This is a genomic window from Erwinia piriflorinigrans CFBP 5888 (genome assembly GCF_001050515.1).
In the GTDB taxonomy this organism is placed as follows: domain Bacteria; phylum Pseudomonadota; class Gammaproteobacteria; order Enterobacterales; family Enterobacteriaceae; genus Erwinia; species Erwinia piriflorinigrans.
Genome location: NZ_CAHS01000017.1, coordinates 115,344 through 173,014 on the forward strand (window position 1 = coordinate 115,344; position 57,671 = coordinate 173,014).

54 protein-coding genes (1 of these 54 only partly in view) are annotated in these 57,671 nt (G+C 52.9%); 27 read left to right on the plus strand and 27 right to left on the minus strand.

Going from position 1 to position 57,671, the window contains the following annotated elements:
- The 3 genes from aroP to EPIR_RS13600 all read left to right on the plus strand — a co-directional run.
- Positions 1 to 832, plus strand: partial view of an aromatic amino acid transporter AroP gene (gene aroP, locus EPIR_RS13585; protein ID WP_023656016.1) — the 3' portion only. 524 nt of this gene lie to the left of the window's left edge; only the last 832 of its 1,356 coding nucleotides appear in the window; its start codon lies off the left edge, out of view; its stop codon occupies positions 830 to 832.
- Positions 833 to 1,608: 776 nt separating this feature from the next.
- Positions 1,609 to 2,550: an omptin family outer membrane protease gene (locus tag EPIR_RS13595; protein ID WP_048697642.1), complete on the plus strand. Its 942-nt coding sequence runs from the start codon at positions 1,609 to 1,611 to the stop codon at positions 2,548 to 2,550.
- Positions 2,551 to 3,135: 585 nt separating this feature from the next.
- Positions 3,136 to 6,180 carry a dermonecrotic toxin domain-containing protein gene (locus tag EPIR_RS13600; protein WP_023656020.1) on the plus strand — a complete coding sequence of 1,015 codons (3,045 nt, stop codon included), beginning with the start codon at positions 3,136 to 3,138 and terminating at the stop codon, positions 6,178 to 6,180.
- A 77-nt stretch (positions 6,181 to 6,257) separates the two neighbouring features.
- On the opposite strand, the gene ampE is transcribed toward EPIR_RS13600, so the two are convergent.
- The 3 genes from ampE to EPIR_RS13615 all read right to left on the minus strand — a co-directional run bounded on the left by ampE (position 6,258) and on the right by EPIR_RS13615 (position 8,678).
- On the minus strand, positions 6,258 to 7,112 hold the full coding sequence (gene ampE, locus EPIR_RS13605; protein WP_023656021.1) for a beta-lactamase regulator AmpE: 855 nt from the start codon (positions 7,110 to 7,112) through the stop codon (positions 6,258 to 6,260).
- Positions 7,109 to 7,684 (minus strand): 1,6-anhydro-N-acetylmuramyl-L-alanine amidase AmpD, encoded by a 576-nt coding sequence (gene ampD / locus EPIR_RS13610; RefSeq protein ID WP_023656022.1) that lies wholly within the window; start codon positions 7,682 to 7,684, stop codon positions 7,109 to 7,111. The genes ampE and ampD overlap by 4 nt, the downstream gene beginning before the upstream one ends.
- 91 nt (positions 7,685 to 7,775) lie before the next feature.
- Positions 7,776 to 8,678, minus strand: a complete 903-nt coding sequence (locus EPIR_RS13615) for a LysR substrate-binding domain-containing protein (protein ID WP_023656023.1) — start codon at positions 8,676 to 8,678, stop codon at positions 7,776 to 7,778.
- A 240-nt stretch (positions 8,679 to 8,918) separates the two neighbouring features.
- Between EPIR_RS13615 and EPIR_RS13620 the strand changes: the two genes are divergently transcribed.
- The 5 genes from EPIR_RS13620 to hofC all read left to right on the plus strand — a co-directional run bounded on the left by EPIR_RS13620 (position 8,919) and on the right by hofC (position 13,684).
- Positions 8,919 to 9,467, plus strand: a complete 549-nt coding sequence (locus EPIR_RS13620) for a DUF4865 family protein (RefSeq protein WP_023656025.1) — start codon at positions 8,919 to 8,921, stop codon at positions 9,465 to 9,467.
- 79 nt (positions 9,468 to 9,546) lie between these two features.
- On the plus strand, positions 9,547 to 10,437 hold the full coding sequence (nadC, locus tag EPIR_RS13625; protein WP_023656026.1) for a carboxylating nicotinate-nucleotide diphosphorylase: 891 nt from the start codon (positions 9,547 to 9,549) through the stop codon (positions 10,435 to 10,437).
- 214 nt (positions 10,438 to 10,651) lie between these two features.
- Positions 10,652 to 11,095 carry a prepilin peptidase-dependent pilin gene (gene ppdD, locus EPIR_RS13630; RefSeq protein WP_023656027.1) on the plus strand — a complete coding sequence of 148 codons (444 nt, stop codon included), beginning with the start codon at positions 10,652 to 10,654 and terminating at the stop codon, positions 11,093 to 11,095.
- Complete coding sequence (gspE, locus tag EPIR_RS13635; protein WP_023656028.1) at positions 11,092 to 12,492, plus strand: type II secretion system protein GspE; 1,401 nt, start codon at positions 11,092 to 11,094, stop codon at positions 12,490 to 12,492. Before ppdD ends, gspE (EPIR_RS13635) begins: the two co-directional genes overlap by 4 nt.
- Positions 12,485 to 13,684, plus strand: a complete 1,200-nt coding sequence (gene hofC, locus EPIR_RS13640; RefSeq protein WP_023656029.1) for a protein transport protein HofC — start codon at positions 12,485 to 12,487, stop codon at positions 13,682 to 13,684. Before gspE (EPIR_RS13635) ends, hofC begins: the two co-directional genes overlap by 8 nt.
- Positions 13,685 to 13,726: 42 nt before the next feature.
- Here the strand turns inward: hofC and EPIR_RS13645 are convergent, their stop codons facing one another.
- Positions 13,727 to 14,767 carry a GMP reductase gene (locus EPIR_RS13645; protein WP_023656030.1) on the minus strand — a complete coding sequence of 347 codons (1,041 nt, stop codon included), beginning with the start codon at positions 14,765 to 14,767 and terminating at the stop codon, positions 13,727 to 13,729.
- Between the two features lie 253 nt (positions 14,768 to 15,020).
- Here EPIR_RS13645 and coaE point away from each other — a divergent pair, with 253 nt between their 5' ends.
- Genes coaE through yacG form a run of 3 tightly spaced genes read left to right on the plus strand, consistent with a single transcriptional unit; the run spans position 15,021 to position 16,594 of the window.
- Positions 15,021 to 15,632: a dephospho-CoA kinase gene (gene coaE, locus EPIR_RS13650; RefSeq protein ID WP_023656031.1), complete on the plus strand. Its 612-nt coding sequence runs from the start codon at positions 15,021 to 15,023 to the stop codon at positions 15,630 to 15,632.
- A gap of 4 nt (positions 15,633 to 15,636) precedes the next feature.
- Complete coding sequence (gene zapD / locus EPIR_RS13655; protein ID WP_023656032.1) at positions 15,637 to 16,380, plus strand: cell division protein ZapD; 744 nt, start codon at positions 15,637 to 15,639, stop codon at positions 16,378 to 16,380.
- Positions 16,381 to 16,390: 10 nt separating this feature from the next.
- The gene (gene yacG / locus EPIR_RS13660; RefSeq protein ID WP_023656033.1) at positions 16,391 to 16,594 is read left to right on the plus strand and encodes a DNA gyrase inhibitor YacG; all 204 of its coding nucleotides are present in this window, start codon (positions 16,391 to 16,393) and stop codon (positions 16,592 to 16,594) included.
- Between the two features lie 23 nt (positions 16,595 to 16,617).
- Here the strand turns inward: yacG and mutT are convergent, their stop codons facing one another.
- Positions 16,618 to 17,010 carry an 8-oxo-dGTP diphosphatase MutT gene (gene mutT, locus EPIR_RS13665; RefSeq protein WP_023656034.1) on the minus strand — a complete coding sequence of 131 codons (393 nt, stop codon included), beginning with the start codon at positions 17,008 to 17,010 and terminating at the stop codon, positions 16,618 to 16,620.
- An 810-nt stretch (positions 17,011 to 17,820) separates the two neighbouring features.
- Here mutT and EPIR_RS13670 point away from each other — a divergent pair.
- Genes EPIR_RS13670 through EPIR_RS13730 form a run of 13 tightly spaced genes read left to right on the plus strand, consistent with a single transcriptional unit; the run spans position 17,821 to position 28,523 of the window.
- Complete coding sequence (locus EPIR_RS13670) at positions 17,821 to 18,288, plus strand: winged helix-turn-helix domain-containing protein (protein ID WP_023656037.1); 468 nt, start codon at positions 17,821 to 17,823, stop codon at positions 18,286 to 18,288.
- A 34-nt stretch (positions 18,289 to 18,322) separates the two neighbouring features.
- The gene (locus EPIR_RS13675) at positions 18,323 to 18,826 is read left to right on the plus strand and encodes a type II secretion system protein N (RefSeq protein WP_023656038.1); all 504 of its coding nucleotides are present in this window, start codon (positions 18,323 to 18,325) and stop codon (positions 18,824 to 18,826) included.
- 27 nt (positions 18,827 to 18,853) lie between these two features.
- On the plus strand, positions 18,854 to 20,791 hold the full coding sequence (gene gspD, locus EPIR_RS13680; protein ID WP_023656039.1) for a type II secretion system secretin GspD: 1,938 nt from the start codon (positions 18,854 to 18,856) through the stop codon (positions 20,789 to 20,791).
- On the plus strand, positions 20,791 to 22,257 hold the full coding sequence (gspE, locus tag EPIR_RS13685) for a type II secretion system ATPase GspE (RefSeq protein ID WP_023656040.1): 1,467 nt from the start codon (positions 20,791 to 20,793) through the stop codon (positions 22,255 to 22,257). The genes gspD and gspE (EPIR_RS13685) overlap by 1 nt, the downstream gene beginning before the upstream one ends.
- Before the next feature lies 1 nt (position 22,258).
- The gene (gspF, locus tag EPIR_RS13690) at positions 22,259 to 23,464 is read left to right on the plus strand and encodes a type II secretion system inner membrane protein GspF (protein ID WP_023656041.1); all 1,206 of its coding nucleotides are present in this window, start codon (positions 22,259 to 22,261) and stop codon (positions 23,462 to 23,464) included.
- A gap of 6 nt (positions 23,465 to 23,470) precedes the next feature.
- On the plus strand, positions 23,471 to 23,920 hold the full coding sequence (gene gspG, locus EPIR_RS13695) for a type II secretion system major pseudopilin GspG (RefSeq protein WP_023656042.1): 450 nt from the start codon (positions 23,471 to 23,473) through the stop codon (positions 23,918 to 23,920).
- Positions 23,920 to 24,405 carry a prepilin-type N-terminal cleavage/methylation domain-containing protein gene (locus EPIR_RS13700; RefSeq protein WP_023656043.1) on the plus strand — a complete coding sequence of 162 codons (486 nt, stop codon included), beginning with the start codon at positions 23,920 to 23,922 and terminating at the stop codon, positions 24,403 to 24,405. The genes gspG and EPIR_RS13700 overlap by 1 nt, the downstream gene beginning before the upstream one ends.
- Positions 24,402 to 24,764: a type II secretion system minor pseudopilin GspI gene (gene gspI / locus EPIR_RS13705; RefSeq protein WP_023656044.1), complete on the plus strand. Its 363-nt coding sequence runs from the start codon at positions 24,402 to 24,404 to the stop codon at positions 24,762 to 24,764. Before EPIR_RS13700 ends, gspI begins: the two co-directional genes overlap by 4 nt.
- On the plus strand, positions 24,764 to 25,324 hold the full coding sequence (gene gspJ / locus EPIR_RS13710; RefSeq protein ID WP_023656045.1) for a type II secretion system minor pseudopilin GspJ: 561 nt from the start codon (positions 24,764 to 24,766) through the stop codon (positions 25,322 to 25,324). The genes gspI and gspJ overlap by 1 nt, the downstream gene beginning before the upstream one ends.
- Positions 25,324 to 26,217: a type II secretion system minor pseudopilin GspK gene (gene gspK, locus EPIR_RS13715; protein ID WP_023656046.1), complete on the plus strand. Its 894-nt coding sequence runs from the start codon at positions 25,324 to 25,326 to the stop codon at positions 26,215 to 26,217. Before gspJ ends, gspK begins: the two co-directional genes overlap by 1 nt.
- A 5-nt stretch (positions 26,218 to 26,222) precedes the next feature.
- Complete coding sequence (gene gspL / locus EPIR_RS13720) at positions 26,223 to 27,290, plus strand: type II secretion system protein GspL (RefSeq protein WP_023656047.1); 1,068 nt, start codon at positions 26,223 to 26,225, stop codon at positions 27,288 to 27,290.
- Complete coding sequence (locus EPIR_RS13725; RefSeq protein WP_023656048.1) at positions 27,287 to 27,745, plus strand: type II secretion system protein outM; 459 nt, start codon at positions 27,287 to 27,289, stop codon at positions 27,743 to 27,745. Before gspL ends, EPIR_RS13725 begins: the two co-directional genes overlap by 4 nt.
- Positions 27,735 to 28,523, plus strand: coding sequence for a prepilin peptidase (locus tag EPIR_RS13730; RefSeq protein ID WP_023656049.1), 789 nt, complete (start codon positions 27,735 to 27,737; stop codon positions 28,521 to 28,523). Before EPIR_RS13725 ends, EPIR_RS13730 begins: the two co-directional genes overlap by 11 nt.
- Before the next feature lie 126 nt (positions 28,524 to 28,649).
- Here EPIR_RS13730 and gspS read toward each other — a convergent pair whose 3' ends face one another.
- Positions 28,650 to 29,030: a type II secretion system pilot lipoprotein GspS gene (gene gspS / locus EPIR_RS13735; RefSeq protein WP_023656050.1), complete on the minus strand. Its 381-nt coding sequence runs from the start codon at positions 29,028 to 29,030 to the stop codon at positions 28,650 to 28,652.
- Positions 29,031 to 29,337: 307 nt separating this feature from the next.
- Between gspS and gbpA the strand changes: the two genes are divergently transcribed.
- Positions 29,338 to 30,789 (plus strand): N-acetylglucosamine-binding protein GbpA, encoded by a 1,452-nt coding sequence (gbpA, locus tag EPIR_RS13740; RefSeq protein ID WP_023656051.1) that lies wholly within the window; start codon positions 29,338 to 29,340, stop codon positions 30,787 to 30,789.
- Positions 30,790 to 31,322: 533 nt separating this feature from the next.
- Here the strand turns inward: gbpA and secA are convergent.
- Entirely contained in the window at positions 31,323 to 34,028 is a 2,706-nt protein-coding gene (gene secA / locus EPIR_RS13745; RefSeq protein WP_023656053.1) for a preprotein translocase subunit SecA, read from the minus strand.
- Positions 34,029 to 34,100: 72 nt separating this feature from the next.
- A complete protein-coding gene (gene secM, locus EPIR_RS13750; protein WP_023656054.1) occupies positions 34,101 to 34,604 on the minus strand; it encodes a secA translation cis-regulator SecM in 504 nt (167 codons plus the stop codon).
- A gap of 22 nt (positions 34,605 to 34,626) precedes the next feature.
- Between secM and EPIR_RS13755 the strand changes: the two genes are divergently transcribed.
- Positions 34,627 to 35,142, plus strand: coding sequence for a DUF721 domain-containing protein (locus tag EPIR_RS13755; RefSeq protein WP_023656055.1), 516 nt, complete (start codon positions 34,627 to 34,629; stop codon positions 35,140 to 35,142).
- A 7-nt stretch (positions 35,143 to 35,149) separates the two neighbouring features.
- Here EPIR_RS13755 and lpxC read toward each other — a convergent pair whose 3' ends face one another.
- The 19 genes from lpxC to ilvI form a co-directional block, all read right to left on the minus strand.
- Positions 35,150 to 36,067, minus strand: coding sequence for a UDP-3-O-acyl-N-acetylglucosamine deacetylase (gene lpxC, locus EPIR_RS13760; protein ID WP_023656056.1), 918 nt, complete (start codon positions 36,065 to 36,067; stop codon positions 35,150 to 35,152).
- 100 nt (positions 36,068 to 36,167) lie between these two features.
- A complete protein-coding gene (gene ftsZ / locus EPIR_RS13765; RefSeq protein WP_012440508.1) occupies positions 36,168 to 37,322 on the minus strand; it encodes a cell division protein FtsZ in 1,155 nt (384 codons plus the stop codon).
- A 72-nt stretch (positions 37,323 to 37,394) separates the two neighbouring features.
- Positions 37,395 to 38,651, minus strand: coding sequence for a cell division protein FtsA (gene ftsA, locus EPIR_RS13770; RefSeq protein WP_023656057.1), 1,257 nt, complete (start codon positions 38,649 to 38,651; stop codon positions 37,395 to 37,397).
- Positions 38,651 to 39,487 carry a cell division protein FtsQ gene (ftsQ, locus tag EPIR_RS13775; protein WP_023656058.1) on the minus strand — a complete coding sequence of 279 codons (837 nt, stop codon included), beginning with the start codon at positions 39,485 to 39,487 and terminating at the stop codon, positions 38,651 to 38,653. The genes ftsA and ftsQ overlap by 1 nt, the downstream gene beginning before the upstream one ends.
- 1 nt (position 39,488) lies before the next feature.
- Positions 39,489 to 40,409: a D-alanine--D-alanine ligase gene (locus tag EPIR_RS13780; RefSeq protein WP_023656059.1), complete on the minus strand. Its 921-nt coding sequence runs from the start codon at positions 40,407 to 40,409 to the stop codon at positions 39,489 to 39,491.
- Positions 40,402 to 41,877 carry a UDP-N-acetylmuramate--L-alanine ligase gene (gene murC / locus EPIR_RS13785; RefSeq protein WP_023656060.1) on the minus strand — a complete coding sequence of 492 codons (1,476 nt, stop codon included), beginning with the start codon at positions 41,875 to 41,877 and terminating at the stop codon, positions 40,402 to 40,404. The genes EPIR_RS13780 and murC overlap by 8 nt, the downstream gene beginning before the upstream one ends.
- A gap of 73 nt (positions 41,878 to 41,950) precedes the next feature.
- The gene (gene murG / locus EPIR_RS13790; protein WP_023656061.1) at positions 41,951 to 43,009 is read right to left on the minus strand and encodes an undecaprenyldiphospho-muramoylpentapeptide beta-N-acetylglucosaminyltransferase; all 1,059 of its coding nucleotides are present in this window, start codon (positions 43,007 to 43,009) and stop codon (positions 41,951 to 41,953) included.
- 3 nt (positions 43,010 to 43,012) lie between these two features.
- Positions 43,013 to 44,221: a cell division protein FtsW gene (gene ftsW / locus EPIR_RS13795; RefSeq protein ID WP_023656062.1), complete on the minus strand. Its 1,209-nt coding sequence runs from the start codon at positions 44,219 to 44,221 to the stop codon at positions 43,013 to 43,015.
- Entirely contained in the window at positions 44,221 to 45,537 is a 1,317-nt protein-coding gene (gene murD / locus EPIR_RS13800) for a UDP-N-acetylmuramoyl-L-alanine--D-glutamate ligase (RefSeq protein ID WP_023656063.1), read from the minus strand. The genes ftsW and murD overlap by 1 nt, the downstream gene beginning before the upstream one ends.
- Positions 45,538 to 45,539: 2 nt before the next feature.
- Positions 45,540 to 46,622, minus strand: coding sequence for a phospho-N-acetylmuramoyl-pentapeptide-transferase (gene mraY / locus EPIR_RS13805; RefSeq protein WP_023656064.1), 1,083 nt, complete (start codon positions 46,620 to 46,622; stop codon positions 45,540 to 45,542).
- Positions 46,616 to 47,974 (minus strand): UDP-N-acetylmuramoyl-tripeptide--D-alanyl-D-alanine ligase, encoded by a 1,359-nt coding sequence (murF, locus tag EPIR_RS13810; protein WP_023656065.1) that lies wholly within the window; start codon positions 47,972 to 47,974, stop codon positions 46,616 to 46,618. The genes mraY and murF overlap by 7 nt, the downstream gene beginning before the upstream one ends.
- Complete coding sequence (gene murE, locus EPIR_RS13815) at positions 47,971 to 49,458, minus strand: UDP-N-acetylmuramoyl-L-alanyl-D-glutamate--2,6-diaminopimelate ligase (RefSeq protein ID WP_023656066.1); 1,488 nt, start codon at positions 49,456 to 49,458, stop codon at positions 47,971 to 47,973. The genes murF and murE overlap by 4 nt, the downstream gene beginning before the upstream one ends.
- Positions 49,445 to 51,217, minus strand: a complete 1,773-nt coding sequence (locus EPIR_RS13820; RefSeq protein WP_023656067.1) for a peptidoglycan glycosyltransferase FtsI — start codon at positions 51,215 to 51,217, stop codon at positions 49,445 to 49,447. The genes murE and EPIR_RS13820 overlap by 14 nt, the downstream gene beginning before the upstream one ends.
- 15 nt (positions 51,218 to 51,232) lie before the next feature.
- Positions 51,233 to 51,553, minus strand: coding sequence for a cell division protein FtsL (gene ftsL, locus EPIR_RS13825; protein ID WP_023656068.1), 321 nt, complete (start codon positions 51,551 to 51,553; stop codon positions 51,233 to 51,235).
- A complete protein-coding gene (gene rsmH / locus EPIR_RS13830; protein ID WP_023656069.1) occupies positions 51,550 to 52,491 on the minus strand; it encodes a 16S rRNA (cytosine(1402)-N(4))-methyltransferase RsmH in 942 nt (313 codons plus the stop codon). The genes ftsL and rsmH overlap by 4 nt, the downstream gene beginning before the upstream one ends.
- 2 nt (positions 52,492 to 52,493) lie before the next feature.
- Positions 52,494 to 52,952, minus strand: coding sequence for a division/cell wall cluster transcriptional repressor MraZ (gene mraZ, locus EPIR_RS13835; protein WP_023656070.1), 459 nt, complete (start codon positions 52,950 to 52,952; stop codon positions 52,494 to 52,496).
- Positions 52,953 to 53,480: 528 nt separating this feature from the next.
- Positions 53,481 to 54,491: a catabolite repressor/activator gene (gene cra / locus EPIR_RS13840; protein WP_023656071.1), complete on the minus strand. Its 1,011-nt coding sequence runs from the start codon at positions 54,489 to 54,491 to the stop codon at positions 53,481 to 53,483.
- A gap of 162 nt (positions 54,492 to 54,653) precedes the next feature.
- Positions 54,654 to 55,145, minus strand: a complete 492-nt coding sequence (gene ilvN / locus EPIR_RS13845; RefSeq protein ID WP_023656072.1) for an acetolactate synthase small subunit — start codon at positions 55,143 to 55,145, stop codon at positions 54,654 to 54,656.
- A gap of 2 nt (positions 55,146 to 55,147) precedes the next feature.
- The gene (gene ilvI / locus EPIR_RS13850) at positions 55,148 to 56,872 is read right to left on the minus strand and encodes an acetolactate synthase 3 large subunit (RefSeq protein ID WP_048697651.1); all 1,725 of its coding nucleotides are present in this window, start codon (positions 56,870 to 56,872) and stop codon (positions 55,148 to 55,150) included.
- A gap of 714 nt (positions 56,873 to 57,586) precedes the next feature.
- Between ilvI and leuL the strand changes: the two genes are divergently transcribed.
- Entirely contained in the window at positions 57,587 to 57,670 is an 84-nt protein-coding gene (leuL, locus tag EPIR_RS19300) for a leu operon leader peptide (RefSeq protein ID WP_104945125.1), read from the plus strand.
- Position 57,671 lies beyond the last annotated feature (1 nt).

Here is a 57,671-nt window from a genome sequence, read left to right on the forward strand (position 1 = left end):
CGGTCACGGTGGGCCACAGGCTACCGTGCGTAACCTGTGGCAACACGGCGGCTTCCTGCCTCATGGATTTACCGGGTTGGTGATGATGATGGCGATCATTATGTTCTCATTCGGCGGCCTGGAGCTGGTCGGAATTACCGCAGCCGAAGCGGATAACCCGGAAACCAGCATCCCCAAAGCCACTAATCAAGTGATTTACCGCATCCTGATTTTCTATGTTGGCTCGCTGACCGTGCTGCTTTCACTGATGCCGTGGACGCGGGTCACCGCCGATACCAGCCCGTTCGTGCTGATCTTCCACGAACTGGGTGATGCGCTGGTAGCTAACGCCCTGAACGTGGTGATCCTCACCGCCGCGCTGTCGGTGTATAACAGCTGCGTTTACTGTAACAGCCGCATGCTGTTTGGCCTCGCGCAGCAGGGCAACGCCCCCAAAGCCCTGCTGAAAGTCGACCGTCGCGGCGTCCCGGTGGTATCCATTTTCTTCTCTGCCGTTGCTACCGCCTTCTGCGTGCTGCTCAACTACCTGATGCCGGGCGAGGCCTTTGGTCTACTGATGGCGCTGGTGGTATCAGCTCTGGTCATCAACTGGGCCATGATCAGCCTGGCACATATGAAATTTCGCCGTAAGAAAGACCACCAGGGGATAAATACCCGCTTCCCGGCGCTGTTCTATCCGTTAGGTAACTGGCTCTGCCTGCTGTTTATGGCGGCGATTCTGGTGCTGATGGCCATCACGCCGGGTATGGCTATCTCCGTCTGGCTGATCCCAGTATGGGTGCTGATCCTTGCGGTAGGTTACTGGGTTAAAACCCGCACCCAGCGCGCTTAATCATCACGCCCGCTTCTGATCCGGCCAGCCCCGCTGGCCGGATTCCTAATCGATGCCAGATTGAAGGCTTTAAATGCATTAAATTAAGAATCTCTGAAGCGGATTGTGGTGGTCGCGTAAGCCTTTAATTTTTTTATTCTTCGCTTTAACGGTGATATTTTCCATATTCATCTTACAGAGACAAATAAGAAAAAACCGCATAAAATAACAATATAACTTACGGAAAATAACGGTACTCACTTAACAGATTTATTTCTATAAACATGCGGCCATCTATTGATAGATTGTTGTTAATCACTTACCTCTTGTCTGCATAATCGTCTGCATAATCACACGTCATGCCATATCCCAAAACTTACCTTATAAATACTCATTGCTGAATATTTTTTGTGATGCATATCTATATTTATAAAAAAAAACCGCTAAAGAATGAACTAATCCGCTATTCTCTGCTTATTAAAACATCAATAAATTATCACTCCTCCTTTAAACTTAAAGGACCATCATGGCTGGCTCTGTTGTCTTGCCTGCAAGTATTGCTGTATATCGGTTTGATGTCCGATGCAGCAGAATGCGGCGTTAAGTAACCTGTTTAAATTGAAATTCAGGTTCTGTCGCTCGCGTGTTATATCCCGATACGTCGGTATATCAGTGACGAAAGGATAATTCCTACTGTTCTTTATCTTTTCATTCCTGGCCACGACGGTTCAGATATCAACGCAGCTCAGATCCCGATTGATAAGTAAGTAATTGCTACTGGGTGATGAGGATAAATGATGATGCGATTAAAAATAAGGGCGATAGTGCTTTTCGCACCGATGGCTTTCACCGCAGTGGCAAATGCGGAAAACGCCTTTTTTACCCCTGAGAAAGTCAGTGTGGATATGGGATTAGGGAGCCTGAGCGGCGAGAGCAAAATGCACGTTTACGATCCACAAATTGGTGGACAAAAGATCTATCAGGCCAACTGGAAATACAACAATGCGGCCATTCTAAAAGGTTCACTTGACTGGGATCTTATGCCGTGGGTATCCGTTGGCGCTGCGGGCTGGACGACTATCGCCAGCCGTGGTGGTAATAGGCATAGTAGCCTTCAGGAAGATGCCAGAGTGGGGCAGTTGGCCACTGAATATGATAATCCGACCCCCTTAAACTACGCCAACCAGTTCGATCTTAATATTAAAGGATGGCTGCTAAACGAACCTGATTACCGCCTGGGCGTTATGGCTGGTTATCAGGAGAGCCGCTACAGCTTTACATCGTTTGGTAACTTTACTGGCTATATTGATCAAGATACAGGCCTCCCGGTTTACAACCCCGTGCACGACGTCGCTTTAAATGGCTATAAGCAGCGGTCTAAAATACCTTACGTTGGCCTGACAGGGAGCTATCGCTACCAACGTTTCGAGTTCGGCGCCACCTTCAAGTATAGTGGCTGGGTACAATCTAATGACCGCGAAGAAAGTTACTTTCAGGAACATACAAGCACAGGTAAGGTTAATAGTCAGAAATACTACTCTCTGGCGGCAAACGCCGGTTACTACGTAACCCCCAACGCGATGCTTTACCTGGAAGGAATCTGGAACCGCACAACCAACAAAATTGGAAACAGAATCACCGATAATCGTCCCGAAGGCACTACAGTTGTAGATGATTTCAGCAGAGGCATTGAGAACTCTAGTTTTATGACCTCGATCGGCCTGAAATACACTTTCTGATACTATTCAGCCGGACTGCCGGTCCGGCTTCTCTGATGTCATTGCACAGTTCGCTACCTACCACCAGCCGGTTTCTGTTTAATAATGAGTCATGCCAGCTTAAAATCCCGCACCCGATATTTCGCAATAATATAGGCAAGCGCTGGAATGTAATTATTTACGCCCACTCAACCAAGCCCGCATAATATTCAATTTATAGTTATTTTATGGCCCGGCATCACTTAAGAAACGTCGTTATTAGAAATCTACCATCAAGGGATTTAAAATTTAAATAAACCCACAAGAAATGATGAAAATAAGATTGTTTTTTATAAAAAATATCGCTAGCCATTCCTTTTCAGTTATGTATTAACCCCTAATCTAAAACACTGGCATCACGTTATTCACCGCCAAGCCATCGAATCTTAAAATCCATTTCAATCACTCTTGCGAATGAAAATAAAATTAGGTCAACCATTATGTAAAAAGACTTAAAACAAATAACGGCATCCACTAACCACCCACAGAGCGGGCATATTTTCAAACTATTTTTAGTAAAAAAGATAACATATCAAATACATCCCCCCACTAATTAATGGAAAAAATATGAAAACCCCAGCAAATCAGCAGCACGGGTACGAATATAGCAGCCAGAAAACACAGGATGAATTCGTTAAACAGCTGGCGAACCAGCCCGGGCTGCACAGCGGCAATACCACCCGCCAGAATTTATGTCGGTTAGGGCTGCATTACCTCTCTTCAACCCCCCTGTCGTTCCAGAGTCAGGGTAACCGCGTCATCTCTGGCAACAAAACCAACCTGACTTCAGCGGTTTATCCTCACCCGCATCACGACCACTGCCCGCACTGGCAGGCTCCCCCCCGGTGCAGGATACGCACAGAGGGTGCACGAAGCGCCCAGCGGGAAAAATCCACCCCGTCGTTGCAGGATCCACATGATAAAATCATATCAATCTCGCCGCTGTCAGCCACTACAGCAAAAAGGGTTAATAACGGTATAACCGGGCTACTCAACCTGATAACCGGCTGCTTGTATCAGACAGACGGATTTATCAATTATTATGACCCGTTAAAAATCCCGATGGCAGAGGCTGCTGTTTTGCGAGTCCCTGTTCAGCACAAGCAAAAGCAGAGAATTATTGCGACGACCAACGAAAAATTCCCGGAGCCTGAACCCCAGTCAAACCCAAAACAGCATATCGATTTTATGGAATCAGCACGGGAAGCACTGGCTCAGAATTATGAAAATTATTATAAAAAATTCCCGTCACTGAAAAATATCGCCGCCACTCTTCTGCAAGAGAAAATAAAGCAGCGCTTTCATTTAAATATTAACCCTGACGAGACTTACTTTGTACACTTCAAGGAACAGGGTAATAACGCTGGTAAAATTACTTTTTTTGAGCCGTTATCAAAGAAAACGCTTACGCAATGTCTTTTTACCAATTTCGACAGTGACTTCTGGGATAACTATGTATGGGTAGATGCGATCAGTGCCATCTATGATGCCTCATATTTACAGAACCATAGCGATAAGTTTGATTTTGCCGACAGAATAAATATCGACGCCACCAAATTTGCCGATCTGGTATGGAGTATTGATTTTTATGGTTATGCTAAAGAAAAACTGGTAGAGCGCTACAGCCACAAAGATGAACAGATCAAACATCTTTTTATCAAATTTATCCATCACCTGGATAGCAGCCAGCTGGATAATGAATCAGCCGGGGATATTCTCAGCGCAGTGGGTTTGACAGAAGATAATAACGTCACCGCCAGACTTTTTGCTATCAACGGATATACCGCCGCGAACGCTTTTGTCTTTAAAAACCGTCACACTTGCCGGGTCACTCTCTACTTCCCCAAAAGTAAGACTAAACTTATCTCCTTCAGAGATGATTTTGAGCTGCGCAGGTGGGTAGTCAATGCCTGTGGAACGCAAGCGGGTCGGGCGGAGATAGCCTCTCACTTTAGCTTTGCTAACAGACAGGATGGCCTTATTTACAAGGGCATTGATACCTGGCTGAACACCCTTAATAACGACAGCAGTTACCTTGACAGAATTATGACAATATCAGCCCCGGTTTCATCCACACTTTTCTTTGCTGAACACCTCAAAGGCATAACGGATAAAGCACTGTCTGATCTCAAGTTACAGGTAAAATCAGATGCCAGAGTCTCTCTTCAGATGTGGGAAGAGGCGATAGACGCATCAAATATTATCCCCAACCCGATATCACCTTTTTTATCCCTCGCCGTGCATATTGGGCATATGATTAGCGCCGTCACCTATAAAGAGAAAATGCAGGAATGGAGCAATATAAAAAACGATGCCGTCAATATTCTCATGATGATATTTTTGGATAAGGTCATATCCTTTCCTGATATGGAAGGATATGAGTTTATAGGATCGATAAAAAAAGTGGATGAGAAAACGGCATTCGAAACACTCCATAAAAGAACGAGTAGAAATGGACTGTCGGTATTCGAGGATGTCAGATATATTTATCATGAACCCACAACTGCTCGTGGTTTGTCAGCTGAAGAAATCGAGCGTATCAGAGCGATTGACGCGTTCTTACCGATAAGAAAAACGGCATTTACTGAAGATATATTGACTCTGAACAGGGACTTGAATAACTATATAAGCCATGATTTACAGGGTTATCCATATGATTTTTTTTGCGGTTTAGGTGACGATACAACCCTGCCTTCTTACATAAAACTTGCCCGCAAAAAATACAGAGTGGCTTTTGCATCCGCAAAGGAGAATCTGGCTATCGCCATAAGCAGGGTTCATGATATTTCTTATGAAAAAGAGATAAAGGAGTACCTTGCCATGTCTCTTAACTCTCACAATGACAAAACACTCAGCGAAGCTATATTCAGACTTAAAGAACAGCTACGGCTTGCCCGTGATTTTCTTAGTGAATCTGAAATAAAAGAGTACGATAATATAGTTATTGTCTCTACAAGGCGTATTACGGACGAGTTCGCCCCGGTTCATTCCCGTAGCAGGATTGAAGACCAAAACCATCTTAAACGTATACCACTGGCTTTCACATTTGTGGAAGACCCGTTACGCAGGATATTTATTATGCTTGACTCCACCGTAGAGAATAACACAGCGGGTAGTTCTATTATGGCGATGAACGTTAACTACCTGGACTCCACTATTCTTCATGAAGCATCCCACCTGGCATCTGACACTTTAGATATCTGTTATAACGAAATACACGAAGAAATATTCCTACCCGGTAACACCCGCGCACTGCGTCGAAAAATAAACGACAAAATAGAAAGTGGCGATATAAAAAATAATATTCACTTTAACAAGTTCATGCGTGAAGCCTATCGGGCATTTGGTATAGACCAGCTTATTGATAGCGAATCTGGATTAAATATCATAAAGACCACCCCAATGCTAAAGTCCAACCTGATAATGGATAATGCTGATACCTTCGTCGCTCATATTAAACGACTGGCAAATATGAATAATAATAAAAAGACCAAAAGAGAGGCTGATGAAGATAATGCCGGTGATGCCGATAAATACCGTTATCTTGGTTTAATATTTATCGCCTCGGCAGAACATTCTGCTAAAAATGCATCATCCAAACTGTACCCGTGAGCACAGTCCGCCGACTGGCATAAAGCCGTTACGCCAGTATTTATCCATCAGCCGCGAAACCACAGCATGTCCGCGTATTAAAGCAGCGTGCCGTAAATCGTCAGTAATGCCACCACTACGACCAATACCAGGGACACTTTTTTGGCCAAAGCTACCGCTACGCGTGGGGTCTCAACTTTATCCATATGAGGATCGCGCACCAGCGAAAAGTGCGCTAACCGGGTCAATACCTGGTACTGTGGAGTATGGCGATCTCCCATTGAGGCAAACCATGCAGGCAGTGCACGCTCACCATGCCCCAGCAATGCATAGGCGACGCCTACCAGCCGCACCGGGAGCCAGTCAACCCAGTGCAAAATGGCATCAACGCCTGACTGAGCGCGGGCCAGAGGCTCTGGCATACGCGCCAGCCAACTCTGCCAGCTGCGAAGAAACGCATACCCCACCAATAGTACAGGCCCCCAGCTGCCACCAACCACGAACCAGAACAACGGGGCCAGATAAAAGCGGTAGTTAATCCATAACAGCGCACTTTGCAGTTCGCGCAGATATTCACGCTCGTCGCAGTCTACTGGCACGCCGTGGATCATCGTTAACTCATCTGCCATCGCATTATGTGCCGCAGTTTCGTTGTGACCGGCCGCTTTCAGATAGGCATGATAGTGTAAACGTACCGAGCCAGCCCCAATACATAACAGCCCTACCAGTATCCAAAACAGCAGTTTAGGTATCCCAAAAAGCAACCCTTTCAATGCCAACAGACAGAGCGCCGCCAGCCCCATAACCACCAACAGCATCAGCAGTGTGCGCGCCAGAGAAAAGTGCTTACGAGCACGGAACAGGGGTATCAAATGATGATCAAGCTGCCAGTGTTCGCCCAGCTTAAATAGACGTTCCCATCCCAGAACCAGTAATAAACTAAATAATGTCATTCCTTAATTCCCGTTGTCTTGGTATGAACGTGAGTTGCCAGGCCAGTGCGAAAACGCAGCCAGTCGAAAGATGGGCCGGGGTCGGTTTTACGCTGTGGGGCAATATTACTGTGCCCGGTAATATGATCTGCCATTAACGGATATTTCTGTACCAGTAATTCAGTTACCGCCTGTAATGCCCGATATTGTGCATCGGTATAAGGCAGCGTATCCGTGCCTTCCAGCTCTATACCAATCGAAAAATCATTGCAGGCTTCGCGCCCCTGATAGCTGGAAATGCCGGCATGCCAGGCCCGCAGGTGAAACGGCACGTACTGTACGATCTCGCCATCACGGCGGATCAGACAGTGCGCAGAGACCTGAAGCCGACAGATCCCGGTAAAATAGGGGTGAACACCGGCATCAAGCTGGCCGGTAAACAGCGCATCAATCCACGGGCCGCCAAACTCCCCGGGTGGCAGGCTGATGTTATGAATGACGAGCAGTGAAGGCGCTTCATCATTCGGTCGCTGATTAACATGCGGCGACGGCACGCGCCGGATGCCCTCAATCCAGCCATCTTGCAGCTGCATACCCTGCTCTCCTCTCTTTTAACGGCAGCAGATTAGCCTGTTTTTTCTGCTTAATCGTGCTTAAGTGACCTGCGTTTTGCTTTTCACCTTATCAACTTGCAGCCGTCTTTGACAGCCGTGGAACCAACTGTGCCAGTAGGATTTCACGCAGACGCTCGGCTGCGGGCGGAATAATCTCTTGCCCCTGATGCAGCACGATCCCCAGTTCAGCCACTTTGGGCAACAAGGGATGGTGCAATATTTGTAGCCCGGCAGGCAGGCCAAATTCACTACGTAATGTCACCCCCAGCCTGGCCGTGGCCGCCGCCCATATTCCACTCAGGCTGCGGCTGGTAAATGCCACACGCCAGGGAATAGCCGCATTATCAAGTGCATCTATCGCACGCATACGAATCAGGCAAGGCGCATCAAATAATAGCAGCGGCAAAGGTTCACCCTGTGCCAGCCATCGCTCAGGCCGCGTCTCTTCACAGCCAATCCAACCCAGGGCAGCCGCCGGTAGTGGCTGCATAAAGCGTGTATTCAGTTCGCCCTGCCAGCACAATGCCAAGTCAAGCTCTCCCTGATGGATCCCTTGCAGCAGCTGCGCATTACCACCAATAGATACTGATACCTGCACCAGTGGATGAGCACGGGAAAACTGGCCGAGCACTTCCGACAACAGCGCCTCGCCAAAATCCTCCTGCAAACCAATACGCACGCTACCGGCAATATTCCGTCCAGCCAATGTGCTGAAAGCCTCATCGTTCAGTGCCAGCAGGCGACGCCCATAGGCCATCAACAGCTCACCATTTTCGGTTAGCTCCAGCCGCCGTCCAGCTTTATGCAAAAGAGGTAAACCGCTTTGTTGCTCCAGTTTTTTCAATTGCGCGCTGACGGCTGAAGTAGAGCGGTTCAGGCGGCGAGCCGCCAATGCAAAGCTTCCCAGTTCCATACCCAGAACAAAACTGCGTAACGCTTCCAGATCAAAAGTTACGGGCCTAAATGACGCCATTAATCATCCTGCTTTTCGGGATTATTGATGCTGAATTATGCGATTTTATAAACTATTTATCAGGATTATGCTGCAACTCTGTTTCAGATAATGGAATTTCACGATGAATCTCTCTCAAAATGAACGCAATTTAATCTGCCGTGTTTTTTCTCTGGTCGGCGCTCCCCAGTGCCTTAAATATTCGGAATACGGGTTATTCGCCAGCGATGAAAATTTTCACCATCCAGCGGAGAAGCAACCATGATTGCCATGCAATATCGCTTCCGCCTGCCCGTCGACTATGACATGAGCATCATTACTACCCGTATTCTGGAAAACGGCCATCAGCTTGATAGCTTTCCAGGACTGTTGCTGAAAGCCTGGTGCTATGCGAGAAGCAGCGACCTGCTTTGTACGGATGAACCGCTTTATGCACCATTTTACCTCTGGCAGGACAGTAGCAGTATGGCAGATTTTCTTACTGGCAGCGGCTTCCGGCGGTTGGTGCAGGATTTCGGCCGTCCACAAATTGACAGCTGGCTGGTGCTGGACTATCGACCAGCCGCTGAACTTTCGCAATCGGCTTTTGCCCGCCGCATCATTACGCCCGTTTTGCCTCGAGAGGATTTGGCACAGTGCCGTTGTTCAAGTGACATCATCGGTGAAAACACGACGCAAATCGTTGCCCTGGATATGCAACATTGGCGGCGGTTAAACTTTCAATTAAGCCCGCTCGCGTTCACTGACCGTGCCGACACTGAGCGTTACCGGGTAGGTCATCTCTCCCTCCCGCATCACATAACGCCGTAGTCCAGGCGCTGGCTGGCAAGGCCAGAATAAACACGTTAGCATGTAGCCTCTTAGTTCCCCGACCTTTCGGAGTTAGATCATGACATCTCGCCGTTACGATGTGGACAGCCGCCGCACCGCGCTGATCGCTCGTCTTGAGGACGATATTCCCCCAAGCGTAGAACAAGCGTTGCATGAGGATTTGGGGGGCGAGATCGACCTCAGTCGCGATATTTCCGCCAGCCTGCTGTCTGCCGATACGCATTCTCATGCAGTGGTAATCACCCGTGAGCCCGGTATTTTTTGCGGTAAGCGCTGGGTTGAAGAAGTGTTCATTCAGCTGGGTAACAAAACGCAACTCACCTGGTTCGTCAATGATGGGGATACCCTGATTGCCAACCAGCCACTTTTTGAAGTGTCTGGCCCCGCTTCACTGCTCCTTACCGCCGAACGCACTGCCCTGAACTTTGTGCAAACGCTCTCTGGCGTGGCGACTGAAGTCAGACGTTATGTCGCACTGCTGGAAGGCACCCGCACCCAGCTGCTGGATACACGCAAAACCGTACCGGGCCTGCGTAGCGCGCTGAAGTATGCCGTATTATGCGGGGGCGGGGCTAATCACCGCCTCGGTCTTTTCGATGCCTTTTTGATCAAAGAAAATCACATTATTGCCTGTGGCTCGATAGCCAAAGCCATAGAAAAAGCCAGCTGGATGCACCCGGATATTCCGGTCGAAGTCGAAGTCGAGTCGCTCGAAGAACTTGAGCAGGCGCTGCAGGCCGGTGCGGATATTGTTATGCTCGACAACTTCACCGTTGAGCAGATGCGAGATGCCGTGAAGCTGAGCGATAACCGCGCCCTGCTTGAAGTCTCCGGCAATGTCACCGATCAAACCCTGCGAACTTTTGCCGAAACTGGCGTGGACTATATATCCGTGGGTGCTCTGACTAAACATATACGGGCCCTCGATTTGTCGATGCGCTTTTGTTAACTCGTCTATCTTGTTTTACCCCAGGCCAGCCATTAGCGCTGGCCTTTTTACCTGAAAAATAGTGTTTTTGCGTGACGGCTTCAGGCAATGAAGTTATGTCATGTAACGAACGCGAATACCTTGCGGCGACCGTCTGAAACTGGGCATTTGCCGCTGGCATAAGCCTGTTGCTCCAAACTATTGTGCTGACCTCTTAACCAACAGGAGGTTTGCCATGACCCACCAACAGGGATTCACCCTTATCGAACTGATGATTGTTATCGCTATCATCGCCATTCTTAGCGCCATCGGTTTGCCCGCCTACCAGAACTATCTGCAAAAGGCCGCACTTACCGATATGCTCCAGACCACCATGCCGTATAAAACGGCCGTCGAACTTTGCGCCATTGAGCGTGGCGGCAGCGGCAATTGCAGTGCAGGAAGCAATGGCGTACCGGCTGAACGCACCTCACGCTATGTTTCAGACCTCAAGGTAAATGCAGGGATCATTACTCTGTCAGGTCAGGAAAGCCTGAAGGGATTGAGCGTCAAGCTTACCCCACAGTGGGACAGCAAGGACGGGCAGTTAAGCTGGCAGCGCAGTTGTGAAAGCGCCTCTGTTGGACTTAAAGAAGCTTGCCAGGACCTGTTCCGTTTTGATGAGGAGAAGTTGCCATGACACCGGCGACACGGCGAGCGGTAGAAGGGATTTGTCAGGCGCATCAGGCCATTATTGTTAACTTCACCGCCGAACGCCTGCATATCGCCGTTGCAGAAACGCCCAGCCATGCACTGATGACAGAGCTACGCTTCGCCGCACACTGCCCTATCGAAGTCGAATGCTGGCCCCGGGCAAGGCTGGAAAAGTTTAACGGTAAGGAAGGGATTTCAACTTCTGCTTCAGCCGAGGGTACGCTGGAGCAGAACGGGACGGCGGTAGAAATCATTAACGCCCTGCTGATACAGGCATTGCAAAAGCGCGCTTCTGATATTCATATCGAGCCGCAGAAAGATGGCCTGCGGCTGCGGTTACGTGTCGACGGCGTGTTACAGCGGTTGCCTTTTGCCGGGGTCGAAAACAGTGCACCGCTGATCGCGCGCCTGAAAATCCTTGCCAGCCTGGATATCGCCGAGCGCCGGGTACCACAGGACGGACAGTTTTCACTGCTGCTGAACGACAATACCGAGTCCTTCCGTCTTTCAACTCTGCCAACACGCTTTGGTGAAAAGGCCGTGGTACGCCTGATGCAAAGCAATAGTAATGCCATCACACTGGAAAACCTCGGGATGCCCAGCGCGCTGTTAAAGCGATATCGCGAGGCGCTGGCTCGCCCTCAAGGGATGATTCTGGTGACCGGCCCCACCGGCAGTGGCAAAACCTTTACGCTCTATAGCGGATTGAGCTGGCTGAATATCGCCACGCGTAACCTGTGCAGCGTGGAGGATCCAGTGGAAATCCCACTGGAGGGAGTCAATCAAACCCAGATCCACGCTAAGTCGGGGTTGGATTTTCACCGTGTATTACGTGCCCTGTTGCGCCAGGATCCCGACGTAATTATGATCGGCGAGATCCGTGATGGTGAAACCGCAGAGATCGCCGTTAAGGCTGCGCAAACGGGGCATCTGGTACTTTCCACTTTGCATACCAACTCGACGACCGAAACGCTGGTGCGTCTGGGGCAGATGGGCGTACCCGGATATCTGCTGGCATCGGCTCTTAAACTGGTCATCGCCCAGCGCCTGGTACGCAAACTTTGCCCCCACTGTCGCCAACCTGGGCAGGCGACATCACACTTCCCCCCGCATATCTGGCCGGGAACCGTGCAAAACTGGCAAGCGGTAGGCTGTGAACGCTGCTTTTCAGGTTTTTATGGCCGTCTGCCGCTGTTTGAGCTACTGCCCATCTCCGCACGCCTGCAAAACGCACTGGCAAAATCGGCACCACCAGAAAAGCTGGCGGAGATTGCGCGCCAGCAGGGAATGAACACGCTATTCGTTGAAGGACTTCACTGCGTCAATCGCGGAGAGACCACGCTGGAGGAGTTAACCCGCGTAGCCGGAGGGAGCGATGAGTAAGCGCTATCTGTTCCGCTGGCAGGCTATTGACGATAAAGGACAACTTCAACAAGGCTTCAGCTTTGCTGTCAGTCCACTACATATAGCGGAAGAGCTGGCTATACAACATCAGGTACCGCTGAAGATTTCGCGTGGTCGTCGCTATAGCTCTCGCCGCTGGCGATGGCAGCAGAAGATCGCATTCTTCCACCAGCTCGCGACGTTGCTGAAAGCAGGAATGCCACTGCCCGGATGTTTACAACTATTGGCGGGCGGACATCCTGAAGCAGGCTGGCAGGCGCTACTCATCCACCTGCACCAGCGGATCAGCGCCGGGGAGCCTTTTTCACAGGCATTGCGCGAGTGGCCCGATATTTTTCCACCGCTGTTTCCAGCGCTGGTTCATATCGGCGAACTCACCGGGGATCTGGACGAATGCTGTCTGCAGCTGGCAATTCAGCAAGAGCAGCAGCAGCAACTTCAGCAAAAAGTACAAAAGGCGCTGCGTTATCCCCTGTTTATCATGGCCGTTGCCCTGCTGGTCAGCATCGGCATGCTGGTTTTTGTCCTGCCAGAGTTTGTCGCCATCTACCAATCGTTTAACGCGCCGCTTCCGGGGTTTACTCAGGCTGTGATTACGCTTTCACAAGTATTACGGCAGCAGGCGCTACTCTTGATGGGCATTTTCACTGCGATATGCCTGCTGTGGAAAACGCAGCGCCGCAAATATCCTGCCTGGCAGCGCTATGAGCAACGCCTGTTGCTCAGGCTACCGCTGGTCGCCACATTGTACAGAGGCAGTCTGTTAAGTCAGATTTTTGCTACCCTTTCCCTGACTCAACGTGCTGGATTGACGCTGCTACACAGTTTGCAGGCAATAGAAAAAACGCTTTCCCCGCTCCTGTGGCGTGAGGCTATCAGTCAATTGCAACAGCATATTGCCGCCGGTTATCCGCTACACCAGGCGCTGAAGTCACACCTGTTATTTACCCCCCTGTGCTATCAGCTAGTCAAGGTTGGTGAAGAGTCGGGTTCGCTGGATACGCTGCTGGCCAGGCTGGCAATATGGCACGAACAGCAAACTCACCAGCTGGCAGACACGCTGGCGGCAACGCTGGAGCCGCTGATGATGATAGTCATTGGGGGTATTGTTGGCACGCTGGTCGTGGCCATGTATTTACCCGTATTCAGGCTGGGGGATGCGCTTGGGTAGTCACCTCTTCCGATCGGAAATGTGCCGGAAGAGGTCAGAAAATTAACGGTTAAAAATGCGGTTTTCCTGCTCATTCACACGGATAAAGGTGGTGCGCTTAGTCAGCTCTTTTAACCGCTCAGCGCCGACATAGGTACAGGCAGAACGCAAACCGCCCAAAATATCACGCGCGGTCAGTTCCACCGGCCCACGCAGCGGTAGCCGAACGGTCTTACCTTCTGCTGCACGATACTGCGCAACGCTGCCAGCATGCCGCTTCATGGCAGATTCGGAACTCATCCCGTAAAACAGCATAAACTGTTCACCATTCTCATCCACCAGCGTTCCCTCACATTCCTCATGGGCTGCCAGCATACCGCCCAGCATAACGAAATCAGCGCCGCCGCCGAATGCTTTAGCCACATCACCAGGGACCGAGCAGCCCCCATCGCTGACAATTTGCCCACCGAGGCCATGCGCAGCATCAGCACACTCAATAACCGCAGAAAGTTGTGGATAGCCGACGCCCGTTTTAACTCGGGTAGTACAAACAGACCCAGGACCGATGCCGACTTTGACCATATCAGCTCCGGAAAGGATAAGCTCCTCGACCATTTCCCCCGTCACCACATTGCCCGCGCAGATGGTCTTATCCGGGAAGGCTTCGCGTGCTCGGCACAGGAAGGCCACAAAATGCTCCGAGTAGCCATTCGCAACGTCTATACAAATGAAGTTAAGCATCGGCGACAGCGCCAGGATTTGCTGTAGCTTGGTAAAATCGGCCTGTGAAGTGCCGGTAGAGACCATCACATGGCGCAGTACGGCTGAAGGTACCCGCTCGATAAATGCACGCCACTGCTCAATGCTGTAGTGCTTATGTACCGCGGTGAGAATATCGAAGGAGGAGAGCGCTTCTGCCATATTAAAGGTGCCAACAGTATCCATGTTGGCCGCGATGATCGGCACGCCGGACCAGGCTATGCCTGAGTGTTTGAAGGTAAACTGGCGTTCCAGCTCTACCTGAGAACGGCTTTGTAACGTTGAACGCTTAGGCCGGATAAGAACGTCTTTAAAACCCAACTTAATATCTTCTTCGATACGCATAACGATTTTCCTGGTTGATGGCGTTTATCCGAATTCGTTCCCTGTATGGGTTTACGCTTTCGTTTACAGGCAAAGGGCCAGCTCCAGTAACGCTATCATACGCACTAAAAACGTGCAGACAAGACTGCGAAATTGGCTTTGTTTACGTTACAATCGTTCAAATTTGCCTGTGAATTTGTCTTGTGATCTGTGCCACATTATTTGTCTTTATTCCGTTAATAATGAGCCAACAAAGCAGCTTGAGCTAAAACCTATGCCCTATACAGTAGCGCTGACCGGTGGTATCGGCAGCGGGAAAAGTACCATTGCTAACATTTTTGCCGGGCTGGGCATCGATATTGTTGATGCCGATGTTATCGCGCGTCAGGTCGTCGAGCCGGGCCAACCCGCTCTGGCAGCCATTCATGAGCATTTTGGCGATGAAATACTGATGCCAGACGGTACTCTGAACCGCGCTATTCTGCGTCAGAAAATATTCAGTTCTGCAGCCGATAAAAATTGGATTAATAATCTGTTACATCCTCTTATCCACAGCAGAACCCGACAGCAGTTAGCATTAGCGCGCTCTCCCTGGTGCTTGTGGGTTGTTCCCCTGCTGGTGGAAAACCGTTTGCAACATCATGCCGATCGTGTGTTGGTGGTAGATGTTGACCGCGCAACCCAAATAGCCAGAACTATTGAACGCGACAATATCAGTCGCCTTCAGGTTGAGCACATCCTTGCTGCCCAGGCCACGCGCGAAGCGCGTCTGGCCGTGGCAGATGACATTATTGATAACTGCGGATTACCGGAAAAGGTGATTGCGCGCGTTGCCGAACTTCATGGGCGCTATCTGGCTTTGGCTGGGGCAACCGATCGGGATTAACAGTATGAGCACAACGGTTCTTTTTGAGCACCCTCTGAATGAAAAAATGCGCACCTGGCTGCGTATTGAATTTTTGCTAAAACAGCTTAGCGCCAGCCAAATCATAGTCGATCATCAGGGAGCTCTGACGTTTTTCCGTAACGCTGCCGAACTGTTGGACGTGTTTGAACGCGGAGAACTGCGTACCGAAATACTCAAAGAGCTGGAACGCCAACAGCAAAAATTGCTTTCATGGGCTGAAGTGCCCGGCGTTGATATGACGCGAATCGAGACGCTCCGCGTGGAGCTAAAAGGCTGCGCAACGTCCTTAATCGCCGCACCACGCATGGGGCAATTGTTGCGCGAAGAACGCCTGATAAGTCTGGTGCGTCAGCGCTTAAATATTCCTGGCGGCTGCTGTAGTTTTGATCTTCCCATACTGCATATCTGGCTGCATATGGAACAACAGCAACGTGACCAGCAGGTCGCTGTCTGGCTTGATTCTTTAGCCCCCATACGTGATGCGCTCACGCGACTCCTCGATCTGATCCGTCAGTCCGGGATATTTCGAACCCACACCAGCCTGAATGGTTTTTTCCAGGATAATGCCGAAGGTGCCGATTTGCTGCGTTTGCAGCTTCGACTGGAGGATGCATTATATCCTCAGGTCTCCGGACATAAGAGTCGTTATGCCATCCGTTTCCTGCCGTTGGACAGTGAACGAGGCGAAGTCCCTGCCCGCTTCAATTTCCAGCTGGCCTGTTGTTAAGGTAAATACCATGAATGATGTAACCTTAGTTAACTGCCCGACCTGCAAAAAGCAGGTAATCTGGGATCAACTCAGTAGCTGGCGTCCGTTTTGCAGTAAACGCTGCCAGCTTATCGACCTGGGGGAATGGGCCGCTGAGGAGAAGCGTATTCCAAGCAGCGGCGATTTCAATGATAGCGATGACTGGAGCGAACAGCCTCTCGATCGCCAATAAACCGCACGCCAGCCAGCCTGTTATTAAATGCCGGCTTTCAGTCTGGCAACAATTTCCGCATTCGCTGGTGGAAATTCTGCGGCGTTGAGTTGATTCTGTGCAACCCAACGCTGCGGCTGTCCTTCACGACCATAGGGTTCGCCATTCCAGCGATCTACGATAAAGAAATGTAGCGTCACACGCAGATCGCTATAGGTATGGTCGACAATATCGTAAGGGGCGACGTTCAGCACTTCTATACCTGTTTCTTCCAATAACTCACGTTTAAGCGCCTGTTCAGGCGTCTCACCTGCTTCAATTTTCCCGCCGGGAAACTCCCACATATTGCCCATATAAGCACTGGCTGAACGCTGTGCTAAAAAAATCTGTTGCTGCTTATCACGAATAATGCCTACTGCTACCTGTAAATGTTTCATCGTCGTTCACTCCAAAAGGTTCAAACCGAATGGCGACAAACTTTATCATCGAAATATGATGCTGTCTCGGCCATCAATGCACTTTCTCCGCCGGAGCCATTGCCGTCAAGGTTGGCATTTTACTCTGCCGCCAATCAGGGATATTTTCAGCAGTATTTGGCATTGCGCTTTAATCACAACCACAGATGTGTTGTACGCTCACTATTGAACGATCGCCAAAAGAGCATTGGGTATCACTTATTTATTCAGTGAGCTATTAAGTCTGGCGCTTAACGCCATTTTTTGCACAACACCTATGCCATCACATTATTTTAACTAATGGAATGTCACCCTTTAAAAAAAGTACTCATGTTATTGATTAGCCGGCATATCATTTTCCAGGTAACAACCTTTATCTTGTCCAGTGATCATAAAGAGACCTGTAAGCGATTAAAAAAACATCGTAGATCTGAACTCACCATAAAATGAACAGCAACAACAGATGTCAACTTATGTAAGCACAGCGGGAAATAAGAAATAACATACGACGTCAAAATAATTTAACACGAATTAATACCTTAAAGACCATTAAATAACCTCGAAAAAACAATTATAAATCAATATTTTACTGATTTATAATGAGGAATTAAACTTATTGCGTGTTGCAAAAAAACTAACAAAACCTCTATGATCCTCATCAAGTTATTGTTTTGAAAAAGCTGATTAAAGAAAACACTATCGTTTATTTAATGTGTTTTTCATGCGATTTTTTCTCTCCAGTATGCCAGCGAAACTTTGCAGATACCGGAGACTTCATAAGGAATAAAGAAAATGTTAAGCGTTGAACAATGCGAAAAAATACTCGACATTGAAAACATTCACTACAGTACGTTTTTCAGCCTGGATTGTCAGATGAACACGCTTGATATTCCCTGTAAGAAACTGACAATATCCCTTAGCGAAACGCAAAAACGTCTCTTAATCTGCCTCACGCAAAAAATAAACAGTAAAAGAGATATCATTAATATTGTCTGGTACGAAAATCATCAATGTGTTCGTGATAATAATTATCACCAATTAGTTTTCCAGACACGCGCGCTTCTGCAGCGTAACCATCTGCCCACCAACATTCTTATTACCGTCCCTTACTACGGTTTAAAAATTAATGAACCTCTGTTAAGAAAAATAGAAGCAGAGGCTATGAATACCGCAGCTCCCCCTCACCTGTTGCAAGACGACATCACGGATAAAAACAATAAACCGTCGTTGAAGAAATGGTTGTTAAATGCAATTCGCTAATCTTTTTATCGCACCATAATATATGGGTTTTAGCATGAACTTATCCACTGACAATGCGCTGATCGCTTATTTAAAGAGAGTTGCATCACCTCATGCACTCTATTTTGTGAGCGTAATACTGCCGCTCGCCGCGCTGACTTATGCGTTTAAGTTCCCCGCGCCTTCACTTCTGCCCCTTCCCGAGGCGCAACAGCTGTCTGCTGAACCCGAACCGGAGAACACTCCGGATGGGTATACCAGGCTTTCGGCCATCTCATTATTTACCGCTCCGCGCAAGGATTTGGCCGTTCAGCAACAGGACGACAGTGATGAGCACCTGTTACAGGCACCGGAGAGCACCCTGCCGTTCAAAGTGACCGGCCTGCTAAGCAGTAACCTTGACTCGCTCTCTATCGCCATCATTCAGCAGAACCAGCAGCAGATCACTCTGAGCATTGGAGACGCGCTGCCTGGCACAACCGCCACCATCGTGCGTATCTTCCCGCAGCGCGTAATTATTAGTCATCAGGGAAGGTATGAAGCCTTAACCATAAAGTGATTACACCGTATTAAATCCAGGACGCCTATGAAACAGATGAACTCCCAACACCCAGCCAGCGCCAGGCGTTTGCCGCTTCTGCTGCTGATTTGCGCGCTATTTTCTTCCTCCGTGCAGGCGGAAGGCTATCAGGCGAGCTTTAAAAATACTGAAATCGAAGAATTTATTAACACCGTCAGTAAATCACTCAATAAAACCATCATTATCGATCCGACGGTTAAAGGAAAAATCAGCGTCCGCAGCTACGAAACACTCGATGCACAACAGTATTACCAGTTTTTTCTCAGCGTACTTGAGGTTTACGGCTACACCGCTATCAGCATGGATAACGGCGTACTCAAAATTATCCCCTCAAAAAGTGCGAAAGGGGCCGCCGTGCCCTTTGTCACCGGCAGAGCCAGCGTTGGCGGCGATGAGATCATTACCCGGGTTGTGCCACTCCAGTTTGTCGCGGCTAAAGACCTGGCACCTTTATTGCGCCAGCTTAACGATGCCGCAGCAGGCAGCGTCGTTCATTACGACCCCAGTAACGTATTATTAATGACGGGCAGAGCTGCGGTAATCAGCCAGCTTATGGCGATTGTCGAAAATATCGATCTGCCCGAGGATATTACGGTTAACACCGTTAAATTGCAGTGGGCATCGGCTCCTCAGGTCGCAGAAATTCTCAATGCCATCAATGGCGATCACAAAACGGCAGGCGGTAATAAATCGTTCGCCAAAGCCGTCCCGGATACGCGTACTAATTCCGTACTGATTACCGGCGACGAGCTGGCACGCCAGCAGCTGATCGACGCGGCCAGAAATCTGGATGAAGAGAAAGACCACAGCAGCAACTCCAGGGTGTTTTATCTTAAACACGCCAAAGCGGAAAACTTGTTAGAGGTTCTGAGCGGCGTAAGCGGCTCCATGCAGGATAAAGCGGAGTCTAAAACCGCCAGCCCTGTCGCGATGTCAAAAGACATTGTGGTAAAGGCCGACACCTATACCAACTCCCTGATTATTAATGCTCCGCCAGACGTGATGGGCGATCTTGAAGAGATCATTAACCGACTCGATATCAGCCGTGCTCAGGTTCAGGTAGAGGCGATCATCGTTGAGGTTCAGGATGCTGATGGGCTGGCGCTGGGCGTTCAGTGGTTTAACAAACACGCAGGGGGAACCCAGTTCCCGGCGGCCGATGCGCCAGCCAGTGACCTGATTAGCCACACCGTTGCCGAAACGCTGGGTAAAGCCAATGGTCTGGCGGCAGGGTTCTATCACGGTAACTGGGCGGGATTATTTAACGCGCTGCAAACCAACAGCCTGAATAATATTCTGGCAACGCCGAGTATTGTGACGCTGGACAATATGGAAGCCGAGTTTACCGTCGGCCAGGACGTACCGATCCTCACCGGTTCACAAACCACCAGCGGCGATGGCGTATTCAACTCGGTCGATCGTAAAAGCGTGGGGATAAAACTGAAGGTGAAACCACAAATCAACAAAGGCGACTCGGTGCTGATGGAGATTGAGCAGGAGGTTTCCAGCGTAGCAGAACAGGGTTCAGCCGATCCGCTGGGGGCAACCTTCAATACCCGCCTGGTGAAAAATGCGGTGCTGGTTGAAAGCGGTAAAACCGTCGTGGTCGGGGGGCTCCTCGATACCACCCACAGCAACGTGGAGAGCAGTGTTCCGCTGCTGGGCAAAATCCCCTTTATCGGTGGGCTGTTCCGTTACACCTCTGATAAAAAAAGTAAACGTAACCTGATGCTGTTTATCCGTCCGACCATTATTCGTCAGCAGGACAGCTTTGATCTGACCAGCGACAGCAAGCTGGAAAACTTTCGCGGGACGCTCGATGGTACTGAAGGCAATAAACGTATCGCGAAAGCCATCGATCAAAATCTGTCTATCAAGCAGAGCAATCAGGCGCTGGAAGAAACACAGAAACAGATCGCTGACTTTTATCGGAAACAGCCGTAATGAGCCAGCCACTCTTTCCCTTCAGCTGGGTACAGCAGCATAGCGTCCTGCTGCTACCCAACGGCGAATCGGCGTCCCTGTGTTTCCATGCGGGTAGCCGGATGACGGCCATTATGGAAGCGCGCCGCCATGCACCAGATGCCAGCCTGGAGCTGCTTTCCGAAGAGGTTTTTCGCCAGAAGATGAGCGATGCCTATCAACAGAATGCGTCTTCTACACAGATGTTTGAGACGCTGGGCAGTGAGTTTGATCTCGATGAACTGGTCGATGGGTTGCCCGAGGATAACGATCTGCTCGACAGCGATGATGGCGCTCCGGTTATTCGCCTGATTAACGCCATCCTGAGTGAGGCGATCAAAGAAGGGGCTTCCGATATTCATATTGAGCCATTCGAAAAGAAGCTGAGCGTACGTTTTCGCATTGACGGCATGTTGCGCACCATTCTGTCGCCACCGGCGCAGCTCAGTCGCTATCTGTTATCGCGTATTAAAGTGATGGCAAAGCTCGATATTGCTGAAAAACGCATCCCGCAGGATGGCCGTATCTCCCTGCGTCTGGGCGGCAGGAATATCGATGTGCGCGTCTCCACCCTGCCTTCACGTCATGGTGAGCGCATCGTGCTGCGTGTGCTGGATAAAAACGGGCTGACGCTGAACCTGGCCGATATCGGCATGTCGCCTTCAGCGCAGCAGGCGATGAATCGCCTGCTGAAAACCCCGCATGGCATTCTGCTGGTGACCGGGCCCACCGGCTCGGGGAAAAGTACCACCCTGTATGCCGGGCTAAAGCTTATCCACAGCGACGATAAAAATATCATGACCATTGAAGATCCGGTGGAGTACGAGCTGGAAGGGATTGGACAAACACAGGTCAACAGTAAAGTGGATATGACCTTTGCCCGTGGTCTACGCGCCATTCTGCGCCAGGACCCGGATATTGTGATGATAGGGGAGATCCGCGACGGTGAAACGGCGCAGATCGCCGTGCAGGCTTCTCTCACCGGGCATCTGGTGCTGTCCACGCTGCACACCAACAGCGCTTTTGGTGCCATTGAGCGCCTGCGTGATATGGGGGTTGAACCCTTCCTGCTCGCCAACTCGCTGATTGGCGTACTGGCCCAGCGCCTGGTACGCCGGCTTTGTCCCGCCTGCCGTCAGCCGGGCAAGGCTACCACGGCTGAACGGGCGCATTTTCCGCACGCCTCGCCATCGGATGTCACGCTGTGGCGCGCGGTAGGCTGCGAACAGTGTAATCAAAACGGCTATCGGGGGCGCATCGGCATCTATGAGCTGTTGACCATTGATGATGCGCTGCGCCAGGCGATCGGCCAAAACAGAAGTGAGCAACAGCTTAGCGAGTTGGTCAACGACGACTATTGCTCTTTGCAGCAGGACGGGCTGCAAAAAGTGCTCACCGGTATGACCACACTCGAAGAGATCCTTCGCGTCACGCGTGAGGCACATTGAGATGCGTTTCCGCTATCAGGCGCTCAATCAGCGTGGCGTCAAGGTTCAGGGAGAAACGGAAGCTGATACGCCACAGCAGGCACGCCAGCTGCTGCGCGAACAGCAGCTACAGCCGCTGCGCTTACAGCCGCTAAAAACCCGCTCCCTGCGCGGCGGCTCCTCATCACGCCGTTCGCTCTCTGCCAGCGAGCGAGTATTAATGACTCGCCAGCTGGCGACGCTGGTTGGCGCCGCATTACCGCTGGAACAGGCGCTGCTGGCGCTGGAGAAACAAACCACCAGGCCTGCGGGCCGCACCATGCTGCACGCTATCCGCCAGAAGGTGCTTGAAGGTGCCTCGCTGGCCGATGCCGTTGGCCTCTATCCCGCGACCTTTCCTCCGCTGTATCAGGCGATGATCGCCGCTGGCGAAGCATCGGGAAAGCTGGATAGCGTGCTGGAGCAACTGGCTGATTACAGTGAAAAAACGCAGCAGATCAAAAGCAAGCTCTCCCAGGCAATGATCTACCCCCTGCTGCTGACGCTGGTTGCCATCAGCGTCATTACCATTTTGTTAACGGCGGTCGTGCCGAGCGTGGTCGAGCAGTTTGTGCATATGAAGCAGGCGCTGCCGCTTTCTACCCGGCTGCTGATGGCCATTAGCGAAATGACGCGTGCTATCGGCCTGCCGGTGCTGCTGGTTATGCTGCTGGCGGGTTTCTGCGCGCGTATCCTGCTGCGCCGCCCCACGCAGCGTATGCGCTGGCACCGCGCCAAACTGCGTCTGCCGCTCATCGGTCGTATTGTCCTCAATCTCAACCTGGCACGCTATGCACGCACGCTCAGTATTCTCACTAACAGCGCCGTCCCGCTGCTGGAAGGCATGCATATTAGCGCCACGGTATTAACCAATCTGTTTATACGCCAACAGCTTCAGCTCGCTGCGGAACGAGTACGTGAGGGGACTACCCTGACGTTGGCGCTGGAACAGACCCAGCTACTGTCACCGATGATGGGCCATATGATCGCCAGCGGTGAAAGCAGCGGTGAACTGGACAGCATGCTGAACAAAGCGGCAGATATTCAGGATAGCGCCTTTATCAGCCAGATGACGATGGCCGTCAGTCTGTTTGAACCCCTGCTGGTGGTGGTGATGGCAGGCGTGGTGCTGTTTATCGTACTGGCCATTTTACAACCCATTTTACAACTCAACAGCCTGATAGGATAAATCACAATGGAACAATCATCTGCACGCCGCCGCCAGCAGGGTGGCTTCACCCTGCTGGAAATTATGGTGGTCATCGTCATCCTCGGTATTCTTGCCAGCCTGGTGATCCCCAGCCTGATGGGCAATAAAGACCGCGCCGATCGCCAGAAAGCCGTTAGCGACATTATTACCCTGGAAAACTCGCTAGACATGTATCGGCTGGGTAACAGCCGCTACCCCACCACGGCACAGGGGCTGAAAGCGCTGGTGAGCAAGCCGACGGCAGAACCGGTGCCGCGTAATTATCGCAGTGATGGTTACGTTCGCCGTTTACCGCAGGACCCGTGGGGCAACGATTACCAGCTTGTCAGCCCAGGTCAGCATAGCGCACTGGATATTTTCTCTGCCGGCCCTGATGGCATACCGCAGACCGCAGACGACGTTTGCAACTGGCAGCCAGAGACAGAAGAGTTGTAATGCGACGCCACGCCGGATTTACCCTACTGGAAGTGATGCTGGTTCTGCTGCTGCTCAGCGGCATTGCGCTGCTCGCCGTGGCGACACTGCCAGCAGCCAGTACCCGCCCAGAGGCAGAAAAACTGCTGGTGATGATGCGCTGGGCCGCTGGTCAGGCACAGCTTGACGGGGCGGTGATCCGTTTGCAGTTACATCCTCACCGGGGCGTTCTGGCACGTCTGGTGCCTGGCGAAAGCAAAGGTGACACCCTTTTTAAGGGCTATCACTGGCAGCCGATCGAAAACCGGCTGGCGCGATATCAGCTGCCGGATAACACCTCTTTCACTCTACGCCAACAGGGAAGAGTGGCGACGCTACCCGCCACGCTGTTGTTTCTTCCCGATGGCGACCAGCCGCCATTTACCCTGCAACTTAGCGGGCCAGACCTCGCCGCCAGTGAAATTGTTTCGGCAGAGGGTGAGATAACGCTGCGGGAGTTACCATGAAACAACGGGGAATGACGCTACTGGAAGTGATGGTCGCGTTGGCGATACTGGCGATTGCCGGGCTGGCATTAATGAAAACGACCGGGGAGCAGGTACGCAACCTGACCCTTCTTGAACAGAAACAGTTTGCTTACTGGGTGGCCGACAATCAGCTGGCTGAACGATACCTGGAACGTACCTGGCCAGCGCAGCAGTGGCTGTACGGCAGTAGCGTCATGGCAGAACAGCGCTGGTTCTGGCGCTGGCGAGGCGTCAGCACCAGCGATGCCAAAATCCGCGCGCTGGAGATTGAGGTACGTTTGGACAAAAACAGTCAACATGCTATCGCCACCTTACACAGCTGGCAGGTAAAAGAATAATGCAGAAACAACGTGGATTCACGCTGATCGAAATGATGCTGGCGCTGGCTATCTTTTCGCTGCTAGGCCTGATGGGGTATCAGATACTGCAAGGGGTGATGCGCAACGATGAGCTGACGCGTCAACATGTCACACGGCTGGAGGAAATGCAGCGCCTGTTCTCACTGCTCGACCGCGATATCTCACACGCCATGATCCCGGCACAGGATGAAACGATTTCAAGCACGCAGCCAGCCTTTGTCAGCAATAAGCCTGAAGCCCTGCTTCAGTTAACTCGCCGTAACGCGACGCTGCCCGGCGCCACACAGCCCCGCTCTACCCTGCAGGCCATCCGCTGGCGTCTGGCAGACCAACAGCTGATACGCGAAACCGTGGAAGACAGCGTGATCACGGCACGCTTTAACGGGATTGAACAGATCACCCTGCGTTACTGGTCGGCGGGAAGATGGCTTCCTCAATGGAACGCCGCCTTTTCACTCCCGCAAGCGATTGAGGTCACCCTGAAGATTGCCGACTACGGCAAGCTGACTCGGGTCATTATATTGAGTGGGGTAGAGTGATGCCGAGATTGCAACGCGGAATGGCTATGCTGGTGGTGCTACTGATGATCGCTATTATGGCATTGCTGGCCACCACCAGTAACCAGTATGGCATGCAGGCATTGACGCGCGCGGAAAGCAGCCAGGCATTCCAACAGAGCAAATGGAACCTGTTGAGCGCTGAACAGTGGTTTCTCAACTCACAGCCGCTGCAAAAACCGCCGTTAACGGTGCGCCAGCGTCAGTTCGGCGAACAGCTTATCCAATTTGAACTGCTGGACCGCCAGGCATGCTTTAACCTCAATGCGCTACTGCCGCAAAGAGTGGCAGACCAAGAACTGCGCATTCCACCGTCGATGGCGCGTCAGATTTTTGTACATATGCTCAGCAATCTGGGCATGGCAAAACCACAGGCTGAAGTCCTGATGCAGCAGGTGATTGCCCTCGTCAAACCCGACCCGCAGGTGAATAAATGGCGTCTGTTCGATGAGATTAGCCAGATAAAACAGCTGCCGTCGGTCACACCCGATCTTTGGCATCAGCTGCACCCCTTACTGTGCGCGATCCCTGAAACTAAGATTGCCGTCAATATTAATGGGTTGACTGACCGTCAGCTGCCTCTGATGCGGGCACTGTTTGCCAACACGCTGTCAATGTCACAGGTCCAGTCTCTGCTGGACTCGCGTCCGCCACAGGGGTGGGCGGATCTCAGCGCATTCACCCACTCCCTCAATATGACAACTATCGCTCCGGCTATCGCCCTGCTGCAAAGCGTACTGGCGATGCGAAGCGAGCGCTATGAACTGCTGATGTGGAGCAATCACCCGACGATATTCGCAGCACTGCGCAGTCGTATCCAACATCAGGATGGACAATACCGGATAACCGCACGTCTTTATGGATTAAGTGAGTAATTAAGATGGCAAAAAAAACACGCAAAAACAGTGGGATAGTCTGTTTTTATTTTAGCGGACGGCCACGCAACAGACTGTGCTGGGAATATCGCAGCGCCGGTGGAGAATATCGCAGCGGCAGCGCGGAAGAGCCGATCCCCGGCGAGAAGCGAGATCGCGTATGGCTGGCGATCCCCGCCGAGCACTGTCTGTTTTATCGCGTAGCCGGTGGCAAAATGCCGACAGAAGCGCTGAAATGGCAGCTGGAGGGAACCGCGCTCGGCGATGTCGACACATTACACATTACCGTGCTGGCGCGTACCGCAGAGGAGAATCATCTGGTGGCCATTGAACCCGCCAGGCTGCGGGCCGCCATCGATGCCGTTAAACGGTGTGGCTTCAGCCCAGACTACGTGCTACCGGATGTATTAATGCTGCCACATGGCCAGGCTTTTCGCCTCGATGAGCAGTGGCTGGCACGCACCGAACCTTTCAGCGGCGTGAGCGTGGCCGTGGCCGATCTGCCGCTGCTGACGACCCACGACAGAACGCTTAGCGAACGCGTTGAGGAACACGAAACGCGCGATCGATTAACGGCAGAAGCTGAAAAAATCAGCCTGCCGTCACTGCTGCACGGTTGTTTTAGCCCTGAGGTAAACTGGCGTAATAGCTTACGCAGCCTGACCGTTGCGCTGTTTTTCTCCGGATGCTGTCTGTCGGCGATCCCGCTTTATCACGCCTGGCAGCTCAACCTGGCCGCCGATCGGGTCAGAGAGCAGACGCTGCTTCACTATCAACACTATTTTCCACAGATGCGACCTGCGAAGCCCGCGCAGGCATTACTTGCACATATCCACCAGAAAGAGACCCATAAGCCTACCGCTGGACTGCTGGTGCTACTGACAGAATGCTCGGCGCTGCTCTCAAATATCAAAGAAATCCCGCTGCAAACGCTGGAGTGGGATGCTAAACGCCAGCAGCTGAGCTTACACTTCGCCAAAGTGATACCGGCGGATAACGAGCTGGTCACGCCTGAGGGCTATCAACTGACCCGACAGGGCAATAACAGCATCACTATTGGCAGGAAAATATGAACAAAAAAATGCGTAATTGCTGGCAAAACAGGCAGCCCCGCGAGCGCTGGCTACTGATATTGTGCCTGATTAGCGCCATCGTCGCCGGATTCTATTTCGTCAGAGAACAGGCCGTTGCCTGGCAGCTGCTGGCGGAGAACCAACTGCAACAACGCCAGCTCGAATGGCAGCAAATCCAGCAGCTGGAAGGCCGGATGCAGGCGGTACTGGCCCGCCAACCGGAAAAAAATCCTGACCTTGCACAGCTGAATAGCTTGTTACCGCCGGGCTTAACCCTGCAACAACCCTCGAACGATAAGTGGGTCGCCGCCAGCGGGCAAGTCTCACTGGCATCGTTACTGAACTCATTGGTGAAACTGGAGCAGCGTTATGCGTTACAGCCATCGCGTTTGCTGATGGAACAGAAAGGGACTCAACTGCAACTGGTTCATATGGAACTCAATCGTGACCGATAGCGGCTTTTACTGGTTGCTGTTAGCCTTGCTGGGGGCCGCAACAGGAAGTCTGCTCAACGTGGTGACATGGCGTCTGCCGCTGATGATCGGTGGGGATGCCCGGCCAGGGTTCAACCTGTGGCTACCGGCTTCACACTGCCCGCAGTGTAAAACGACGGTGCGCTGGCATGACAATATTCCGCTATTGAGCTGGCTGTTGCTCAGGGGCCGCTGCCGCCATTGTCGGCTGCGGATATCGTGCCGCTATCCTCTGACCGAGTTAGCCACGCTACTGCTGACGCTGACGCTCGGCTGGCTGTTTCCTCCCGGCATCTTACTGCTGGCGGTACTGTTGTTTAGCTGGCTGTTACTGGCGTTGGTATTAATCGATGCTGAACATCAACTACTGCCCGATGCGCTGACCATGCCCCTGTTGTGGATCGGCCTGACGGCCAGTCTGTTGGGGTGGCTTCCCCAACCGGGTCTGGCTGCGGCTGTAACCGGGGCAATAGCGGGTTATTTAACCCTGGCGCTGCTGGCGCAGGGTTATCGCCTGCTGTCAGGTAAGGATGCTCTGGGGCTGGGGGATGCTAAATTACTGGCTGCGCTGGGCGCATGGCTGGGTTGGCAGCAGCTCCCGGTACTTCTGCTGCTGGCTTCGATTAGCGGCATTACCTGGGTGTTGTTGGCCCATTTGCTGTTCCGGCGTTCGCTCAACACACCACTGCCTTTCGGTCCCTTTCTTAGCGCCGCAGGATTGATACTGTTGATCTGCGCGAATGGCTATCCGTTTTTCTGAACATACTGAATATCAGGCCACCATGCGGCCTGGTATTCGGGCCTACACATAAGTTATAACGCTGTCTTTAAGCCACTTCCTTGTAGCTTCATCATCACCACTGCCGCTCGCCGTTAACCCCTACGTTTATTTTTGCGCGAACTGGATAAAAGAGACGGCTGCCTGATTTAGCGCAGTGCATTTATCTGACTGCGATGGCCGATCGGCGTCCAACGCACCGATCCGAATGGAAACCTGTTGGGCAAGCTGCTGGCGGAAGCTCTGATCAACCTTCCATCCGCGCTCTTTAGCCAGATCCAGCGCCTTATTCGCTAGTACTGCATCTGCTGGAATATCATCACGATGACAGTTTTGCTTTAACCAGCTGGCGGAAGCCACCAACGAAGAGAGTTGAGCCAACTGGCTGGTTACCGGGACAGCGGCAAGTTTGCCATTATTGTGGCTTTGACAACCGATTAAGGTTAACAACGGCAATAGCAGAGTCGTACTCAGGTTTTTAATATTCATAATCATCACACCAGGTAAAAGAGAGGCAATTATACCTTTGTCAGGATTTGTTGGTGTTTTAATAAGTTGATTTAAGGCTTTATAAGGAAACCTTTAAATAAGAGACCTTCAGAAAACTCAACGCATTGAATATCACCCACAAATCAGGAACATAAAATTATAACGTACTCTAAGCATCATTAAGTACCGCCACAATTCATTCCCCCCTATTCTTCACTGGCTTAGCTGCGCTTTGCAGTCACGGCGAAAGGCACGGATTACCCGGCCTCGATTTTTTTATTTTAGCAACCACGGAATATGTAAAAAAATGAAATTTAGCAAAATCGCTCTTGCCATTACCACCTTATTAGTCAGTGGAAGTGTTTTAGCACACGGTTATATTTCCAGCCCACCGTCTCGTGACACCATGTGCCAGCTGGGGATGAATAAGGGTGAACTCTGTTCTAATGCGCAGTATGAACCGCAAAGCGTGGGTGAATCACCTAAAGGCTTCCCTGCGGTAGGGACTCCACCAGACGGTAAACTGGTCAGTACCGGTAAAGCACTGGGGGCAAATCTTGACGCTCAAACAGCTGAAATGTGGAAAAAAAATAAAATGACCTCAGGTGAAAATGATTTCTCCTGGCATTTCACTGCTTTACATAAAACGAAGAACTGGAAATACTTTATTACCAAGCCTGACTGGAATCCTAATAAGCCACTCACCCGGGATGCCTTTGATTTAGTCCCATTCTGTACCGTTGAAGGCAATCAGCAGCTGCCAGACGCTGCCGATGTTACCCATAAATGTGTGGTGCCGGAACGTAGCGGTTATCATGTTATTTATTCATCTTGGGAAGTTTCTGATACAGCTAATAGCTTCTATAAAGCGATCGACGTGGAATTCGAAGACACCGTTGTTTCTCCGTGGCCAAACAAGGTAGGTGAAGTTAAAGCGTACCAGGATCTTAAAGCCGGTGACAGCGTATCAACACGCGTATTTATGCCTGAAGAAAACGTTAATGAAAGCATGACGATGAAGATCAACAGCGATGCCGAAGGCAAAGCGCATGCCTGGGCTAAAAAGCTGGCAGAAAAAATGAATAAACACTATGGAGAAGATCTGCGTGTCGGTGTGAAAAATGCCGAGGGTGAGGTAGCGCCATCTGCCAGCAACAACGTCATCTATGCTAAAAAAGACAGCAAAATCACCGGTGTTGAAATTGAGGTAGTGAGCAATGAAGGGCTCATACAGACCAAGCTGGAAGTCGATGATGTTAAAAAAGAGTACCCGATTAATAATCAGACTGTGACGTTCGACGTTACGGGGACTTCATCACCTAAATCGGAAGTCACCGCTTCTTTATATACTAAAGGTCAGAAGCAGGCCGACTCCAAGCAACAGATCGTTGACGAAAGCGGTAAGTTTGACCTCGCCATCGAGGGAACAAAAGTGAAGCCGGGCGAGCATACGCTGGTGGTTATTAGCAAATCGCCGAAAGGTCTGATGAAGCAGCAAACCTTCAAAGTCAACTTGACAGAAAATGCAGGTGGTGGTGAGAGTGAAGCTGAATTTACCTATCCTAAAGACATCGGAAAGTACGTGGGCGGAACAACAGTTCTGCAACCTAAAAACGGCAAAGTCTATCAGTGTAAAGACGGTGCGGTAGCTGGCTGGTGTAAAATCTATTCTCAATCCGCTAACCATTATGAGCCAGGCGTAGGTTCCAACTGGCAGGATGCATGGACCGAAGTGGGCGCGGCTAAAAAATCTCACTAAGTTACCCATGAATTTCAATCATCATCTGGTCGCAGTACGGGCCTGAATAAGATGGTTCCCACGCCCTGTCAGCATATGCTGGCAGGGCATTTTTTTTATCCTCCGCATAGATCGCCTACCGTCCCGCCTGCCCCTTGATAGCGGATATTTCAACAATACGGCGGAATGTCTTATGACGACACCCGCTTATCCGCGCTCAATTCCGCACGTTGCCTGGCTTACCTTCTCGCCCTGATTGCCGTATCAGACCGCGCTGCGCCCGGCAGCCTTACCGTTGCAAGCGAAGGAGCTGCTGCTGATAACGGATTGAAAAGCAACCGATTGGCGCGCGCTTAACGGGCAATGCAATCGCAGCGCACCCATTATGGGAGCCTGTCTGATGAAAAAATTCCGGGCAAAACCGATGCGAAATGAACACGGGGCGGGATGATGCGCAGTGAATCAGGCTGGTGAGGTTATGCGGCTTGTCAGCCATATTCCGATAAAAAAAGGGACGAGCCATGCTCGTCCCTGTTTATGCAACGTCGGTGGTATTACGCCAGGCGACCGTGGCACTGCTTATATTTTTTACCTGAACCGCATGGGCAAGGATCGTTACGCCCCACTTTACGCTCTCCGCTCTGTTCAGCCAGCGACTGCGCCGCTTCGGTGTCGGCATCCACATGGCTCAGCTGCTGTTGCTGCGCCAGTCGCTCGGACTCCTGACGGCGCTGCTCTTCCATCTGCTCGACTTCTTCCGGCATCCGCACCTGTACCTTACTCAGGGTGCTGACCACTTCATATTTCAGCGTCTCAAGCATTGCGGCAAACATAGCAAAGGATTCACGCTTGTACTCTTGCTTAGGATCTTTCTGCGCGTAGCCGCGCAGGTGAATACCCTGACGCAGGTAATCCATCGCCGCGAGGTGCTCTTTCCACAGCGAATCCAGCGTTTGCAACATCACGCCCTTCTCGAAGTTGCGCATCATCTCCACGCCAACCACTTCTTCTTTATGCTGATACTGCTCCTGTGCATGCTGCACAATGCGCTCGCGCAGCGTCTCTTCATGCAGATTTGGCTCTGCAACCAGCCAGTCGGCAATCGGCAACGTCAGGTCGAACTCATTGCTCAGACGCTCCTGCAAGCCCGCAATGTCCCACATCTCTTCCATCGACTGCGGTGGAATATAGCTATCGAGGGTGGTTTTGTAGACGTCTTCACGAATGCTGGCAATGGTTTCTGACACGTCGGACACATCCAGCAGTTCGTTACGCTGCGAGTAGATCGCACGGCGCTGATCGTTTGCTACGTCATCGTATTCCAGCAGCTGCTTACGAATGTCAAAGTTGCGGCTTTCCACTTTACGCTGGGCATTGGCAATCGCTTTGGTCACCCACGGGTGCTCAATCGCTTCGCCTGGCTTCATCCCCAGCTTGCGCATCATATTAGTGACGCGATCCGAGGCGAAAATACGCATCAGCGCATCTTCCATCGACAGATAGAAGCGTGAAGATCCGTTGTCACCCTGGCGACCTGAACGGCCACGCAGCTGATTATCAATACGGCGTGATTCGTGGCGTTCAGTACCGATGATATGCAAACCACCGGAGGCCAGTACCGCATCGTGGCGAATTTTCCATGCGGCTTTTATCGCTTCGATCTGTTCAGCGCTGGCGTCTTCAAGCGCAGCAATCTCTGCCTGCCAGCTACCGCCCAGCACAATATCCGTCCCGCGCCCCGCCATGTTGGTGGCGATGGTCACCGCGCCCGGCTGGCCTGCCTGGGAAACAATATCGGCTTCCCGCGCGTGGAACTTGGCATTAAGCACTTCATGCTTGATGCCTGCGCGGGTCAGTTCATTTGACACCACTTCAGATTTCTCAATCGAGATGGTACCGACCAGCACCGGCTGACCGTTTGCGGTGCGCTCACGGATGTCTTCAATGATGGCACCGATCTTCTCCATTTCGGTCATATAGACCAAATCCGACAGGTCTTTACGCACCATTGGACGGTTAGTTGGGATAACGATGGTGTCCAGCTTGTAAATTGAGCTGAATTCGAAGGCTTCAGTATCGGCCGTACCGGTCATACCGGCCAGTTTGTTATACAGACGGAAGTAGTTCTGGAAGGTGATGGAGGCCAGCGTCTGGTTCTCATTCTGAATGTCCACGCCCTCTTTGGCTTCTACCGCCTGGTGCAGGCCATCAGACCAGCGGCGCCCCTGCATAGTACGACCGGTGTGTTCATCAACGATGATTACCTCGCCCTCTTTGACAATGTAGTCAACGTCACGGGTAAACAGCACATGGGCGCGCAGTGCGGCGGTCACATGGTGCATCATCATGATATTGCCCGGCGAGTAGAGTGATTCACCCTCGGCCATGATCCCTTCACTGACCATCAGCTCTTCAACGGCTACCAGCCCACGCTCGGTGAGATGCACCTGACGCGCTTTTTCATCCACCGAGAAGTGGCCTTCTCCCTGGAAGCTGTCGGAATCTTCTTTTTCCTGACGGATCAGGTTAGGGATGATTTTGTTAACCTTGATATACAGTTCTGAACTGTCTTCTGCCGGGCCGGAGATGATCAGCGGCGTACGCGCTTCATCGATCAGGATCGAGTCGACCTCATCCACCAGCGCATAGTTCAGCTTACGCTGTACGCGCTCTTCCGGGCTGAAGGCCATATTATCGCGCAGATAGTCAAAACCGTATTCGTTGTTGGTGCCGTAGGTGATATCTGCCGCATAGGCTTCACGTTTAGCCGGGGCGGGCATGCCCGGCAGGTTGATGCCGATGCTCAAGCCGAGGAACTCAAACAGTGGGCGGTTGTTTTCAGCATCACGCTGGGCCAGATAATCATTGACCGTGACGACGTGAACCCCTTTGCCCGACAGCGCATTGAGGTAAGCAGGCAGCGTGGCGGTCAGCGTTTTACCTTCACCGGTGCGCATCTCCGCAATACAACGATCGTTCAGCACCATACCGCCCAACAGCTGCACATCGAAATGGCGCATGCCGAATAAGCGTTTACTGGCCTCACGCACGGTGGCAAACGCTTCCGGGATCAGGCTTTCCAGCTCTTCGCCTTTCTCAAGACGCGCACGGAATTCAACGGTTTTCGCCTTCAGCTCGTCGTCGGACAACTTGACGAAATCCGCTTCCATTTTATTGATTTGCTCAACGGCTTTGCGCATACGGCGCAGTGTACGGTCATTGCTGCTGCCAAAAATTTTGGTCAATAGTTTAATTAACATAGTAAATAATTTCTCTCAGTCACTGCCACAGGCAGTAAGCACTTAGTATTTAATTTGATAGGACGCGTTTTGTTAACTGAGTACTGAAGATGGTCCGGCGCGGATGCCACAAACCTGGGCCAGCCACAGGGCGATATGGTGTCGCGGAGAGCAGCTTACCTGACGTTGTGCGGTATGGCGAATAATCACCGGAGGTCTGGCTTCATGCGTCAGCAGTATGTTTAACGTATCCAGCAGCGCCAGCTTGTGTGCTTCGAGCGGGGCGACTGCGGCTACCGGTGAAACTGAAGGAGTCAGAGAAAAGGATAAATGGCGGATTACCGTGCGCAGAGCATGCTGGTGCCAGTAGTCAACGCTGAACGAGGAACGTCGGGCACTGTCCTGTAGCATTACCAGGCGGTCAATACGCGTGACGCTGCCGATATTCAGGCTTCGCGACGAGGTTTCTGCTAAGGTAGTCCCATCGTGAGCTGACGCCTGAGGCAGACCAAAGCTCGCCGCGACCATCCCCAACAGGAGATGCGGCCATAAATAGCGTCTGCCAAATTGTCGCCAACGATTTAGAATACCGATCACTGTGTTCCGCCGGAGCTTATCTATGCGCGATAGTCGCCCACAATCTATTGAAAGTTTCTTCGATCAGGCTCAGGAACAGAGCGTACTGCAACATGTGCAGCAGCGCGCCATTGCGCTGAACAAGCTGAATCGCGCAGTTCAGGGCGTGATCCCCTCACAACTGCATCCCTGGTGCCGCGTGGCCAATTTCCGTCAGGGGATTCTGGTGATCGAAACGGCCAATGCCAGCTGGTTGATGCGCTTACGCTATGAACAATCCAGTCTGCTGTCAGCTTTACGAGCGCAAATATTACCATCATTGACGTCAATCGACATCAGGATAAATCCATCGCTGGCGGCAAAAGGTCAGGAAACCGTGCAAGAAAACAGCAGTCGAACGTCAGAAACAGAAAAAGCGCCGTTGAGGCAGCTCAGTGAGGAGAGTGCAGAAGTTTTACGCGGCGTCGCGAGCCAAAGTCCGGAAAAACTGAAAAAGATTTTAGAACGACTGGCCTCGCTGGCCGGAGAGAGTACCTGCTCAACCAGTCGTAATAAGTAGTTCCGGCTTATGCCAGAACCAGATTAGGTGCCCTGAACGTGACCGGCAGTGCCGCTTCATCTTCGAAGGTTGCCCATTCCCACGCTTCTTGCTTAGCCAGAACCGCCTGTAACAGTTTGTTATTCAGCGCATGGCCCGATTTAAAGGCAGTGAACGCGCCGATGATGTTGTGTCCACACATATACAGGTCGCCGATGGCATCCAGCATTTTGTGACGAACAAACTCATCTTCAAATCGCAAACCGTCTTCGTTCAGCACGCGGTAGTCGTCCACTACGATGGCACAGTCAAAGCTGCCGCCAAGAGCCAGCCCACGGGACTGCAACGCTTCGATATCGCGCATAAAACCAAAAGTACGTGCGCGGCTAATCTGACGCGTAAAGGCTTCTGCAGAGAAGTCCATGCGGTAGCGCTGCGTACTGGCGTCAATCGCCGGGTGGTTAAAATCAATGGTGAAATCCAGTGAAAAACCATTATGCGGCGAAAGCTCTGCCCATTTGTCGCCATCTTCAACCCGGACAGGCTGCTTAATGCGAACAAACTTCTTGGCGCTGTTCAGCTCTTCAATGCCTGCATCCATCAGCAGATAAATAAAGGGTGCTGCGCTGCCATCCATAATAGGGATTTCAGGCGCGTTCACTTCCACCACGATATTATCGATACCAAGGCCTGCAAGAGCAGCGTTCAGGTGTTCGACCGTCGAAATCCGTACGTCATGCTCATTTACCAGGCAGGTACACAGCATGGTATCACGCACGGATTTAGCATCAGCCGGGAAATCAACCGGGGGATTCAAGTCAGTGCGGCGATAGATGACCCCGGTATTAGCCGACGCAGGGCGCAGTGTCAGCGTGACTTTCTTGCCGGTATGTAAACCAACACCAGTCGTCTGAACAATACGTTTTAATGTCCGTTGTTTGATCATCTCGTTATCTCGCAATAATTAGCAATACTGCCGACAGCATATGCTACTGGCGGGTAAGTATTTTAACACAAAGAGCGCAGAATCCCAATTCAGGAAATTCCTAGTCTGCCTGTTTACGCAGGAAGGCCGGAATATCCAGATAATCAGGCTCTTTATTCGTTTGTGTGCCCGGTTCATTCACCACTTTCGCTGCGGGCTTCTGTTCCTGCGGCAGCGGTGACATCCCGTGCTGTTGGTAACGATGATCCATCACAGGCTGAGCAGGCTGTTTGTTTGTCACCAGGGTAATTTCTGGGCGCTTATCCATGCCGATACCGGTAGCAACAACGGTCACGCGCAGCTCATCGTTCATCTCTGGGTCCAGAGAGGTGCCGATCACCACCGTGGCGTTGTCCGAGGCGAATGCACGGATAGTGTTACCCACGGTTTCGAACTCATCCAGACGCAGATCGAAACCAGCGGTGATGTTAACCAGCACACCACGCGCGCCGGAGAGATCGATATCTTCCAGTAACGGGCTGGAGATGGCCATTTCAGCCGCTTCTTCCGCACGGTCTTCGCCGCATGCCACACCAGAACCCATCATCGCATAGCCCATTTCGGACATCACGGTGCGCACGTCAGCAAAGTCGACGTTCATCAGGCCCGGGCGGGTAATCAGTTCGGCGATACCCTGCACAGCGCCTTTCAGCACGTCATTCGCCGCGCCAAATGCGTCCAGCAGGGAAATTCCGCGGCCCAGCACTTTGAGCAGCTTATCGTTAGGAATGGTGATCAGCGAATCGACGTGCTTAGACAGCTCGGCAATACCCTGTTCAGCAAACGCCATGCGCTTTTTGCCTTCGAAATTGAAGGGCTTAGTCACCACCGCAACCGTCAGGATGCCAAGATCTTTGGCGACTTCTGCCACCACCGGTGCTGCACCAGTACCAGTACCACCGCCCATGCCTGCGGCGATAAACACCATGTCTGCGCCTTCCAGCGCCTGACGCAGTGCTTCACGGTCTTCTTCAGCCGAGTTGCGGCCCACTTCCGGGTTCGCCCCTGCGCCAAGACCTTTGGTGATACCATTACCGATCTGGATTGTCTGGCCCACTGCGGTTTTGCGCAGCGCCTGAGCATCTGTGTTTACCGCGAAGAACTCAACGCCTTCGATACGTTCACGCACCATATGCTCTACAGCGTTACCGCCGCCGCCGCCGACGCCGATGACTTTAATCACCGCGTCATTGGTTAGTTCCATTGGTTCAAACATAATTTCTCTCCGTTATGTGCCGTTCGCCTGGAGATCGCTCAACATACCTAGCATGATCCCCTTTGGTAAAAATTAAAACTCTTTTCTCAACCAGCTGTTGATTTTCTTAAACCAATTGCCCACTGAGGCTCTCTTTTCTATATCGGCCTCACCATTGAGGTGAGACTCTTTTCCGTAATGCAGTAAGCCGACCGCCGTGGAGTAATAAGGCTCCTGCGCGTAATCCGTTAATCCGGTAATATTCAGCGGCTGCCCGATACGCACCTGGGTGTGGAATACCCGCTGGGCGCAAGCTGCCAGCCCTTCAATCTGCGCCGCGCCGCCGGTTAAAACGATACCGGCCGCGAGGTGATGCTTAACGCCCTGCTGGCGCAACTGCTCCTGTAGCTGAAGGATCTCGTCGTTGACCAGATTCAGCAGTTCGGCGTAGCGTGGCTCAATCACTTCAGCTAGCGTCTGTCGCTGCAGGCTTCGCGGAGGACGCCCCCCCACGCTGGGGACTTCCACATTTTCATCTTTACCGACGATAGAACCGAGCGCACAGCCATGACGCACTTTGATCGCTTCAGCATCAGTGGGTGGTGTACCAAAAGCGTAGGCGATATCGCTGGTTACGACGTTACCCGCATACGGGATCACCTTACTGTGACGCAGAGCACCACCGGTATAGACCGCCATATCCATTGTACCGCCACCGATATCGACCACGCAGACGCCCAGCTCACGCTCGTCTTCAGTCAGCACGGCAAAGCTAGATGCCAGACCGGCAAAAATCAATTGGTCCACCTTCAGACCACAGCGTTCTACCGCTTTAACGATGTTTTTCGCCATGTCGTTATGACAGGTGATCAGGTGTACTTTCGCCTGCATACGCACGCCGGATAAGCCGACCGGATTTTTAATCCCTTCCTGGTAATCAATCGCATATTCCTGCGGGATCACATGGAGGATACGGTGCTCATCACGCACACGCACGGACTTAGCCGTGTGCACCACGTTTTCCACATCTTCCTGGGTTACTTCTTCTTCGGAAATAGGAACCATCCCTATTTCGTTCTGGCAACTGATATGTTTGCCAGATAATGCAAGGTAGACCGAGGAAATCTGGCAGTCCGCCATCAGTTCTGCCTGATCGATGGCGCGCTGTACGCATTTCACTACCGATTCCAGATCGTTGACGCCGCCTTTATCCATACCGCGTGACGGGCAGCTCCCTGCCCCAATGATATTGACCATACCATCAGGCAAGACCTCCCCTACCAGGACGGCAACCTTTGCAGTGCCTATCTCGAGTCCAACTACCAGTTTTCTGTCCGTCGCCTTGATCATTATTGTTTAACCTGTGCCTGATTCTGTTGCTGATTACCGTCAGCCGCCGCCACGGGAGCCGTTTTCCATCCTACTGCCGCGCCAGAGTCGTAACGCAGGTCTACATAGGTAACACGTTTATTCTCAGTCTGCGCCTGCTGTTGCAGGGTTGGGAACAGGTCGATAAAGCGCTGAAGCCGCTTCATATCGTCACTACGCCCTAACTCCAGACGGGTATCGTCCTCTAACACCAGCTGCCATGAACGCCGCGCGGTCATGGATGCCGCTTTCACTTTCAATTTACTGACCGCCAACGCGTCGCTCATCTGACGGTAGCCAGCCAGCACTTCCGACTCACTGCCCTCAGGCCCATACAACATCGGCATACTCTCTTTGCCGATATGGTTGGTGGGAACGCTGAACGATTTACCGTCCGCATCGACCATATGGACATCATTCCAACGCGCCACCGGAACATACTCCACCAGATGAATTTTTAATTCATCCGGCCACTGCTTGCGTACACTGACCTGCTTAATCCACGACAGCCGCTCTATCTGCATCTGGATGATATTGACATCCTGCGACATAAATGTGCCCGGCTCGCCAAGCGATAAAATAGCCCGACGAATGTCGTCATTGGTGGTGAAGTGCTTCTGTCCGGTGACCACCAGCTTCGATAGCGGCAACCGTGAGGCATCATTCATCCACTTCATGACCGCAAACCCGCCCACCAGCATCACGCCGATCACCATCAGCAGGAAAACAATACCGGCAAGACGTGAACCGTTGCTGCGCCCGGTGCGCGCTTTTTCCTGCGCCTCACGTTGACGGACATTCAGAGCTGCCTGAGACATATTAGTCAGCCAGTTCCAGAATGCGTGCTACCAGCTGTGAAAAACTCATGCCGGCCTGTTTTGCCGCCATTGGCACCAGGCTATGGCTGGTCATCCCCGGGGAAGTATTGACCTCCAGCAGGTAAAAATGGCCATCTGCGCCCATCATCACATCAACACGCCCCCAGCCGCTGCAACCCAGCGCACGCCAGGCGGCGATAGTCAGTTCGCGCAGTTCCGTTTCCTGCCCGGCGCTCAACCCTGACGGACAGAAATATTGCGTTTCATCAGACAGGTACTTGGCATCGTAGTCATAGAATTCACTGGCGCTTTGAATACGGATGGATGGCAGAATGTCCGTGCCGATCACGCCCACGGTGTATTCGGGGCCGCTGAGAAACGCTTCCACCAGCACTTCGTCGTCATGGCGGAATGCTTCCACCAGTGCAGCCTGCAACTCAGATGCCTGGTTAACGCGTGAGATCCCGACGCTGGAGCCTTCACGGCTGGGTTTAACGAACAGAGGTAATCCCAGCGCGCTGATATCTGCCATCAGCTGCGTGTCCAGGCCCGCATCCATCTGATCACGGTTAAGCGCCACAAAGGGAGACACCGGTAGCCCACAGCCCTGCCACAGATATTTGCTGCGCAGTTTGTCCATCGTGATGGCAGAAGCCATCACGCCGCTGCCGGTATAGGGGATGTCGAGAAACTCCAGCACGCCCTGCAAGGTACCATCTTCACCACCGCGTCCGTGTAGCGCGATAAAGGCTTTCCCAAAGCCCTCCTCTTTAAGACGCATCACCGGATAATCACGAATATCTATCGCATGTGCGTCAATTCCGGCTTCCTGTAGCCCTTTCAGGACTGCGGCACCCGATAACAGCGAAACGTCACGCTCTGCGGAGGTTCCACCCAGCAATACCGCTACTTTCTCAGCCATGATGTTCCTCATTATTCGTCTGTAACTGCAATTTAACATCGGCGAGGCTGCGGGCAATACGCCCTACGTTTCCAGCACCCTGTACCAAAATCAGATCGTTGCCGGTTAGCTTTGGCAGCAGCATTTCCAGCACTGCCTCGTGGTCGGAGACCAGAATCGGGTCCACTTTGCCGCGACCACGAATGGTGCGGCACAGCGCGCGACTGTCAGCGCCCGGTATCGGCGTCTCACCGGCGGAATAGACATCCAGCATCAGCAGCACGTCGACCTGCGACAGCACGTTGGCGAAATCGTCATACAGATCGCGCGTACGGGTATAGCGATGCGGCTGGAAAATCATCACCAGATTTTTATCCGGCCAGCCCGCACGCGCCGCTTTGATGGTGACGTCAACTTCCGTTGGATGATGGCCGTAATCATCGACCAGCATCGCCGTCCCCGCGCTGCCGTTCACCTGCTCCAGCGGGTATTCGCCGAGGAAATCAAAGCGCCGCCCGGTTCCCTGGAAGCTCTCCAGCGCATTGAGAATGTCTTCATCGTCAATGTTCTCTTCGGTGGCCACCGCCACCGCTGCCGCCGCATTCAGCGCGTTGTGGCGGCCTGGCGCATTAAGCGTCACCTGCATCAGCGGCTTTTCATGGCGTACCAAGGTAAAATGCCCCTGCGCGCCGCGCTGCTGATAGTTTTCAACGCGCACATCGGCATCTTCACTAAAGCCGTAAGTGGTAATCTGACGTCCTACGCGTGGGATCAGCTCGCGGATCACCGCATCATCAACACACAGCACGGCGCGCCCGTAAAACGGCAAATTGTGTAAAAAATTAATAAAGGTTTGCTTTAAATTTTCAAAGTCGCCCTGGTAAGTATCCATATGATCGGCTTCGATATTGGTGACAATCGCCACCATCGGCTGCAAATGCAGGAACGACGCGTCGCTCTCATCGGCTTCAGCAATCAAATAACGGCTGCTTCCCAGGCGTGCATGGGTGCCAGCCGCTTTCACCAGGCCACCGTTCACAAAAGTGGGATCGAGGCCACCTTCAGCGTAAATACTCGACACCATCGCGGTGGTGGTGGTTTTGCCATGCGTCCCGGCAACGGCAATACCGTGACGAAAGCGCATCAGTTCGGCCAGCATCTCCGCACGGCGGATCACCGGGATACGCGCTTCACGTGCGGCAACCACTTCCGGGTTGTCCTGTGAGACGGCGGTGGAAACCACCACCACGCTGGCATCACTGACGTTTTCCGGGCGATGGTTAAAATAGATTGTTGCGCCCAGCGCGCTCAAATGCTGGGTGACCGCGTTAGGCGCCAGGTCCGAACCGCTGATCTCATAACCTTCATTGGCCAACACTTCGGCAATACCGCCCATGCCAGCACCACCGATGCCAACAAAATGGATGTGCCGGACGCGACGCATCTCGGGCACGATAGAACGCAGTTTTGCCAGTTGTTGTGTATTCATCTCTTCTGCCTGCCGGTGTGTTACCACACCTTTTCATTCCGGGGCGGACTTCTCCGCCCCGCGTAAAGTATCTTTAGCGCGCGGCCTTGCTGACTTCAGCAGCAACGCGCTCTGTTGCGTCCGGGATCGCCACCGCGCGGGCTTTTTCAGCCATCGCCAGTAGCGTTGCACGATCCCAGCCAGCCAGCATCGCAGCAACCGCATCGGCGGTAAACTGCGGCTGTTCGTAAATAACAGCAGCTCCGGCCTGCTCCAGCGGCAGGGCATTCCAGTACTGCTGACGATCCTTGTGCTGGAATGGCACAAAAATGGCCGGCAGGCCGGCTGCGGCCACTTCGCTGACGGTCAGCGCACCCGATCGGCACACCACCACATCAGCCCAGGCGTAGGCGCTTGCCATATCGTCGATGAATTCCGACACCCGATGTTGCATCTGGTTCACCTTGATGTAGTCCGAATTCACCTCTTCCAGCGCCCCCTTGCCAACCTGATGCCACAGGCTGATGCCGTCACCCAGCTTCGCCGCCACCTGGGGCATAGTTTGGTTCAGCACGCGTGCGCCCTGACTTCCGCCGATCACCAATACTCTGGTCGGGCCTTCACGCCCGCTCAAACGCACGGACGGTAACGGTAGCGCCAGCACATCGGTACGCACCGGATTACCGACCACTTCTGCATCGGCAAACGCGCCGGGAAAGGCCTGCATCACTTTCGTCGCAATCTTTGCCAGCCATCTGTTGGTTAAGCCAGCAATGCCGTTTTGTTCATGCAGCACCACCGGAATACCGCAGCTCCACGCAGCCAGACCACCAGGGCCGGAAACATAACCACCCATGCCCAGCACCACATCCGGCTTCCAGGCTTTCATAATGGCGCGCGCCTGTCGCCAGGCGTTAAAAATACGCAGCGGTGCCGCCAGTAATGCTTTGATACCTTTACCGCGCAGCCCGCTGATGCGGATAAATTCAATGTCGATACCGTGTTTCGGCACTAAATCCGCTTCCATACGATCAGCGGTTCCAAGCCAGCGCACCTGCCAGCCCTGCGCCATCAGATGGTGTGCTACCGCCAGACCGGGGAAAACGTGCCCACCGGTTCCGCCAGCCATCACCATCAGTCGCTTTCCACTCATCGACTATCCTCGCGTAAACGCCTGGGCTTTTGCCAGGCGCGTTTCATAATCTATACGTAACAAAAATACGATAGCGGTCGACATAATAATCAGACTCGACCCACCGTAACTGATCAGCGGCAACGTCAGACCTTTGGTCGGTAACATGCCCGCTGCGGCACCGACATTAACCAGTGCCTGGAAGCTAAACCAGACGCCAATTGAACAGGCAAGAAACCCGGAAAATCGCTGGTCAAGCTCCAATGCGCGTCGCCCGATGGACATCGCACGAAAAGCGACGAAGAATACCATTAACAACGCTAAAACCACACCGATATAACCCAGTTCTTCACCGATAATCGAGAAGATAAAATCGGTATGCGCTTCCGGCAGATACTCCAGCTTTTGCACCGAGTTACCCAGCCCCTGCCCCCACAATTCACCGCGCCCAAAGGCCATCAGTGACTGCGTCAACTGGTAACCGCTGCCGAACGGATCTTCCCACGGATTCCAGAAAGAGGTCACGCGACGCATACGATAAGGTTCAGCCACAATCAGCAGGCAAACGGCGAAAATCCCGGAGCCGATGATCGCCATAAACTGCCATAGCTTAGCCCCTGCGAGGAACAGCATGGCCAGCGTGGTGACAAACAGCACCACCACCGTACCGAGGTCGGGCTGTGCCAGCAGCAATACCGCCAGCACCACCATCACACCCATCGGCTTACAGAAGCCCCAGAAATTGTTGCGCACCTCTTCAACTTTGCGCACCAGATAGCTGGCGAGGTAACAGAACAGCGACAGCTTAGAAAGCTCAGCAGGCTGAATACGTAGCGGGCCTAACGCAATCCAGCGCGATGCCCCGTTGACCGAGCTACCCACTACCAGCACCACCAGCAGCATCACCACCGTCGCCATCAGCATGACATTGCTGTAGCGCTGCCAGAAATCCATGGGGACACGCAGCGTCACCAGCGCCATGCCGAGCGCCAATAGCAGGTAGAACGCATCGCGCTTGGCAAAATAGAACGGGTCGGCGGATAAGCGCTGCCCCACCGGCATCGATGCCGATGTCACCATAACAAAACCAATGATCGCCAGACCGAACGTCAACCACAGCAGCGTACGGTCGTACAGCACCATCGAGCTGGTATCACTTTCACGCGAGCCCATGACCCAGGATTTCAGGCGTTCTGAAATCCCACCGGCAAGACTGAGACCCGGTATACGCATCAGCCAGCCTCCCGCGCCATTTGGGCAAACAGATCGCCGCGCTGTTCGAAATTCTTAAACTGGTCGAGGCTGGCACAGGCTGGCGACAACAGCACCAGGTCGCCCGACTGTACCCGTGCGGCAATCTGCTGCACCGCTTCAGCCATTGTCTCCGTCTGCACCGCTATCTCCGGTCGCAACGCCGCAAGCTCAGCAGCATCTCGGCCGAAGCAGTAAATCCGGATACGCTCACCCTGCAAGTAACGGGTGAGCGGCGTGAAATCTGCCGACTTGCCGTCCCCGCCCAGCAGCAGCCACAAGATGCCGGATGGATGCAAACCATTAAGCGCCGCTTCGGTGCTGCCAACGTTCGTGGCTTTGGAATCGTTAATCCAGCGCACGCCATTATGTTCATGCACCAGCTGGAAGCGGTGCGGTAAACCGTTGAAGGTGGTTAACGCCTTCAGGCTGGAGGCGCGCGGCAGGCCAACGGCATCCGCCAGCGCCAACGCTGCCAGCGCGTTAGTATAATTATGCTGACCGACCAGGTGCATCTCGTCCGTATTCAGTACTTTTTCGCCCTGCACGCGCAGCCAGGTACTGCCCTGCTGGTGCGTAAGGTGATAATCGCCAACGTCGGCACCAAAGCTGACGCAGCGCTTATCCGCGCCGCGCACCGGCATGGTCATCGCATCATCGGCATTCACCACACAGGCCGTGGCGTTTTCATAGATACGCAGCTTGGCCGCGCGATACTGCTGCATCCCCAGCGGGTAGCGATCCATATGATCCTCGCTGACATTGAGGAGGGTCGCCGCAGCCGCTTTCAGGCTGGTAGTGGTTTCCAGCTGGAAGCTCGACAGTTCCAGCACGTAAAGCTGGGCGGGTTGCTGCAACAGCGTCAGTGCAGGCAGGCCGATATTGCCACCTACGCCAACCTGCCATCCTGCGGCTTTTGCCATCTCGCCGACCAGCGTTGTCACGGTGCTTTTGCCGTTGGAACCGGTGATCGCCACAATCGGTGCCTGCGCTTCGCGACAAAACAGCTCCACATCGCCAATGATTTCCACTCCGGCCTGCGCCGCAGCCAGCAGCGAAGGATGCGCCAGCGCCACGCCGGGGCTGGCAACGATCAGATCGGCATCCAGCAGCCAGTTATCATTCATCGACCCCAGCCAGCGCTCAACGTTTTTCGGCAGCTTTTCCAGCCCCGGCGGCACGACACGGGTATCTATCACGCGTGGCACAACGCCGCGCGCGATAAAGAAATCAACACAGGAGAGGCCGGTCAGCCCCAACCCGATAATGACCACTTTTTTACCCTGATAGTCAGCCATAATTAACGTACCTTCAGCGTTGCCAGGCCAATCAGCACCAGCATCAGTGAAATAATCCAGAAGCGGACAATGACGCGCGGCTCCGGCCAGCCCTTCAATTCATAATGATGGTGGATAGGGGCCATGCGGAAAATGCGCTGCCCGCGTAATTTGAAGGAGCCAACCTGTAGGATCACCGACAGTGTCTCTACCACAAACACCCCGCCCATAATCACCAGCAGAAATTCCTGACGCAGCAGCACGGCGATAGTGCCTAGCGCGCCGCCCAGTGCCAGTGAGCCAACGTCACCCATAAAGACCTGGGCTGGATAGGTGTTGAACCACAGGAAGCCCAGACCGGCACCGACAATGGCGGTGCAGACAATCACCAACTCTCCGGCATGACGCAGATAGGGAATATGCAGATATTCAGCAAACTTCACGTTACCGGTCGCCCAGGCCACCAGGGCAAACCCTGCGGCGACAAACACCGTTGGCATAATGGCCAGGCCATCAAGGCCATCGGTCAGATTCACCGCATTGCTGGTGCCAACAATGACAAAGTAGGCCAGCAGCAGATACAGCAGTCCCAGCTGCGGCATCACATCTTTAAAGAACGGCACCACCAGCTCGGTAGCCGGCGTGTCTTTGCCCACCATATACATCACGAAGGCGACAACCAGCGCAATCGCCGATTGCCAGAAGTACTTCCAGCGCGCAATCAACCCTTTGGTGTCTTTGCGCACCACTTTGCGATAGTCATCCACAAAGCCAACGATGCCGTAACCGACCAGCACAAACAGCACGCACCAGACGTAGGGGTTGGAGGGGTAAGCCCACAGCAGAACCGAAACGGTGATTGAGGTCAGGATCATAATCCCGCCCATCGTCGGCGTCCCGCGCTTGCTGAAGTGCGACTCGGGGCCGTCATTACGCACGACCTGACCAAATGACATTTCCTGAAGACGGGCAATCATACGCGGCCCCATCCACAGGGAAATAAACAGTGCGGTCAGCAGGCTGACAATGGCGCGGAACGTCAGATACGAAAAGACGTTAAAGCCGGAATAAAAAGTGACCAGATGTTCGGCCAGCCAGACTAACATGCGCCTTTCTCCTGTAAAATTTGCACTACCTGTTCCATCGAGGCACTGCGTGAACCTTTAACTAATAAGGTGATATGTTGATGTTGCGCCAGTAGTGCAAGTGCCCGCGCGCCGAGCGCCGCTTTATCAGCAAAGTGCTCGCCGACGCCGCTGGCATCAGAAATTTCGTGGCTGAGTGAGCCGGTGCTCAACACTTTATCAATGGCGGCATGGCGAATCGCCTTGCCCACCTGGCGGTGGCACTCGACGGCTTCTGCCCCCATTTCAGCCATGTCGCCGACGATCATCACGCGGTAGCCGGGCATCTCCGCCAGTACCTGCGCAGCAGCGGTCATCGAACCGACGTTGGCGTTATAACTGTCGTCCAGCAGTAGCTTGTCGGCGCTAAGCGCCAGCGGGAACAGACGCCCCGGCACCGCTTTCAGGGTACTTAACCCCTTGCGCACCGCGCTAAGCGGCGCACCAACCGAAAGCGCCAATGCGCTGGCGGCCAGCGCATTGGCGATATTGTGGCGACCCGGCAGTGGCAGGGTGACATCCACGTCTCCCTGCGGTGAATGCAGGGTAAACTGCGTACCCTGGGCGCTTATCGTCACGTCGCTGGCGTAAAAATCGCTGTCAGATTGCTCTGGGGAAAAGCGCCAGACGGTTTTACCGTGCAGCGCCTGCTGCCAGTGCGGCCAGTCGTTGCTTTCGCCGTTAATAATGGCCGTACCATTGAGCGGCAGACCGCTAAAAATTTCGCCTTTCGCTTTCGCCACGCCAGCCAGTGAGCCAAAACCCTCCAGATGCGCCGCCGCGAGGTTATTGACCAGCGCCGTTTCCGGGCGCACCAGATCGGTGGTGTAAGCAATTTCGCCCTGGTGGTTGGCTCCCAGTTCAATCACCGCATATTGATGCTGCGGATTAAGGCGCAGCAGCGTCAGCGGCACGCCAATATCGTTGTTGAGGTTGCCTGCGGTATACAGCGTCTCGCCGCACTCGCGCAAAATAGCCGCCGTCATCTCTTTTACCGAGGTTTTCCCCGAAGATCCGGTCAGCGCCACGATGCGGGCATCAGACTGCTGACGCACCCATGCCGCCAGTTGCCCCAGCGCAATGCGCGTATCGGCAACCACCACTTGGGATACATCTACTGGTAAGCGCTTACTCACCAACAGGCCTGAACAACCGGCCGTTATGGCATCAACGACAAAATCATGGGCATCAAAACGTTCGCCTTTAAGGGCGATAAACAGGCTGCCCGCCGTCGCTTTACGCGTGTCGGTCGTCACTTCCCCAATGGCACCGTCGCTGCCGTGCAGCGTACCGCCGGTGAGCTGTGCAATGTGCTGTAAAGTCACAGAGATCATGCCAGCACCCCCAGCAGACGGGCGACCGTATCCCGGTCAGAGTAGTCAAAACGTTGATGGCCGATAATCTGGTAATCCTCGTGGCCTTTACCGGCAACCAGCACAATATCGCCTTGCTGTGCCTGCATCACGGTGTTAGTGACCGCTTGCGCACGGCCCATGACAACCCTGGCGCGTCCGGCATCAAGCAGGCCGCTCAAGATATCGCCCACAATCGCCGCCGGATCTTCACTGCGCGGATTGTCGTCGGTGATCACCACCACATCAGCAAACTGTTCGGCAATCGCTCCCATTAGCGGGCGCTTGCCTTTGTCGCGGTCACCGCCGCAGCCAAACAGACACCACAGCCGCCCCTTGCAGTGCAGACGTGCCGCCGCCAGCGCTTTTTCCAGCGCATCGGGAGTATGGGCATAGTCCACCACCACCGTCGGTTTGCCCGGTGCGCTGAATACCTCCATGCGCCCGGTAACGGGTTGCAGCTGGCTGGCGGTAGCCGTTAGTGCGTCCAGCGAATAGTCCAGGGAGAGCAGTGTTGCCAACGCCACCAGCAGATTGCTGACGTTAAATGCGCCCATCAGGCGGCTGTCAATGCTGCCCTCTCCCCAGCTGGAGGAAAAATGCACCCTGGCCCCGCCGTCGTGGTAATCCACCTTTGTCGCTTTCAGCCAGCGGCCATGACAGCCCGGCTGGAGATTATTTTCCATCGTGACGGCCACCGCATCCGGCAGTTTTTCCAGCCAGCGGCGTCCGACTTCATCATCGGCATTAATGATCGCCTGTCCGACCTGATGTTCAGCAAACAGCAACCACTTGGCGGCCTCATAGCGCGCCATATCGCCGTGATAGTCGAGATGATCGCGGCTGAGGTTGGTAAAAGCAGCAGCGGCAAAGGGCAGAGCCGCCACGCGGTGCTGCACCAGGCCGTGCGAAGAGATCTCCATCGCGGCCAGGCTTGCGCCTTTGTCCACCAGCGATGCCAGCAAGTGCTGAATATCCACCGCCGACCCGGTGGTGTTTTCCGCCGGGGCGAGCTGCCCGTAAAGACCGTTACCGACCGTTCCCATCACCGCGCCGGTTTCACCCAGCAGCTGCGCCCACTGCGCCAGCAGCTGGGTAGTGGTTGTTTTGCCATTGGTGCCGGTGACACCAATCAGCTTCAGCTTTTCGCCCGGCTGCTGGTAGAAACGACCGGCCAGTGCCGACAGACGTTGAGAAAGCTGCGCAAGATAAATGACCGGGACGCCGTGCGTCTCGACGATCTGCCCGTCTTCGGCTTCGCCTTCCGCCTCGGCAATGACCGCCGCCACGCCCTGGGCAATCGCCTGGGGAATAAAACGCCGCCCGTCGGCCTCATGGCCCCTGATCGCCACAAACAGATCGCCCGACGCCGCCACACGGCTATCCAGCGTCATTTCGCGCAGCGCGCGCTCCGGTGCACCAGGCACCCACGGAGCCAATAAGTCACGCAGGTTACGATCTGTCACTGAGTCCCTCACTCTTGTTAGTTACCGTCTCGTTCTTATCAATGGTGGGCAACGCATCTGGCTCAATATTCATGGTGCGCAGTACGCCACCCATAATTGCGCCAAACACCGGCGCGGAAACCGCACCGCCGTAATATTTGCCCGACTGGGGATCGTTTATCACTACCACCAGCGCAAAACGCGGTTTGCTGGCAGGGGCGACCCCGGCGGTATAAGCAATGTAGCGGTTGATGAATTTACCGTCTGGCCCGACCTTTTTGGCCGTACCGGTTTTAATAGCAATACGGTATCCCTTAATCGCCGCTTTGACGCCGCCGCCGCCCGGCAGGGCAACGCTTTCCATCATGTGCAGCACCGTGCGTACCAGCGGTTCAGGGAAAACGCGCTGCCCCGCGACCGGTGGATCAACTTTCGTTATCGATAGCGGACGATAAATGCCATAGCTGCCCAGCGTTGCATAAACTCGCGCCAGCTGTAACGGCGTGACCATCAGCCCGTAGCCAAAAGAGAAGGTCGCCCTCTCGATGTCGGCCCACCGTTGTTTCTGCGGATACAGGCCACTGCTCTCGCCAACCAGTCCCAAATTGGTTGCTTTACCTAAGCCAAAGCGTGAGTAGGTGTCCACTAACGCGCTGGAAGGCATCGCTAACGCCAGTCGGGAAACGCCGACGTTCGACGATTTTTGCAGCACTCCGGTCAGAGTCAGTTCGTTATAGCGCGCCACGTCTCTGATTTCATGGCCATTAATTCGGAAAGGAACGGTATTCAGCACGCTACTTTCATGGACTACGCCACGCTGGAGTGCGGTCATCACCACCATTGGCTTCACCGTTGAACCCGGTTCAAACATGTCGGTGATAGCCCGGTTGCGCATCACGTCTTTGGTGACTCCGGTCAGATTATTCGGGTTATAGGCCGGGCTGTTGGCCATCGCCAACACTTCGCCAGTATTAATGTCCAGCAGAACCGCCGTACCTGATTCCGCTTTGTTAAAAGCCACCGCGTTATTAAGTTCGCGGTACACCTGCGCCTGTAGACGTTCATCAATGCTTAAAGCCAGGTTGTGTGCCGCCCGGCTGTCGACCGAGGAGATATCCTCAATCACCCGACCGAAACGGTCCTTACGTACCGTACGTTCGCCTGGCTGTCCGGTCAGCCATTTATCGAAACTTTTCTCAACGCCTTCAATGCCCTGCCCGTCAATATTGGTAAAGCCAATCAGGTGGGAGGTCACCTCTCCAGCCGGATAATAGCGCCGTGACTCCTCGCGCAGGAAGATACCGGGCAGCTTCAGCTTCCTGATGTAGTCACCGATTGCCGGATTGACCTGACGAGCCAGATAGACAAACCGACCATTAGGATTGGTATTCACCCGCGCTGCCAGCTGATCGAGCGGAATCGACAGCGCATCTGACAGGGCTTTCCAGCGGCTGTCGAGGGTGATGCCTCCCTTGTCGTGTAGCTCTTTCGGGTCGGCCCAGATGGCATTCACCGGGACGCTAACAGCCAGCGGGCGACCGGCCCGATCGCTGATCATACCGCGTGACGTTGGGATCGCCTGCACACGTAGTGAACGCATATCCCCTTCACGCACCAGCCGATCGGGATTGATCACCTGTAAATAGGCTACGCGCAGCAGTAGCCCTACCAGCCCGAGAAAAATACAGCCGCACAGCAATGCAAAACGCCAGCTGACAAAGCTGGCCTGATCTTCCGTGCGTTTCGCTTTATGCTTCTGCGATTTTTTTGCGGCTTTCATGAAGTCCGTTTGTCCCTAATTGTGAACCACAATATTTTCCTGCGAAGGATCAACATGCTGCATTTGTATTTTCTCCGTTGCGATACGTTCAACCCGGCTATGATCGCCCAGGGCATTCTCTTCAAGGATCAGATTGCGCCATTCAATGTCTAGCGCGTCACGTTCCAGCACCAGCTGTTCGCGCTGGGCGGTCAGCAACCGCGTTTTATGCGCAGTGGTCACCACCATCAGGGCAGAAATCAACACCGCGATAAAAAGCAACACCGGGAGCTTACCGTGGCGTATCAGATCGCCTCCGATAACCCCCGGCAGGCTATGACGCTCGTTGCCTATCACGAGGCGGTACGCTCTGCGATGCGCAGCACTGAACTGCGCGCGCGCGGGTTATCCGCTACTTCGCTCTCTCCCGGCATCATTTTCCCCAGCGCCTTGAGTTGACGCCCGCCCAGGCGACTGAGCTGCGCTTCCGTCATCGGCAGACCGTGAGGTATCTGCGGCCCGCGACTTTGTTCGCGCATAAAGCGCTTCACGATACGATCTTCCAGCGAATGAAAACTGATGATCGACAGGCGACCACCGGCGGTTAGCGCACTTAGCGCCCCTTTCAGCGCCTGTTCAATCTCTTCCAGCTCGCTATTAACCCAGATACGGATCGCCTGGAAACTGCGTGTTGCCGGGTGTTTAAATTTGTCTTTGACCGGCGTTGCTGCGTAAATCACATCCGCCAACTCTTTTGTGCGAGTCATCGGCTGTTCACGATTACGCTCGACGATGGCACGCGCGATCCGCTTGGCAAAACGCTCTTCACCAAAGGTCTTCAGCACAAAAGCGATATCGCTCTCTTCCGCTTTCAGCAGCCATTCCGCCGCTGACTGACCGCGTGTGGGATCCATACGCATATCCAGCGGCCCGTCACGCATAAAGGAGAAACCGCGCTCGGCATCATCCAACTGCGGAGAAGAGACGCCAAGATCCAACAGGATACCGTCAATTTTGCCCGTCAGTCCGCGTTCTTCGGCATACTCTGCCAGCGCGGAAAACGGGCCATGAATAATAGTGAAACGCGGATCGCTAATTTCAGCGGCGGCGGCAATGGCCTGCGGATCGCGGTCAATCGCGTACAGGCGGCCTTGCTCACCCAGCTGAGAAAGGATCAGGCGCGAGTGTCCCCCGCGACCAAAGGTGCCATCAATATAGATGCCGTCAGACTTAATATTGAGGCCGTTGACCGCCTCATCTAACAGCACCGTGGTATGTTTAAAGGTATCGTGCATAGTTATAACGACAAATCCTGTAACCGCTCAGACAAAGGCTGCTTTGAAGACTGCTCTTCGTCTATATCTTCCCTGACTTGTTGATACCAAGTCTGTTCATCCCACAGTTCAAATTTGTTGAACTGCCCAACCAGCATCACTTGTTTGCTCAGGCGCGCATGCTGACGAAGCGTATTCGCCAGCAGGATACGGCCCGCATTATCCATCTGGCACTCACTGGCATGCCCCAGCAGCAGGCGTTGTACACGGCGCTCCACAGGGTTCATGCTGGAAAGGCGAGACAGTTTTTGTTCAATGATTTCCCATTCAGGGAGGGGGTAAAGCAGCAGGCAAGGTTGGTGGAGGTCAATGGTACACACCATTTGCCCCTGAGATCCCTCGTTCAGCATTTCGCGATAACGCGTTGGCACGGCAAGCCGGCTTTTGCTGTCGAGATTGACTAACGTTGCCCCGCGGAACATGCCAGCCTCACTCCTCTACCCAATTTCACCACTTTATTCCACATTTTCCCACTATAAAGAGTGTACGGAGCAGAGGAAAACATTGTCAAGCCGCAGTGTCGGTCGATTCGCAATATTTCTGCGCACAATAAAATGCGCGCCAGTTAAACAACAGCATGCAACAAGCGCAATGGCAAAAATAAGCTGATGAATACAGGCAGGAATTTTTCTCACTCCGGAAAATTGCTCAAAAATATATCGCTTTTTTCCCCGTAAAACATAGGTAGCCCGCTTTGTAACATAAATTGTATTTTAAGCAAGTCCCTCTTTTTTGCGCGGCACACCAGCCCCGCGCGGGTGCGCTGGGTGCTGGCCTGACAGGATATTAATAAGCGTGATGTTTTATAATTGGGTGATGCGGAGGGTTCTTATTTACATTAATTTATACAGGCGGGCCGATTAAATGAACGGCATCATCGTCTGTCGCCGTTAACACCGGGAAATAAAGGTAAAAAAGAAAAGTAACAGGCAGCTTTCGCTGCCAAAGAATCAGTCTGTTTTGCGATTTAAACGACCGCGCCGATAAAGATTACGGCGAATACGTGTCAGGCCCGCTTTAGGTTTACGCGGTTCATCGAGGCTGGCCAAAACCAACTCCAGTACGCGCTCTGCGACATCGCGATGCTTCTGCCCAACCGACAATACCGGACACTCAAGGAAATCCAGCAGTTCATGATCGCCAAAGGTCGCAATCGCCAGATCCTGCGGTAAGCGCCCTTCGCGGCGCAATGTGACATCCATCACCCCCTGTAGCAACCCGAAAGAAGTGGTAAACAGCGCCTCCGGCATCTCATGCGTGTCGAGATAGCTTTCGAAGAGGGTCGCTGCCGCACTGCGCTCAAAGCTGTTGGCATAGATAAAGTCCGGCTGGCGTTCATCACCTTTCCACCCATCGCGGAAACCCAGCTCACGCAGAAAACTGACCGACAGCTCCGGCAAGGCCCCCATAAATAATACGGATTTCGCCGGCAGCTTGCGCAGTTCCGCAGCCAGTGCCTCCGCGTCTTCCTGATCGGCGCCGACGACGCTGGTAAAATGTTCGCGATCCAGCGCGCGGTCCAGCGCGATAATCGGCAGCGGATCGTTAATCCAGCGCTGATAGAAAGGATGTTCTGGCGGTAATGACGTGGAAACGATAATCGCATCGACCTGACGTTGCAGCAGGTGTTCCACACAGCGCATTTCATTATCAGGCTGATCTTCAGAACAGGCGATAAGTAATTGATAGCCACGCTGACGCGCCTGGCGCTCAAGATAGTTAGCAATCCGCGTATAGCTGGTATTCTCGAGATCGGGAATAACCAGTCCAATCGAACGCGTGCGTCCCGCGCGCAATCCTGCCGCCACCGCATTGGGGTGGTAATTATGTTCGCGCACTACCGCCATCACTTTCTCGACGGTTTTATCGCTAACGCGATACTGCCTGGCCTTGCCATTAATGACATAGCTGGCGGTGGTACGCGAAACCCCTGCGAGGCGCGCAATTTCATCCAGTTTCACAATAACCCCATACTTATATATGGATTAGAATTTGTCACATATAACCGCAGAAAAGTGTGGCGAGCAACTGCTTTTCATCAGCAACCCACGGTTTATAACAAAAATAAAAAAACCCGGCATTACGCCGGGTTAGCTTACATTCATGACAATCAACCCAGGCAATCAGCGCATAATGCGATCGCCGCGAGCCACACCAACGATGCCAGATCGTGCGACTTCAACAATTTCCGCCACGTCACGAACCGTGCCGAGGAAAGCGTCCAGCTTATCACTGGTGCCTGCAAGCTGAACCGTGTAAAGCGATGGCGTGACATCCACGATCTGCCCACGGAAGATATCGGCGCTGCGTTTCACCTCTTCCCGGCCATAACCCGTGGCCTGAATCTTCACCAGCATGATTTCGCGCTCGACAAAGGCTCCCTGTCCGAGTTCGCTCACGCGCAGCACATCGACCAGCTTATGCAGCTGCTTTTCGATCTGCTCGATCACTTTCTCATCACCTACGGTCTGAATCGTCATGCGTGACAGCGTAGGATCGTCCGTCGGTGCCACCGTCAGGCTTTCAATGTTGTAGCCACGCTGGGAAAACAGCCCCACCACACGGGATAATGCGCCGGATTCGTTTTCCAGCAGAACCGATAATACACGACGCATAATTAAGTCCTCTCCGTTTTGCTCAGCCACATTTCATCCATACCGCCACCGCGAATATGCATCGGGTAGACGTGCTCACTGCCATCGACGTTAATGTCGACAAACACCAGGCGATTATTCGCTAACTGTTCCAGTGCCTGTTCCAGTTTCGCTTCCAGCTCATCGGGACGCGTCACAGAGATGCCCACATGGCCGTAAGCTTCTGCCAGGCGTACAAAATCGGGCAGCGATTCCATATAGGATTGCGAGTGGCGACCGGAGTAAATCATGTCCTGCCACTGCTTCACCATACCCAACACCCGGTTATTGAGGTTCAGCACCAGCACCGGAATACCGTATTGCAGCGCGGTTGACAGCTCCTGAATATTCATCTGGATACTGCCGTCACCCGTCACGCACACCACCGTTTCCTCAGGCAGAGCCAGTTTTACCCCGAGGGCCGCCGGCAGACCAAAGCCCATCGTGCCGAGGCCACCAGAGTTGATCCAGCGGCGCGGTTTATCAAACTGATAGTAGAGCGCGGCGAACATCTGATGTTGTCCCACATCGGAAGTCACGTAAGCATCGCCTTTCGTCAGGCGGCAAATGGTTTCAATAACCGCCTGCGGTTTGATCTTGTCACTGGTGCGGTCGAACTCCAGGCAGTGACGGGAACGCCACTGCTCGATGCTCTGCCACCAGTCGCGCAGCGCATCAAAATCTTGCAGGGCCTGATTCTGCGCCAGCAGTTCCAACATCTGTTGCAGAACCTGTTTAGCATCGCCAACGATCGGCACATCGGCAGCAATGGTTTTTGAAATAGACGTCGGGTCAATGTCGATATGCAGCACGGTGGCATTCGGACAATACTTTGCCAGATTGTTGGTGGTACGGTCGTCAAAACGTACGCCAACGGCAAAGATAACGTCGGAATGATGCATGGTCATGTTGGCTTCATAGGTACCGTGCATACCCAGCATACCTAAGCACTGACGGTGAGTACCGGGAAAGGCCCCCAGCCCCATCAGCGATGTGGTAACCGGCACATTCAGCGCTTCGGCCAGCTGGCGCAACTCATCATGGCAGGTGGCATTTATTACCCCGCCTCCGGCATAAATCACCGGATTCTTCGCTGCCAGTAAAGTCTGCAACGCACGCTTGATTTGGCCTTTATGTCCCTGCGTCGTCGGGTTGTAAGAGCGCATACTGACCGCATCAGGCCAGACGTACGGCAGCTTATTCGCCGGATTCATCATATCTTTTGGCAGATCGACCACGACCGGCCCCGGACGACCGCTGGCGGCAAGCCAGAACGCCTTTTTCATCACGGTCGGAATATCTTCCACCCGCTTAACCATAAAACTGTGTTTCACCACCGGGCGAGAGATCCCCACCATATCGCACTCCTGGAAGGCATCGTAGCCAATCAGGGAGGACGGGACCTGGCCGGACAGCACCACCATAGGAATCGAATCCATATACGCCGTAGCGATACCGGTAATCGCATTGGTCGCGCCGGGGCCAGAGGTGACCAGCACTACGCCAACATCGCCGGTAGCACGGGCATAGCCATCGGCCATATGCACCGCGCCCTGCTCGTGGCGCACGAGGATATGATCCACGCCGCCAACGGTTTGCAGAGCGTCATAAATATCAAGGACCGCTCCACCGGGGTAGCCGAATATATGTTTTACGCCCTGATCGATTAACGATCGGACCACCATCTCGGCTCCTGATAACATCTCCATATTTGCCTCCAGGCTTTAAGGTGCTGATTTATCTGTCGCTGAGAGCACAGCTTTGCCAGACAAGGTCAAAACCTGTTTTATGCTTAGATATCGGAACTCAATTTCCAACATCGGGGTACAGGGCTAAGCCCCATTATTGAGGTTATGGCAAATACCATAACCGTAGAAAAGTTGGCAGGCAAACGACAACCCCGGAGAGGGGAGGCAAAAATGCCAGGTAAGGCTCTGCCTCATCCCCCTGTCAGCGGTAATAACACTGAAAATAAAGCACTATAAAAGCGAAATGTACTGCTTTTTACGCATTTTCCAGCGCGATCGTTTTGTTATTAAAACTATGCCACGGCAAAAGAACGGTCAGCCATTCTGGACATCCACTATTTTTGGTTTTATCTGCTAACTTTCAAACAAAAAATAAAATTTTTATCCTGGAGAGAGGCAACCTCCCCTGCCGGGAATCTTCACGCCATGATATGTAAATAACTTAAAAAACAACAAGATGAAAATAAAAAATCAACAAAAAATAGCATGAAACCTGTTTTCAACATTCACTTTCCGCTCTGCATTTTGGCTATTATTCTGCTGCCCGTCCTGTCACCAGAATAAATTTCTTGCACATTCACCCACAGCACATTCATTGTGCGGGCATTTAAGTTGACAGCCCCAACCTTTATCAGGTATCAATATTGTCACTTTGAATTAATAAGGTCTGAACCCATGATTCGTTTCAACCGCCTACTCGGCCTACTACTCAACGCATTCTCAATGCGCGGTAGGCTTGTGGGCGGAATCAATCACTGAT

Excerpts from the sequence above, each read along its gene's own strand:
- EPIR_RS13595 (WP_048697642.1), top strand. The coding sequence starts at position 1,609 with ATGATGCGATTAAAAATAAGGGCGATAGTGCTTTTCGCACCGATGGCT.
- EPIR_RS13600 (WP_023656020.1), top strand. The coding sequence starts at position 3,136 with ATGAAAACCCCAGCAAATCAGCAGCACGGGTACGAATATAGCAGCCAG.
- ampE (WP_023656021.1), bottom strand. The coding sequence starts at position 7,112 with ATGACATTATTTAGTTTATTACTGGTTCTGGGATGGGAACGTCTATTT.
- ampD (WP_023656022.1), bottom strand. The coding sequence starts at position 7,684 with ATGCAGCTGCAAGATGGCTGGATTGAGGGCATCCGGCGCGTGCCGTCG.
- EPIR_RS13615 (WP_023656023.1), bottom strand. The coding sequence starts at position 8,678 with ATGGCGTCATTTAGGCCCGTAACTTTTGATCTGGAAGCGTTACGCAGT.
- EPIR_RS13620 (WP_023656025.1), top strand. The coding sequence starts at position 8,919 with ATGATTGCCATGCAATATCGCTTCCGCCTGCCCGTCGACTATGACATG.
- nadC (WP_023656026.1), top strand. The coding sequence starts at position 9,547 with ATGACATCTCGCCGTTACGATGTGGACAGCCGCCGCACCGCGCTGATC.
- ppdD (WP_023656027.1), top strand. The coding sequence starts at position 10,652 with ATGACCCACCAACAGGGATTCACCCTTATCGAACTGATGATTGTTATC.
- gspE (WP_023656028.1), top strand. The coding sequence starts at position 11,092 with ATGACACCGGCGACACGGCGAGCGGTAGAAGGGATTTGTCAGGCGCAT.
- hofC (WP_023656029.1), top strand. The coding sequence starts at position 12,485 with ATGAGTAAGCGCTATCTGTTCCGCTGGCAGGCTATTGACGATAAAGGA.
- EPIR_RS13645 (WP_023656030.1), bottom strand. The coding sequence starts at position 14,767 with ATGCGTATCGAAGAAGATATTAAGTTGGGTTTTAAAGACGTTCTTATC.
- coaE (WP_023656031.1), top strand. The coding sequence starts at position 15,021 with ATGCCCTATACAGTAGCGCTGACCGGTGGTATCGGCAGCGGGAAAAGT.
- zapD (WP_023656032.1), top strand. The coding sequence starts at position 15,637 with ATGAGCACAACGGTTCTTTTTGAGCACCCTCTGAATGAAAAAATGCGC.
- yacG (WP_023656033.1), top strand. The coding sequence starts at position 16,391 with ATGAATGATGTAACCTTAGTTAACTGCCCGACCTGCAAAAAGCAGGTA.
- mutT (WP_023656034.1), bottom strand. The coding sequence starts at position 17,010 with ATGAAACATTTACAGGTAGCAGTAGGCATTATTCGTGATAAGCAGCAA.
- EPIR_RS13670 (WP_023656037.1), top strand. The coding sequence starts at position 17,821 with ATGTTAAGCGTTGAACAATGCGAAAAAATACTCGACATTGAAAACATT.
- EPIR_RS13675 (WP_023656038.1), top strand. The coding sequence starts at position 18,323 with ATGAACTTATCCACTGACAATGCGCTGATCGCTTATTTAAAGAGAGTT.
- gspD (WP_023656039.1), top strand. The coding sequence starts at position 18,854 with ATGAAACAGATGAACTCCCAACACCCAGCCAGCGCCAGGCGTTTGCCG.
- gspE (WP_023656040.1), top strand. The coding sequence starts at position 20,791 with ATGAGCCAGCCACTCTTTCCCTTCAGCTGGGTACAGCAGCATAGCGTC.
- gspF (WP_023656041.1), top strand. The coding sequence starts at position 22,259 with ATGCGTTTCCGCTATCAGGCGCTCAATCAGCGTGGCGTCAAGGTTCAG.
- gspG (WP_023656042.1), top strand. The coding sequence starts at position 23,471 with ATGGAACAATCATCTGCACGCCGCCGCCAGCAGGGTGGCTTCACCCTG.
- EPIR_RS13700 (WP_023656043.1), top strand. The coding sequence starts at position 23,920 with ATGCGACGCCACGCCGGATTTACCCTACTGGAAGTGATGCTGGTTCTG.
- gspI (WP_023656044.1), top strand. The coding sequence starts at position 24,402 with ATGAAACAACGGGGAATGACGCTACTGGAAGTGATGGTCGCGTTGGCG.
- gspJ (WP_023656045.1), top strand. The coding sequence starts at position 24,764 with ATGCAGAAACAACGTGGATTCACGCTGATCGAAATGATGCTGGCGCTG.
- gspK (WP_023656046.1), top strand. The coding sequence starts at position 25,324 with ATGCCGAGATTGCAACGCGGAATGGCTATGCTGGTGGTGCTACTGATG.
- gspL (WP_023656047.1), top strand. The coding sequence starts at position 26,223 with ATGGCAAAAAAAACACGCAAAAACAGTGGGATAGTCTGTTTTTATTTT.
- EPIR_RS13725 (WP_023656048.1), top strand. The coding sequence starts at position 27,287 with ATGAACAAAAAAATGCGTAATTGCTGGCAAAACAGGCAGCCCCGCGAG.
- gspS (WP_023656050.1), bottom strand. The coding sequence starts at position 29,030 with ATGAATATTAAAAACCTGAGTACGACTCTGCTATTGCCGTTGTTAACC.
- gbpA (WP_023656051.1), top strand. The coding sequence starts at position 29,338 with ATGAAATTTAGCAAAATCGCTCTTGCCATTACCACCTTATTAGTCAGT.
- secA (WP_023656053.1), bottom strand. The coding sequence starts at position 34,028 with ATGTTAATTAAACTATTGACCAAAATTTTTGGCAGCAGCAATGACCGT.
- EPIR_RS13755 (WP_023656055.1), top strand. The coding sequence starts at position 34,627 with ATGCGCGATAGTCGCCCACAATCTATTGAAAGTTTCTTCGATCAGGCT.
- lpxC (WP_023656056.1), bottom strand. The coding sequence starts at position 36,067 with ATGATCAAACAACGGACATTAAAACGTATTGTTCAGACGACTGGTGTT.
- ftsZ (WP_012440508.1), bottom strand. The coding sequence starts at position 37,322 with ATGTTTGAACCAATGGAACTAACCAATGACGCGGTGATTAAAGTCATC.
- ftsA (WP_023656057.1), bottom strand. The coding sequence starts at position 38,651 with ATGATCAAGGCGACGGACAGAAAACTGGTAGTTGGACTCGAGATAGGC.
- ftsQ (WP_023656058.1), bottom strand. The coding sequence starts at position 39,487 with ATGTCTCAGGCAGCTCTGAATGTCCGTCAACGTGAGGCGCAGGAAAAA.
- EPIR_RS13780 (WP_023656059.1), bottom strand. The coding sequence starts at position 40,409 with ATGGCTGAGAAAGTAGCGGTATTGCTGGGTGGAACCTCCGCAGAGCGT.
- murC (WP_023656060.1), bottom strand. The coding sequence starts at position 41,877 with ATGAATACACAACAACTGGCAAAACTGCGTTCTATCGTGCCCGAGATG.
- murG (WP_023656061.1), bottom strand. The coding sequence starts at position 43,009 with ATGAGTGGAAAGCGACTGATGGTGATGGCTGGCGGAACCGGTGGGCAC.
- ftsW (WP_023656062.1), bottom strand. The coding sequence starts at position 44,221 with ATGCGTATACCGGGTCTCAGTCTTGCCGGTGGGATTTCAGAACGCCTG.
- murD (WP_023656063.1), bottom strand. The coding sequence starts at position 45,537 with ATGGCTGACTATCAGGGTAAAAAAGTGGTCATTATCGGGTTGGGGCTG.
- mraY (WP_023656064.1), bottom strand. The coding sequence starts at position 46,622 with ATGTTAGTCTGGCTGGCCGAACATCTGGTCACTTTTTATTCCGGCTTT.
- murF (WP_023656065.1), bottom strand. The coding sequence starts at position 47,974 with ATGATCTCTGTGACTTTACAGCACATTGCACAGCTCACCGGCGGTACG.
- EPIR_RS13820 (WP_023656067.1), bottom strand. The coding sequence starts at position 51,217 with ATGAAAGCCGCAAAAAAATCGCAGAAGCATAAAGCGAAACGCACGGAA.
- rsmH (WP_023656069.1), bottom strand. The coding sequence starts at position 52,491 with ATGCACGATACCTTTAAACATACCACGGTGCTGTTAGATGAGGCGGTC.
- mraZ (WP_023656070.1), bottom strand. The coding sequence starts at position 52,952 with ATGTTCCGCGGGGCAACGTTAGTCAATCTCGACAGCAAAAGCCGGCTT.
- ilvN (WP_023656072.1), bottom strand. The coding sequence starts at position 55,145 with ATGCGTCGTGTATTATCGGTTCTGCTGGAAAACGAATCCGGCGCATTA.
- ilvI (WP_048697651.1), bottom strand. The coding sequence starts at position 56,872 with ATGGAGATGTTATCAGGAGCCGAGATGGTGGTCCGATCGTTAATCGAT.
- leuL (WP_104945125.1), top strand. The coding sequence starts at position 57,587 with ATGATTCGTTTCAACCGCCTACTCGGCCTACTACTCAACGCATTCTCA.